Below are 57,671 nucleotides of genomic sequence, written 5' to 3'. Positions count from 1 at the left end.
GTATCAACATTGACACGGTCAAGACCAGCTACTTTTCCTGTATGAAGTACAATTGCTTCCATTTCTAAAATCCTCCTTTCGCCTCTACTTCACTGTTTCTTTCAAAAAGGTACGTACATCAACAAAATGTCCGGCAATCGCTGCAGCAGCAGCCATTTCTGGGCTGACAAGATGTGTTCTTGCCCCTTTTCCTTGACGTCCTTCAAAATTGCGGTTAGATGTTGAAGCACAACGCTCCTTCTCAGGTACTGTATCAGGATTCATACCTAGACACATACTGCAGCCTGCTTCACGCCATTCAAAACCAGCATCAAGGAAAATTTTATCTAACCCTTCTGCTTCTGCTTGGATTTTTACCTTTTGTGAGCCTGGAACAACTAGTGCACGTACACCTGGAGCAACTTTGCGACCTTTAACGATATTGGCAGCAGCCTGTAGATCGCTTAAACGAGAGTTTGTACAAGAACCAATAAAGGCGTGCTGAATAGCCACTTCCGTCATTGGCACTCCTGGCTCAAGTCCCATATACTCTAAAGCTTGGCGAACAGCTTTTTGGTCAGATTCGTTTTCGAAATCTTCTGGTGATGGAACAGTCGCATTTACGGAAATACCCATGGACGGGTTTGTACCCCATGTTACTTGCGGTGCAATTTCCTCACCGATCATTGTCACAGATTGGTCGTATGTTGCACCCTCATCTGTTGCAAGTGCCAACCATTTTTCCGCTGCTTTTTCAAACTCCTCGCCTTGTGGTGCATATTTTCTGCCTCGCAAGTAATTAATGGTCGTTTCATCTGGGCTGATTAAACCCGCCTTAGCACCCGCTTCAATTGACATATTACAAATCGTCATTCTTTCTTCCATTGTCATGCTACGAATTGCTTCGCCAGTATATTCGATAATTTGGCCTGTCCCAAAATTAACACCATACTTAGCAATAAACGCTAAGATAACATCCTTTGCGGTTACACCTCGTTGTAATTTGCCGGTAATTTCTACCTTTAATGTTTTTGGTTTTACTTGCCATAGTGTTTGCGTTGCCATAACATGCTCGACTTCACTAGTACCGATACCGAACGCTAGCGCACCAAATGCACCATGTGTCGCTGTATGACTATCCCCACATACGATTGTTTTGCCGGGCTGTGTTAAACCAAGCTCAGGACCGATGACATGGACAATCCCTTGGTCTGGACTATTTAAATCTGCAATTTCTACACCAAATGCTTTACAGTTTTCACTTAAAGTATCAATTTGCTTTTTGGCAATTTCGTCTTTAATCGTAAACTTGTCATCTGTTGGTACATTATGATCCATCGTTGCAAATGTTAAATCTGGTCGTCTTAGTTTGCGGTTTTTTAGGCGAAGGCCTTCAAATGCTTGTGGTGATGTTACTTCATGAACTAGGTGCAAATCGATATATAATAATGAGGGCTTTCCTTGTTCAGATACGACCTCATGTGCTTCCCAAACCTTCTCAATGATCGTTTTTGGCGTCCCCATACTTCTCCTCCTCTTTAAAAATAGATGTCAGCCGTTAAGCTTGGGCTGACATCGGTTTTGCTTTGCAAATTTCACTTATTTCATTAATTACCTGTTCAACCATTTCAGTAGTTGATAAAATTCGCGTATTTTCTTCTGAAATATCTGCTGTTCTGTAGCCTTTTTCTAATACTTGGTTAACAGCTTGTTCAATTGCATTGCCTTCATCAATCATGTTAAAAGAATATTTCAACATCATCGCTGCTGATAAAATCGTTGCTAATGGATTTGCTTTATTTTGGCCAGCAATGTCTGGAGCTGATCCATGAGCAGGCTCATAAAGGCCAGGACCATCAGCTGAAAGGCTTGCAGAAGAAAGCATTCCAAGTGATCCAGTTAACATCGATGCTTCATCACTTAAAATATCTCCAAACATATTCTCAGTGACCATAACGTCAAACTGTCTCGGATTTCTAATTAACTGCATAGCAGCGTTATCAACAAGCATATGCTCTAATTCAACTTCTGGATAGTCTTTCGCTACTTCATTAGCAATTTCCCGCCACACTCGGCTAGACTCTAGTACATTTGCTTTGTCAACAGATAATACTTTTTTACCGCGAATCATCGCAAGTTCAAAAGCTTTCCTAATAATTCTTTCAATTTCATCATTTGTATAAGAAAGTGTGTCAACAACTACCTTTTGACCATTTTCTTCTCTTCGCTCGCGTGGTGTACCGAAATAAATACCACCCGTTAATTCCCTTACAATCATTAAATCAACGCCATCGATAACTTCTTTCTTTAATGTCGATGCATCTGCAAGACTTTGGAATGCTTGAACAGGACGTAAATTAGCAAAAAGGCCTAGCTCTTTACGGATTGCTAAAAGTCCTGCTTCTGGGCGCATTGCCGGTGGATTTTGATCCCATTTCGGCCCGCCTACAGCTCCAAGAAGGATAGCGTCACTGTTTTTACAAAGGTCAATTGTTGCTGTTGGAAGCGGCGTACCGTCAACATCAATCGCTTCGCCGCCAATGCGACCATATTCAAAAGTAAATTGATGATTAAACTGTCCAGCAACAACTTCTAATACTTTAATAGCCCCTGCTACGATTTCTTTTCCAATTCCATCTCCAGGTAATACTGCAATCTTCATTTCCAAAGCTTCTCCTCCTTTCAGAGTTATTTCACAACATTTTGCATTTCTTCACGATATTGCTGTTGCAATAAAATTCGGTTAACAGCATTAATATAAGCCTTTGCTGAAGCTTCTAACACGTCTTGGGCTGTACCTCTACCACTTGATGTCATATCTTGGAAGTTGATTTTTACAAATACTTCAGCTAATGCATCTCTTCCGCCAGTATTTGCTTGAATTCGGTAGTCTTCAAGACGTACTGTTGAACCGATAATTCTTTCTAGTGTATTATAAATGGCTTCCACACTACCAGATCCAGTACACGCCTCATGGACTTCCACACCGTCTGGTGTAGTCATTGATATTGTTGCTGTTGTTACTTGATGTGTTACATATTGAACTTGAAGTGATTTTAACTCATAGAACTTAACAGCACTTCCAAGTTTTTCTTCAAACATTAATGATAGTAAATCATCATCGGTAATTTCTTTCTTTTTATCTGCTAGCTCTTTAAAAGCAACGAATAAATTATTAACCTCTTCTGTTGATAAATTATAACCTAGTTCCTCCATACGGTTACGGAAGGCATGTCGGCCTGAATGCTTGCCAAGCACCATATCATTGGAAGCAACACCAACGAGTTCAGGAGAGATAATTTCATACGTTGTCTTTTCTTTTAAGACACCATCTTGGTGGATGCCAGATTCATGGGCAAAAGCATTTTTTCCAACAACCGCTTTATTAGGAGGTACAATTACACCTGTAAGCTTGCTTACTAGCGTACTAGTCTTCTTAATTTGTTGTAGGTTCAAGCCAGTTTTTGCTTGATAAAAATCATTGCGGATATGAAGGGCAACACCGATTTCTTCTAGGGAAGCATTCCCTGCTCTTTCGCCTATCCCATTGATTGTACATTCAACTTGACCAGCACCATGCTCAACTGCTGATAATGAATTGGCTACCGCCATCCCTAAATCATCATGACAATGAGTTGAAAGAATCGCTTTCCCAATATTCGGAACATTCTCTTTTAAATAAGTGAAGATTTGTCCATATTCCTTCGGTGTTGTATAGCCAACTGTATCAGGAATATTAATAACTGTTGCCCCAGCATCAATGACTGCGCTAATCACTTGTGCCATGAATGGCAGTTCACTACGAGTTGCATCCTCACACGAGAATTGAATAATCGGAAATTTTTGAGCTGCATATTTAACTGATGCAACAGCTGTTTCAAGAACTTGTTCTGGTGTCATTTTCAACTTATATTGCATATGAATAGGTGATGTTGCTAGAAATAGGTGGAGTCTTGGTTCTGCGCCCCCTTTTAGGGCATCCCATGAAATATCAATATCTTTCACATTAGAACGAGAAAGTCCAGTTACTGAACAATTTCGAATTGTATTAGCAATTTCCTGAACTGCCTGGAAATCACCTTTTGAAGAAGCCGGAAACCCGGCTTCTATAATATCTACACCTAAGCGTTCAAGCTGACGTGCTACTTCCATCTTTTCAGAATGGTTTAAGTTAATTCCTGCTGACTGCTCACCATCACGAAGAGTTGTATCAAAGATATTAATTTTTCGCACTAGCGACCACTTCCTTTGGTTTTCTTGGTTTTACGAACGGCATCATTTCGCGAAGTTCTGCACCAACTTTTTCAATTAAATGCTCATTTTCAGCTCTCTTAATTGCATTATACTCTGGACGACCTAATTGGTTTTCTAAAATCCAGCCTTTTGCAAATCTACCTTTTTGAATATCTGTTAAAACATCCTTCATACGAGCTTTAACGCCTGCATCAACTACGCGTGGACCTGATACGAAGTCACCCCATTCTGCTGTATCAGAGATTGAGTAACGCATGTTAGCAAGACCACCTTCATACATTAAGTCAACGATTAATTTTAATTCATGTAAGCACTCAAAGTACGCAACTTCTGGTTGGTAGCCAGCTTCAACTAATGTTTCAAAACCAGCCTTTACTAATGCTGTAGTACCACCACAAAGAACGGCTTGCTCACCGAATAGGTCCGTTTCAGTTTCTTCTTTAAATGTTGTTTCAAGAACACCTGCACGAGCAGAACCTATTTGTTTTGCATATGCTAAAGCAAGCTCTCTTGCATTACCAGTTGCATCTTGATAAATTGCGAATAATGCTGGTACACCTGCTCCTTCAGTGTAAGTACGACGTACTAAGTGTCCTGGTCCTTTTGGTGCTACTAAGAATACGTTCACGTCTTGTGGTGGTGTAATTTGACCGAAATGAACGTTAAAACCATGGGCAAATACTAATGATTTACCAGCTGTTAAGCCAGGCTTAATTTCTTCGTTATAAACTTTTGGTTGATGCTCATCTGGTAATAGAATCATGATAAGGTCAGCCACTTCAGCTGCTTCTTTTACTGTTAATACTGTATGACCATCAGCTTTCGCTTGATCTGCAGATTTACCAGGGCGAATACCAACTACTACATCAACGCCGCTTTCTTTTAAGTTAAGAGCATGGGCATGACCTTGAGAGCCATAACCAATAATTGCAACCTTTTTTCCATTTAATACTGCTTCATTTGCATCTCCGTTATAATATACCTTTGCCATTTTTTAAATCTCTCCTTAATTTTTCGTTGAATTTTTTTAGTTTATTGAATTAATGAAATAATTCTTAATTTGATATTGCGCTTTGTTTATTTTCTTGGCCATTGCTCTTTATTAAACCACGAGCAAAAGCGGTTGTACCAGTTCTTGCAATTTCTTTAATGCCATATGGGCGAATAAGCTCAATTAATGCTTCAATTTTTTGGCTGTCCCCTGTAACTTGGACAACCAATGTATCTCGACTAACATCAACAATGCTTGCTCTAAAAGGATTAATGATACCCATTAACTCATTTCGTGTTTGCGGATTGCTGATAACTTTGATTAAAGCCAGCTCTCTTTCGATTCGTGGTTGATCTGTAATGTCTTGCACTTTAATGACGTCAATTTGCTTATTAAGCTGTTTTGTCAGCTGTTCAGCTCTTGCTTCATCTTCTACATGCACAATAAATGTCATTCTTGAAATTGACGGATTTTCAGTTACTCCAACAGTAATGCTTTCAATATTGTAGTCTCTTCTTGTAAATAAGCCTGTAATGCGGTTTAAAACGCCTGGATGGTTATTTACTGTTGCTGTTACTATTCTCTTCATTGTTTCACCCCTACCATTTCATGAATTCCTTTTCCAGGTGCAACCATAGGATATACTTTTTCCATTGGTGCTACACGGAAATCTAAAAGAACTGGGCCATTATGTTCAAAAGCTTCTTTTAAAACAGCTTTTGCCTCCGCTTCATTTGTTGCTCTTAATCCTTTTATCCCATATGCATCCGCTAATTTTACAAAATCAGGCTGTTCAGGGATTAACGAGTGGGAATAACGCTCTTCATAGAACAGCTCTTGCCATTGGCGTACCATGCCCAATGCTTTATTATTTACAATCACAATTTTTACAGGGAGATTTTTTTCCTGTAAAACCGATATTTCTTGGAATGTCATTTGGAAACCAGCATCGCCGACGATGCTAACAACCGTATCATTTGGACTCGCAAATTGGGCGCCAAGCGCTGCTGGTAAGCCAAATCCCATTGTTCCTAGACCACCAGAAGTAACCCATTTGTTCGGCTTTTCAAAAGAATAGTATTGCGCTGCCCACATTTGATGCTGTCCAACATCTGTCGTAACGATTGCATTTCCATTTGTCATTTCATGGATTAATTCAATTAAGCGCTGCGGCTTCAATACATTTATTTCTGTACGATAAGCGAGCGGGTATTCTTCCTTCCAATTTCTTAGCTTTTTAAGCCAAATTGAGAAATCACCTTTTGCTCCATCTTCGCCAATCAATGCTTTTAACGCTTCTTTCGCATCAGCAACAACAGGGATTTGTGTTGGTACATTTTTCCCAATTTCAGCAGGATCAATGTCAATATGAACAACTTTGGCATTTGGTGCAAAATGCGCCAAATTCCCTGTGATTCGGTCATCAAAACGAGAGCCAATATTAATGAGTAAATCAGATTCGTACAATGCCATATTAGCTGTGTAAGTTCCGTGCATACCGCCCATACCTAAAAATAGTTCATGACGGCCTGGGAACGATCCTAGTCCTAGCAACGTATTAACTACCGGTAAGCTTTGTTGTTCTGCATATGCTCTTAGTTCCTCATGGGCATTAGCATGAATAACGCCTGCGCCAGCTAAAATCACTGGTTTTTTCGCTGAACTTACCGCTTCCACAACTTTTCTAATTTGGAAATGGTTTGGAGTGTAGTTTGGTTGATAGCTTGGAATATTTACTTCAATCTCATCGTAGTTAAAGATTCCAGTTGCTACAGCTACATCTTTCGGAATGTCAATTAATACAGGTCCTTTACGGCCAGAATTCGCGATATGGAACGCTTCTTTGATTACTTTCGGCAATTCGTCTGTCGAACGAACTTGATAGCTATATTTTGTAATTGGCATCGTAATACCGATAATATCTGCTTCTTGGAATGCATCTGAGCCAATCACACCCGTTCCAACTTGACCGGTAAACACAACTAAAGGTAATGAATCCATCATCGCATCAGCTAAGCCTGTGATAATATTCGTTGCTCCTGGGCCTGATGTTGCAATACAAACCCCCGGTTTCCCAGAAATACGAGCATATCCTTCAGCAGCATGGATTGCACCTTGTTCATGTCTTGTTAAGACGTGGTTGATCCCTGAATCATATATTTCATCATAAATTGGTAATACGGCACCTCCCGGATAACCAAAAACGACTTCAACACCCTCAGCTTTTAAAGCCTTCACTAACATTCTTCCGCCATTCATAGTTTGAGGAATTGTTTTTTGCTCCTGTGCTTTTACATTGGTACTCATATAAAAGCCTCCTTCTTCTTGTAAAAATTTCTTTGGATCTTTATAATACTCTAACTTGTTCCTAACCCCTAAAAACAAAAAACCTTCTCACCCCATAATAGCCCGAAAGCAAAGGGGTGAAAAGGTTTAACTTTCCACGATACCACCCTAAATTGCAATACTCCTTTCAGAGCATTACCTCATGAGCGACAATGAACAACAAAATACAACATTGCTCCGCTCTTTTTTTGTAACGAGTGATTTAAAACACTCGACCAATCCTACTAGCATGAAATCGTTCAGATTGATACTCAGAGGCGAGTTCACCATCAGGGGTATCACCGGTTTCCAGCACCACCGGCTCTCTGTAGATACCGTTCTTGAGATTACTTTTCCTCGTCAACGTTTTTCATATTTGAGCATTATCTTACTCTGTATTTTCATTACAGTCAACCCTCTTTTTTATAATAATTAGATAATTTCGATAAAGAGAGTGGGCTGAATGCGTTTCCAATCCTTATTTATCAATGATTATGGAAAATAAAAAAATTTAATATTTTTATGACAACTAAATTCTATATGGAAATAATTTAGAAAATAGCTAATTACATGGACAATATGCTTTTAAATTCGTGAAAAATAATAATCAAATAATGTTTATGCCATGCCGGGCGTACATAAGCAAAAAACTGTAGAAGATTACCCTTCTACAGTTTTTCCGAGCGTCCCAGGAGAGATTCGAACTCCCGACCGTACGCTTAGAAGGCGTATGCTCTATCCGGCTGAGCTACTGGGACATAGTATGAAATTCATTTGGAGCGGGTGATGGGAATCGAACCCACGACATCAGCTTGGAAGGCTGAAGTTTTACCATTAAACTACACCCGCATTTAGTTGAAATTAAGCATTTCAATCAGCGACAAATATTAATATATACTATCCAAATTACCGTGTCAACATTTTTTATGAATAGGTTAGAGACTTTTTCCCTAACCTATTTTACATTTTACCATTAATGCTGGTATTTCCATACCATCAATACTAAAAAATCTTACAACACAATTTTTATAATCGTCAACTTCTAATATAGCATATGTTTTTTCTTTTCTAGCTCTTGGTAGATAAATGCTCCCTGGATTAATAAAGAGAATATCATCAATCAATTCTGCACCAGCAATGTGAGAATGACCAAAGCACACAATCTTTGCGCCGACTTCTTCAGCACGATAGCGTAAGTTTAGCAATGACATTTTTACATTATACAAATGTCCATGGGTAATGTAAAACGGTACTTCATTAATTGAAACTAGCTGGTCATTTAGAAAATTACGGTCATAATCACAATTCCCCTTTACAGCTATGTAATCAGCAATTTCATTCGAGGCGAACGATAATTCTGAATCCCCGCAATGAATCATCGCATCAACTTCAGAACTGTATTTATTTTTCAAAGCGACAAGTTCTTTTTCTAATCCATGGCTATCGCTTACGATAAGAACCTTCATGCTTTTCTCCCATCTAATCTAATTAAAAAATTGTATCCCAGCTTTCACGAAGCTGTTTCATCGCATTGGCACGGTGACTAATTTTATTCTTCTCATCATTCGATAGCTGCGCCATCGTTTGCCTTCTATCGGGAACGTAAAAAATCGGATCATAGCCAAAGCCATTTTCTCCAAGCGGTTCTTCTGTAATATAGCCTTCACAAGCTCCTTCGAATATTTTAGTTTTCTCATTCGGAATCGCTACCGCTAAAATACAGTGAAATCTTGCTGTTCTTTTTTCAGAAGGAACACCATGTAATTCACGTAGAACCTTTTCTAAATTGGCTTGATCGTCCGTTGGCTCTCCGGCATACCTTGCGGAAAAAACACCCGGACGGCCATCTAGCGCATCGACAGAAAGGCCAGAATCATCAGCAATTACAATTTTATTAAACTGTTTTGCAATTGTTTCTGCTTTCAATTTCGCATTTTCAATAAATGTATCCCCAGTTTCTTCAACATCAAGCGAGTCTGGAAAATCTAAAAGTGAATGTACAACGATGTCTTTTTCTGCAAATAAGGCGGCAAATTCTTTAACTTTGCCTTTGTTTTTAGTGGCGATTAAAATATCTTTCAAATCACTTCGCTCCTATTCTATTCGCTAATTCACCCAGTGCTACCTTTTGGAGTGCAATTATTTCATTGACTCCCTTTTCCCCAAGGTTCAGTAATTGCTGTAGCTGTTTTTTTGAAAAAGTAGCTTCCTCTCCTGTTCCTTGAAGCTCAACAAATTCACCAGCTCCTGTCATGACAATATTCATATCAACACTCGCTTTTGAATCTTCGATATAGTTTAAGTCTAATATTTCCCCAAATTCCGGGTCAATTCCAACCGAAGTTGCAGCGAGAAAGGCTTTGATCGGAAATTCCTTACTCTCCTTTCTCTCTACCATTTTCCCAAGAGCAAGCGTCATCGCCACAAAAGAACCTGAGATGGAAGCTGTTCTCGTTCCCCCATCAGCCTGAATGACATCACAGTCAATCCAAATTGTCCGCTCCCCGACAAGGTCAAGATTTACAACAGAGCGAAGGGCGCGGCCAATTAGACGCTGAATTTCCATCGTTCTACCTGAAACCTTGCCTTTCGTTGATTCACGCATCGTTCTTTGGTCTGTTGCTCTTGGCAGCATTGAATATTCAGCAGTAATCCACCCTTTTCCTTGCCCGCGTAAAAATGGCGGAACACGGTCCTCAATGCTGGCTGTACAAATTACTTTTGTATCCCCGACTGTTATTAAGACAGATCCTTCAGGATGCTTCAAATAACCTGTGTCAATATGTATTGGTCTTAATTCATCTTTCTTTCTCCCATCAACTCTCAACTAAACCCCTCCTGAAATTATGTCTTCATTTACTTTGTTCATTATTTCCATGATTTAAACTGGAGTAGAAACAAAAAAGGCGGCAAATGTTAGCCAGCCCTCACCGTTAGTATATTTAATTATAGCAAATTTCCTCCGCTAAAAACTACCTGTATTCACAGATTTTGGTCTCAAAACAGGTGCCGCAATTTCTGCTCCTTGTTCATTCAATACTTTTTCCATACCATTTACCTTTATCGCTACACCATCAACACCAGCATGCTCGGTTAGCGATAAGACAAGCTCATTTAAAATATTTTTTGAAAGTGCCGTACCCTGTAAGCTACTAAGAATTCCTTCGTTAAAATTTAATGTGAGTACACCACCTTTGTAAGAAGGCTTCTCTAACAGCGCGATATCTTTATGAAGTTCCGTGTACAAACCGGATACAACATTTGGTCCTTTAATTAATTCTTTTACGGTCGCTTCATAAGCATCATCATTTTTCCCAATTCGTCTTGTAACAGGAACAAAGTATGTGTTGTCCCCATTTTGCCCAAGAAAGTAAAGCGTAACAGCTTTACTATTCACAACATCGACGACTTCCCCGTTATCAAAATTAATTCCATTTGCCCGGCTTGTGCCTTCGTTAATTGGTGTTCCGTTTACAGGCATGTTCGTTTGGTCATAGCCATTAATTTGAATTTTCACTTTATTCACTGTATCAAATTGCGTTAAAGTATAAGTAAGGGCTTGTAATATTTTCAGTTCATCTTCTGCATTATAATTTGAGAACTCTTTTGAAAAATCGACGACAAGCGTACCGTCTTTTTGTAAATTTACGCCATTTACCATTGTTCCAGCTGGTAAAATAGCCCGGAAGCCGTTAGGTAGTAATTCACTAATCGGACCACCCTCAACAAGATATTCCAATGCTTGTTTTGCTACTTCGTTCGTTTTTGGCAAGGGAAGCGTCTGTGGCACTACAAAGCCGTTCTTGTCTAACAAATACAGTTCCCTTGATACCGTCTGCTCTGCTTCATTTTCTTCCTGATTTTCAACTTGTTCAGCTGACGAATTTTTTTGATCTAATGCATCCTCTTCAACATATGTAACTTCTTGTGGTTTTTGAGTGTCCATTTGGCGAATTGCTTGTTCACCACCGATTGCACAGCCTGCTAAAACTGTAGATAAGGCCATAATCGATGCTAGTAAACCGCTCTTTTTTATTTTAAACATAATTCTCCCTCCAATAGCAGTTTGTACTACATATATACGAGCATTGCCAAGTTTTAGACCGAATTTTTTTTACAAATAAGAAAAACCTTCCGAAAAGGAAGGTCATTTATGATAATGTAATCGATTGGACATTTTCAATCGGGTGTTCAAATACCCTTGAAGCAATATGTTGAAAAATTTCCTTAGGCCCTGTTGTTAAAAATAAATGATTTGGTATTCTATCCTCAGTAACCAACATACTAGCATGATGTAAAAGAGTACTAACTTCCCTAGCAGTTTCGTCCCCAGAACTAATCAGTTTCACTTTTTCACCCATAACTTGTTGAATCACAGGTCGAAGGATTGGATAATGGGTACACCCCAATATAAGTGTATCAATATCATGGACTTTTAATGGCGCTAATGATTCCTTGACAATATTTCTAGCATCTTCATCTTCATAATTGCCACTTTCAACAATCGGCACAAATGATGGACAGGCAAGACTTTCTACTTCCACATGATGATTTATACTTTTCAAGGCTTGTTCATAAGAGCCGCTTCTAATCGTGCCGACGGTTCCGATGACACCGATATGATTATTTTTCGTTACCTTTAGAGCTGTTCTTGCCCCTGGATAGATAACACCTACGACAGGTATAGTAATGGTAGCTCTTATATCGTCTAACACAAGTGCTGTCGCTGTATTACATGCAATAACTAACATTTTAATGTTATAGTTTAATAAATGATTAGTTAATTCCCACGTAAATTTCTTGACTTCTTCCACAGGCCTTGAACCGTAAGGACAACGTGCTGTATCTCCTAAATAAATAATTTCTTCTTTTGGCAGCTGTCTCATAATCTCTTTCGCAACTGTTAATCCACCAACACCTGAATCAATTACACCAATTGGTCTATTCAAAGCTTAATCGCCCCATTTTGTAATAAAAATTATAATCAATTTTATATTAAATATTATTTCCCAATGAAGTATTATACCACAATGAACCCAATTATCCCATGTCAAAGTAAAGCCGACTTTTATAATATGGTTTGAAAAACAGACATATCACCTATAAAATCTTTAAAATCTCATCTAAAACATCGGGATTATTATAGATGACAATTTGCAGCTTTTTTTTCGTACGACTAATGTTTTGATATAACATTCGCGTCGGCTGATAGTACATTTGTTTCCCTAAATCTTTTGTGGACAGCTTGTGATTTGGTTTGTAATAAAAAGATTCATCAATGACAGCCACAACACAATCAAGTTCTTGACCGATTCCATCATGGGAATTTACCCCTGTTGTAATGATATGATCATTATCGGGGTGTTCAATATACCTTGTTTCGGTGTAATCAATGACTTTCCAGCCCTCTTTTTGTAATGATTGTAAGTAGCTTGTTGTCGCACCCTTCAAGGAAAAATACTGAATACTGATGTCTGAATAATTCTCGATTTTGGCGTGCTTTGATAAATCAAATAACTTATTAATAAACGCATGAATTTCTTTGTTATGTCTAATGATTGTTGTTAATTCATATTGATAAGGATTTAAAGTTTCCTCAATTAATTTAGGGATATTATTTTCAATTTCTAACGCAGTAAGGCATTGGTTAGGATCATAAGAAAAAATGCATTTGATTTTGAGTTGTTGAAGCAAATTTGTTAATTTTAAAAATTTATTTTTATATATTCTTTGAGCTTCATCGAATATGATTAATTCATATTGCTCAATATCCATTTCTGAATGATCGTCGTATTCGCTAAAGTTACTAATCGCCTCAATTGACCAATGATAGTGAGTTTTCAATGTAACATGTCCATTATTTAATTTTCCACAATTAAAAATGAGCACCTTTTTCGACTGTCTCATATATTCTTTTGCGATATCGTAAGTTAACAGTGTTTTTCCGGATCCAGATCCACCTTTAATCGCAATAAAAATTGACTGTTCCATCGGTGTTAATTGGATAATTTCCCTTTTAAATGTACTCTGCTGCGCACTTAGAAAATACTTATCTTCAATGAAGGCATCAGTTGAGTTGAATGGCGAAACTATATAATTGGTTGGATCAAATAAATTATCAAGATCATCAATTTCTTTTATTATTTGTTCTTTTAATTTTTCAATTAAAACCTCAAATTCCACTTCTTTGATTTCTTGCGGACCGACAAGTGCATAGAGTTTCTTTGTTGCGGAAATGTAGGTGAAACTGTAAACATCAACATCAAGAAATTTTAAATAATGTTGATTTTGCACAAGCTGCTTTATGATTTTCTCTTCCGTACTTATTAGCTTTAACTCAATATTAATGATACTATTCTCACCGATTCTTAGTAGGTCAAATTCTTTCCCAATTTGTTTAATCGTAAATCCAACATAATAATGGTTGAGAATATCGAATTGATTTCCTCTTTTCATAAATTCATCAACCAGCGCTTCAATATCTTCAATTTCGCCTGCTCTGATTTTAGGATTAATGCCAAATTGTTCGATGTATTTTGCAAAATTCATTGCATTCAGATCATCTTTTGCACTTAATAAAGATAGTAGATTAATAGTTTTCAAAATCGCTGCCCCTTTTTTCCTAATCGTGTTACTATTCATTATATTAAAAGGATAGTTATAATTAAATCGGAAAAACTGAAAGAAACGATGCCGGCTCCCAATTATGAAAGCCGGCACGTACTATAGTTCTAGTTCCCCCATTCTAAGGAGTTCCACGACTGCTTGGGAGCGCCCCTTAACTCCAAGCTTTTGCATGGCATTCGAAATATGGTTACGAACTGTTTTTTCACTTATAAAAAGCTCCTCTGCAATTTCTTTCGTTGTTTTGTCCTGTACTAAAAGCTCAAATACCTCTTTTTCTCTCTTTGTAAGTAGCGGCTTCGGTTGGTAGTTATTTTCCTTCAATCAATTTTTCCCTCCTTACCAGGGCATGAGTTGTGTTTGAAGGGAATATATTTAGTCTTGATATCATATGTAAAATGGAGTGAGTCTGTGACTTAGAGGTACAAATAACGTAAAAATTGCTAATAAAATTCCAATTCATTACTGCAAAATTTGTGAACAATTTTGCAACTTATGTAGTAGATTGTCACATACCGTTCAAAAATTTAGTATAATAATCTTGGTAAAAAATTATAATTAATATTTAATATTATGGAACTGGTGTAAATTAGGGGAGGACAATTAACATGTATAGCATGTACAACGTTAAAGTTGTGGGCATGGACCATAACTCGCGTGAAAAGTTCGAAAACTGGATTAATGAAGCCTTAAGTGGTCACTACAAATTATTGCCTGAGGACGATCAAAGTAATACGATGATTGATATTATTGTTGCTCAAATTAATGCATCTTTCGACTGGATTAAAATTAATCACCTTAGGAAAAGATATTTACAAAGTAAACTGATTATTATCATGAATGAGAAAAATTTAAACACAGCACCTGTTGCCGTTAACTTACATGCCCACTCATTATTGTTAAACCCTGTAAGAAAAAAAGCATTTATTAACGCTATAAAAACTTCGGTTGAAGGATTAGGAGATTTACCGATTGTAAGGGAGATGTTTTTGAGACGACTACTATTTGGCGAAGTAAAAACAGAGGAAGAACTGGAAAAATACCAAACATTTTCCAAAATGGAAAGTATTCCAAATATTGTTTGTCTTGTACAAGGGGCAAATGCTGCACAAGAATTTATTGAGAATGAATCTGGTAGACGTGTAATACGTACACATCTTCGCTCAGATATAAAAAACCATCTATCACATTGGGTAAAGGACGTATATTTTGTCTCTTTTCCTCGTTATTTAGCAGTGCTTTTTCACATCCCTTATGTTTATAAGTCAATTCGTGAATGGGATCAAATTCGTTATTATCTCTTGAAGCTAATCGAAGAAATTCAAAAGGAATACAGCATCACTTTACACGCCGGTGTAGGCTCTGTTTATAATGACCCATTAAATTTAAATCAACCATATAGGGAAGCAAGGAAGGCTTTAGGACAAGCCATTAGTGATGGCAGTTTACTTTGTTTTTATGAAGAATTAACAAAAGACACAAATTTACAAAAATGTATCGAATATATTTCTAACTATTTTCACGAGGACTTGTCCATTAAAAAGGTGGCAAATAAGGTCCATCTAAGCCACACGTATTTTAGCCGCTTATTCAAAAAAGAACTTGGCGTTTCTTTCGTTGAGTATGTTACAAATATTCGAGTGAAACGAGCAAAGTATTTGCTTGCCAATACAAACGACACAATCGAGTCAATTGCGGCACAAGTAGGTTTTAATACACCAAATTATTTTAGTTCAATCTTTAAAAAACAAACCGGAATGTCCCCAAGTGAATACAGAGAAGAGCATATTATAACTGTAAATGAATAACTTGAAGCACGTATCAAACGGTTGGATTTTTCCAACCTTTTTTTATTTTTCTATATATTTATAGTTTACGTTATTATAACTATATTGAAATATTTTGCTCTTGCATTTGTAATAATTTTATAACTATATTGAAATATTTTGTTATATTATAAAATTTATACTTTACTTACAAAAAAAGTACCTATTTTTGGACAATTAGACATTTTTTTGATATACAAAGACAATATTTTGTAAGGCTTTGCATAAATTTGTTATATATAATGAAAACGAATTATATATTGAAATTATATTAGAAAAGGGAAGGAGTGTTAGAGTGGCGAGCGTTGAAACAGTAGTATCAGAAGGAAGGGTAAAAATGGCTGATCCAACAGCATTTGGTGTTTTCGGATTAGCAATAGTAACATTTGTAGCGTCCTCACAAAAAATGGGGTGGACAACAGGGGTAGAATTTGCAATACCATGGGCAATTTTTCTCGGAGCTATTGCACAACTTTGGGCTTCATTAATTGATTTTAGAAATAATAATACTTTTGGTGCAATGGCTTTAGGTGTTTATGGTTTATTTTGGATGGGTGTTGCAACTCACTGGGCAATTAGCTTAGGATGGTTTGGGGAATTAACTGTAAATGCCGATCCAAGACAATTGGGATTTGCATTTTTTGGTTACTTTTTCATTTCTTTATTTATAATGGTAGCTGCATTTGAAGTTCATTTAATTATGACGATACTATTAGTTCTTATTAATGTATTATTCCTTTCACTAGGCTTTTCAGCTCTTGGAATTAACCATGATTTATTTGCTACTATTGCCGCGTATGCAGAGTTCGCTATTTCTTTATTTGGATTTTATTTAGCAGGTGCAACATTTCTAAATAATTTCTTTGGCCGAACCGTACTGTCAGTCGGAAAACCTTTAGGACTAATTGCTAAAGGACCTATTGAAGTTAATAGTAAGAAGGTTATTAAAACCGCTGAAAATATGTAACAGGTTTTAGCAAATAAAAATAAAATCCTCTAGCCTTTTGGCTAGAGGATTTTATTTTATATATGTTTATAAATCTATTATTTGTCGCTTCCGAAGAAGTTTCTAAACATTTGGACAGTTGTGTCACGGTTTAATGCTGCAATAGAAGTTGTAATTGGAATTCCTTTTGGACAAGACTGCACACAGTTCTGAGAGTTACCGCAGTTAGCAAGTCCGCCATCGCCCATTAGTGCTTCTAAACGCTCTGGTGCATTCATTGCACCTGTTGGATGGGCATTGAATAGACGAACTTGACCAAGAGGCTGTGGTCCAATAAAGTTAGCCTTGTCACTAACGTTTGGACATGCTTCCATACAAACACCACATGTCATACATTTCGCTAATTCATAAGCCCATTGGCGCTTTCTTTCCGGCATTCTTGGTCCAGGTCCGAGGTCATATGTTCCATCAATCGGAATCCATGCTTTTACTTTCTTTAATGAATCGAACATACGGCTACGGTCAACCTGTAAGTCACGATTAATCGGGAATGTACGCATTGGTTCTAAACGGATTGGTTGTTCAAGCTGGTCAACCAGTGCAGAACATGATTGACGTGGCTTGCCATTAATAATCATTGAACATGCACCACAAACTTCCTCTAAACAGTTCATATCCCATGTTGGTGGTGCTACATTCTCCCCTTTAGAAGTAACAGGATTACGTTGGATTTCCATTAAACAACCAATAACGTTCATGTTTGGTCGATATGGAATTTCAAATTCTTGTTGGTAAGGGGCAGAATCTGGTGAATCTTGACGTGATATAATTAAGCGAATTGTTTTTTCACTCATGATTATTTTGCCTCCTCTTTCTTTTCTTCAACTTCGTGCTTCGAAGAATAGTCGCGCTTACGTGGTTTAATAAGCGAGATGTCAACTTCTTCATAGAAAAACTCAGGTGCATTTGTTTCTGGATTGAATTTCGCCATTGTTGTCTTTAAGAAGTCCTCATCGTTACGATCAGGGAATTCTGGTTTATAGTGCGCTCCACGGCTTTCGTTACGGTTATATGCACCGATTGTGATTACACGTGCAAGATGAAGCATATTCTTTAATTGACGTGTAAACATTAAACCTTGGTTGCTCCATTTAGCTGTATCGTTAATATTAATCTGTTCCCAACGTTCTTGTAACTCTTGAAGTTTTTCATCTGTTTTAAGAAGTTTATCATTATAACGAACAACTGTTACATTATCAGTCATCCATTCGCCTAGTTCTTTTGCAATTACATACGCATTTTCTGAACCAGTCGTCATTGATGTTAATTTATTAAACTTGTCCTCTTCAATACGGACTTGTTTCTCAAATACTGATTCCGGAAGAGAATCTGTAGCTTTCGCACGGTTATTCATATATTCAACCGCATTAGGTCCTGCAACCATACCACCAAAAATAGCTGATAGTAATGAGTTAGCTCCTAGACGGTTACCACCGTGTTGTGAATAATCACACTCACCAGCTGCAAATAAGCCTGGAATATTCGTCATTTGGTTATAGTCTACCCACATTCCACCCATTGAATAGTGGACAGCAGGGAAGATTTGCATTGGAACTTTACGTGGATTATCACCAGTAAACTTCTCATAAATTTCAATAATACCACCAAGCTTAATATCAAGCTCTTTTGGATCTTTATGTGAAAGGTCAAGATAAACTCTGTTTTCACCATTGATTCCAAGCTTTTGATTTACACACACGTCAAAAATTTCACGTGTTGCAATATCACGTGGTACTAGGTTTCCGTATGCAGGGTATTTTTCTTCTAGGAAATACCATGGTTTACCATCTTTATAAGTCCAAACACGCCCACCTTCACCACGAGCTGATTCACTCATGAGGCGGTTTTTATCATCACCAGGAATCGCTGTTGGGTGAATTTGGATGAACTCACCATTCGCATAGTAAACACCTTGCTGATATGCAGCAGATGCTGCTGTAGCTGTATTGATAACTGAGTTTGTTGTTTTACCAAAGATAATACCAGGGCCGCCAGTAGCCAAAATAACGGCATCTGCTTTGAATGCTTTAATTTCATGAGAGCGTTGATCTTGCGCAACAACGCCACGGCACTCCTCGTTATCATCAAGGATTAATGAGAGCATGTCCCATCCTTCATACTTCGTAACAAGTCCTGCCACTTCATGACGACGAACTTGCTCATCTAAAGCATATAGTAACTGCTGACCAGTAGTAGCACCAGCAAACGCTGTACGATGATGCTGTGTCCCACCGAAACGGCGGAAATCAAGTAATCCTTCAGGAGTGCGGTTAAACATAACTCCCATACGGTCAAATAAATGAATAATACCAGGTGCTGCATCACACATCGCTTTAACAGGTGGCTGGTTAGCTAAAAAGTCACCACCATAAATTGTATCATCAAAATGGATCCAAGGTGAATCACCTTCACCTTTTGTATTAACAGCACCGTTAATACCACCCTGTGCACATACAGAGTGAGAGCGCTTAACAGGTACTAGTGATAATAAATCAACACGAACCCCTGCCTCAGCAGCTTTAACAGTAGCCATTAAACCAGCTAAGCCGCCACCGACAATCACAAGATTTCCATTACTCAAAATAACTCACTCCCCGATTTGGTTTGATCTGAAACTTTAATGAACGAACTAAAATTACAGATTAGCTAATTGTGGATCTAAAAATGCAAAGATAGCTCTTAGTGACACAATTGCTAATAAAACAAAAACAACCATACACACATACGTAGATACTTGTTGAGAACGAGGAGTAATTGTAAGTCCCCAGCTTACCATAAATGACCATAATCCGTTTGCAAAATGGAATACAGCTGAAAGTACACCAACAATATAGAAAATAAGCATAACTGGGCTACTTAAAATATTTGCCATCATGTCAAAGTTTACTTCTGCGCCAAATGCTGCTGCAAGTCGAGTTTGCCATACATGCCATACTACAAAAATTAGCGTAATAACACCTGTTACACGTTGTAGCAGGAACATCCAGTTTCTAAAATAACCGTACTTGCTGACATTGTTTTTTGCAGAATAGGCAACATAAAGCCCATAAACTGCATGGTATAGTAATGGTAAGAAAATTAAAAATACCTCTAATAAATGGACAAATGGTAATGTTCCCATAAATCCTGCTGCTTTGTTAAAAGCAGATGCTCCGTCAGTTGCAAAATGATTCACAACTAAATGCTCAACCACAAATAGACCGACCGGAATAATCCCCAATAATGAATGGAGTCTACGGTTTAAAAATTCACGATCTTTTGCCATTTTTGCCCCCCCTTTAATACTTTTACATAGTTTTGAAATAAAATTGTACCGAACAGATTGATAGTTTCCTACCTCCCCGCATGCAAAAAACTACAAAGAATGATTCTATTTTGCGAACCTTCTTTGAATAATCTGTGACATGTTCATTTTACTCTCATCTACAAAACACGTCAAGAACACCTACGAAATAAAGATTCAAAAAATTCATTTTCTTGTATTTTTTTTCATAATAACTCCGTTTTCGACTTATTCCATATTTCTAACATACATTATTATGCGCTTTTTTATGCATTCTTTTAAAAAATTGTTTTGTTGCAGACTTCAATAAAAAGTATAAAATATGTTTAGAAAGGGTGGTTTCGATTGTTCAATAAAAAACAGAAAGAAAAAATAAATGATACATTAGCGCAAATGACAATACCTGCTTTTGGCTATGAATTAATTCGCGAAACCTTTTTAAAGGATCTTCTTGGAAAGGATTATCATTCGATATTGTACTGGGGTGGAAAAAATCTTGCTAGAAAATTCCCTTTGGAAACTTTGGAGGACATCACTCACTTTTTTGAAATGTCTGGGCTTGGAATATTATCGGTCGCTAAAGAAAATAAAGATGAAATCATCTTTGAACTTACTAGTGAATTAATTGCCAATCGCTTTGAGAGAAATGTTGATTATTCTTATCAGCTTGAGGCTGGTTTTTTAGCTGAGCAGGTCCAAAACTTGATAGGCAAAGAATCGGAAGCAATGGAGCAGCAAAAAAAGCGGGATAATACCGTAATCATTACCGTGCAATGGGAATAATAAAAATAGGTGTCCGAAGAGCATTATTCTTCCGACACCTTTTCCTGTAAATAACGATAAATATTTTCTGCAACATTTTTGGGGATATTTATGGACAGCAGTTCTTCAATTGGTGCTTCTTTTAATTTTTTCACAGAGCCAAAATGATGTAAAATTTTCTTTTTTCTTTGCTCACCAACACCTGGGATATCGTCTAAAATTGATTTAAATGCTGTTTTTCCGCGAAGCTGGCGATGGAATGTTATCGCAAAGCGATGCACTTCATCTTGTATTCTTTGCAGTAAATAGAACTCCTGACTATTCCTCTCAAGACGAATCACTTCTGGTGGGTCACCATAGAGCAATTCCGATGTCCGATGTTTTTCATCCTTGGCAAGTCCGCAAATTGGCAAATCCAAACCTAGCTCATTTTCGAGAACATCCTTTACAGCATGAATATGCCCTTTACCTCCATCAACGATAATTAAATCAGGGAGCGGTAAACTTTCCCTTAACAATCTTGAATACCTTCTCCGCGTTACCTCCCGCATCGAAGCGTAATCATCTGGACCTTCTACACCTTTAATTTTATATTTTCTGTATTCCTTTTTTTCCGGCTTGCCATCAATAAACATAATCATTGCCGAAACAGGATCTGTTCCATGAATGTTTGAATTGTCAAACGCCTCAATTCGATACGGGGGTGAAATGCCCATTTTCCGACCGAGATTTTCCACAGCTTTAATCGTTCTTTCCTCGTCTTTTTCGATAAGGGAAAATTTCTCCTTTAAAGCAATTTTCGCATTTTTTATCGCTAAATCTACTAAATCTTTCTTCTTACCTCTTTTCGGTTGAACGACTTTTACTTCTACTAGTTTTTCAGCGTATTCACCATTAATTTCTTCCGATACAAAAATTTCTTTCGGTTTAAGATGATTGCTTTTTAAATAAAATTGCCCTAAAAAAGTTAAAAAATCTTCTTCTGGCTCATTATAAAATGGAAAAAAAGAAACATCACGTTCAATGAGCTTGCCCTGTCGTACAAAGAATACTTGAACACACATCCAGCCTTTATCATACGTATAACCAAAGACGTCGCGGTCAATGAGCTCATTCAAGTTCATCTTTTGTTTTTCCATGACCGCTTCAATATGGGCAATTTGGTCGCGGTATTCTTTTGCTCGCTCAAAATCAAGTTCATCTGACGCTTTATACATTTTTTCTACTAAACTTTTTTTAATATCTTGAAAGCCGCCATTTAGAAATTTGACTATTTCATCGACGAGCTGTTTATTTTCTGCATCCGATACATCCTTTACGCATGGAGCAAGGCATTGATTCATATGATAATATAAGCAGACGCGGTCAGGAATGGTTGAACATTTTCTTAAAGGGTAAAGGCGATCTAATAATTTTTTCGTTTCATTAGCGGCCCCAACATTGGCATAAGGACCGAAGTACTTGCCTTTATCTTTTTTTACATTCCGCGTTGTGAGTAACCTTGGATGTTTTTCAGCCGTTATTTTCAAATATGGATAGCTTTTATCATCCTTAAGCATGATGTTATATTTCGGATCATACTGTTTGATTAAATTCATTTCTAAAATCAACGCTTCTAAATCTGAAGATGTGACAATATATTCAAAATCCTCGATTTCATTCACTAATCGCAATGTCTTCCCATCATGTGAGCCAGTAAAATAAGAGCGGACACGATTTTTTAATATTTTTGCTTTTCCAACATATATAATCGTCCCTTGGCGATCTTTCATCAAGTAACAGCCCGGCTGAGCTGGTAACAGACTTAGCTTTTCTTTCAGATGATTTGTCATCACCATCACCCCCATCCCATTCAAATTATACTTTAATAACGGGATAAAAAAAATAAGCCAAAATTTCCTGGCTTATTTTTTCTATTTTCATTAAATATGGTTAGCTAGTCTTGCTAAAAGTGCATCTTTAGGTTGGAAACCAACAAATTGGTCTATTTTGTTTCCATCTTTAAAAACTAAAAGGGTTGGAATGCTCATGACACCAAACTGAGCAGCGGTATCTGGATTTTCATCAACATCTACTTTAACAATCTTTAATTTTTCACCTAATTCAGAATCGACTTCCTCTAACACAGGAGCAATCATTTTACAAGGACCACACCAAGGAGCCCAAAAGTCCACAAGTACTACACCTTCACTTGTTTCAGTTGCAAAATTTTGATCTGTAGCGTTTACTATTGCCATTTTTTATCCTCCTTTTTAGAAGCTTTATTTATTTTATTAAGAGTATATCATTTTAAGTTATTTGACGCGAATCATTTGCACTTAAATTAATATTTCCTATTTAAAAGTATATTACACCTTGAAACACCGGTATTTAACTTTATGAAATAAAAGAACATGTAGTGTTTTCCACCACACGTCTTTTGCCTTTCGGAAATTCTAATTTAGGCGTTCACTTTTATTTTTTTAAATTCTTCTACTAGTAATGGAACAACTTCGAATAAATCACCGACAATACCATAATCAGCAACATTAAAAATATTGGCTTCAGGGTCTTTGTTAATCGCCACAATCACTTTTGAGTTTGACATTCCAGCTAGATGCTGTATAGCACCAGAGATGCCGCAGGCGATATACAAATCAGGGGTAACGACTTTCCCTGTCTGTCCAATTTGCAGCGAATAGTCACAATAATCAGCATCACAAGCACCACGTGATGCCCCTACTGCTCCGCCTAGTAAATTGGCTAATTCCTTCAGAAGCTCGAAGCCTTCTGCACTTTTTACACCGCGGCCACCAGCGACAACTACTTTTGCCTCGGAAAGATCGACGCCTTCTGATGCTTTACGGACTACTTCTTTAATGACAGAGCGTAAGTCTTTAACATCAACGTTTAGAGAAGTGATTTCACCTGTACGTATTTCGTCCTTTTCTAATGGTGCAATATTGTTAGGGCGGATTGTTGCAAAAATGATGCCATCTGTGACGATTTTCTTTTCAAAAGCCTTCCCAGAATAAATTGGACGTGTAAAGATAACATTGTCACCTGTAACTTCAATATTTACGCAATCTGAAACTAGGCCTGAGTTAAGCTTGGCTGCCATTTTCGGCGATAAATCTTTGCCAAGGGCTGTATGGCCAAGGATAATGCCACCTGGATTTTCTTCATTTACAACAGCAAGGAGTGCTTGGGCATAGCCGTCAGCTGTGTAATTTTTTAGTTGGGCATTTTCTACTGTGATAACACGGTCTGCTCCGTATTGAATCATCGCCTCCCCTAAACTTTGAACGGCTTCACCTATTAAAACAGCAACAACTTCCCCGCCCTCAGCAATTAGTTTTCCCGCTGCCACTGCTTCATATGAAACGTTTCGTAAATTGCCATCACGAACTTCCCCTACTACTAGTACTTTTCTAGTCATTTTTTCTCCCCCCAATTAAATTACTTTTGCTTCTGTTTGCAATAATTTCACCAATTCTATTACTTGCTCACTTGTCTCACCTGCAAGAATTTTGCCGCCTTCTTTTTTAGGTGGTAAATATATTTCAAGTGTTTTCGTTTTTGCTTCCACATCATCTTCGTCAATGTCTAAATCATCAAGTTCAAGCTCTTCTAAAGGCTTTTTCTTCGCTTTCATTATTCCAGGCAATGATGGATAGCGCGGTTCATTTAAACCTTGCTGTGCTGTTACAAGGATTGGTAATGTTGTTTCAATTGTTTCGCTATCGCCTTCGACATCGCGCACAATCGTCGCTTTTGTACCGTCAACATCAATTTTCGTAATCGTTGTTACGTAATTAATATTTAGGGTTTCTGCTAATCGCGGGCCTACTTGTCCAGAACCGCCATCAATCGCGACATTGCCGCCAAGGATGATATCAAACTCCTTGTCCTTGAAATATTCAGCAAGAACTGCTGTGGTTGTATATTGATCACCATTTTCGATATCATCTTCAATATTGATTAAAACCGCTTTGTCTGCACCCATTGCTAAGGCTGTTCGCAGCTCTTTTTCTGAATCCTCAGTGCCAACAGTCACGACTGTTACTTCACCGCCATGCTTCTCCTTTAATTGAATTGCCTCTTCCAGCGCATATTCGTCGTAGGGGTTGATAATAAACTCTGCCCCATCCTCGCTAATCTTGCCATTAGCAATCACAATTTTTTCTTCTGTGTCAAATGTTCTTTTCATGATTACATAAATATTCATTACAATTCCCTCCTTATATTGTTATTATTTGTAGGATTTTATCATTTTTTGTTGAGCGAGCGCTCAGTTCTAGAGCGCAAAAACGTTGCTCTTATTTTCCTTTAAATTGTGGAAAGCGTTTTTCAAGGAATGCGCTAACCCCTTCTTTTGCGTCTTCCGACATGAAAATCTCTCCAAATAGCTTTGCTTCTTGTTCAGACCCTTGTCCAAATGAAGAAACTTTTGCAAATTGTAACAGTTCAATAACCGCTTTTAATGAATTTGGACTCTTCGCCGCTATTTTTTGCGCTAGCTTATTTGCTTCATCAAATAAGCTTTCCTCCGGATATGCATGATTCACTAACCCTAAGACCGCCGCTTCTGTCCCGGAAATCGGCTCGCTCGTAAACATCATTTCGGCTGCTTTTGGTATTCCTACTAAACGCGGTAAGCGCTGCGTTCCTGCAAATCCTGGAACAACTCCTAATGTAAGCTCTGGTAAACCCAGTTTTGCATTTTCACTTGCCAACCTAATATGGCAGGACATCGCAAGTTCTAATCCACCGCCTAGCGCTGCACCATGAATGACGGCAATAACGGGCTTTGAAAAGTTTTCAATCCGGCTAAAAACATCTTGTCCTCTTTTTGATATTTCTGTGAAGCCTTCTTCTGATTCAACCTCGGTAAATTCTTTTATATCTGCACCAGCCGAGAAAAATCTGCCTTCACCTTTTAGTAAAAGAACCCGTACATCATCATTCCTTTCAACTTCATCTAAAACAAGTGAAAGTTCTTGCAAAACCTCAGATGCTAAAGCATTTGCAGGCGGTCGATTCAAAGTAATTAAAGCAATGTACTCATTCGTTTCCACAGTAAAAAAATCCATCTACTTTCTTTCCCCCCTGTCCATTTCTTACAAACAATTTGTCCACCACTAATTCCTATGCAATGATTCTGTAAATTAGAAGTTGATTATTCTATAGCTAATAATTTCTCTATTAATTTTAATTCTCCTGCACATTTAGTTTGATTTTTCGAAAATTTCTTACATCCGTAATGTATTAGATTCAGTCAGCCGATTATTACTCCTTTGGCCAATAATCGGCTGACTGAACTATTATTTAGTTTTTTTATTTTCCTCCTCTTGTAATTTACGCTTTATTATTTTTCCAACCACTGTTTTCGGCAGTTCTTTACGGAATTCAAATAGATGTGGGACTTTATAAGCTGCTAAATATTGGCGGCAATGTTTTTCTAACTGTTCGGCTGTAGTGGACTCATCATCTTTTAAAACGACATATGCTTTCACCGTTTCACCCCGATATTCATCGGAAATCCCTATAACAACAGCTTCTATAACAGCTTCATGTTCATACAATACTTCTTCAATTTCACGGGGATAAATATTAAACCCACCAGCAATAATTAGATCCTTTTTGCGGTCAACGATATAAAAATAGCCGTATTCGTCCATATAGCCAAGGTCACCTGTTAACAGCCATTCATTTTTATAAAAACTTGCGGCTGTTTCGTTAGTACGCTGCCAATATCCTTTCATTACTTGCGGACCCTTAATGGCGATTTCACCAATTTCATATGGATTAGCAGGACCATTTTTTTCTGAAGAAAATATAAATGCATCCGTATCTGGCCAAGGAACGCCAATGCTTCCTTTGACTCTAGGAATATCCCATAAAAAGTTGGCATGTGTTACTGGTGAAGCTTCTGTAAGACCATAGCCTTCAACGAGCTTTCCACCTGTTATTTCCTCAAATTTCTCTTGAACTTCAATTGGTAATGGAGCAGCACCGCTTATACAAGAATCAAGCGATGAAAGATCATAATCAGCAATATGGGGGTGATTTAATAAGGCAATGAAGATTGTTGGTGCACCCGGAAAGATTGTTGGCTTTTGTTTTTCAATCACTTTTAATGTTTCCACGGTATCAAATTTAGGGAGCAGGATCATTTTTGAGGCAAACATGATGGCTAAGTTCATCACTACAGTCATGCCAAACACATGAAAGAAAGGAAGGATGCCCAAAATTCGTTCTTCTCCTTTTTTCATTTTATACATCCAATGAATGCACATTGTTGTATTGGCAACAAGATTATAATGGGTAAGCATAACACCTTTGGCTTGGCCTGTAGTGCCACCTGTGTATTGGATGAGGGCAATGTCTTCTTTTGGGTTTATTATGAGGGGTATTTTTTCAGCTTTGCTACTTTTTAACGCTTTTTTAAATTGATGCGTTGTTTCGCCATTGTCAGCGATTTGCACCTTTATTCCATGCTGCTTTTTTTGAATAAAGGGATAGATGATGTTTTTGGGGAATGGTAAATAGTCGCCTATGCTAGTCACAATAATCTGTTCAATTTTAGTAGATGATTTCACTTTTACAACTTTCGGATATAAGAGGTCTAAACAAACAATCCATTTTGCTCCAGCATCTTCCAGTTGAAATTGCAGTTCCCGTTCGGTGTAGAGCGGATTCGTTTGCACAACAATTCCACCAGCAAAAAGAATCGCGTAATAACTGATTACAGCTTGAGGGCAATTGGGCAGCATGATGGCAACACGCTCACCTTTTTCTACTCCTAAACTTCGGAGATAATTGGCTACTTTTAATGACGCATCGTAGAGCTCTTTGTACGTAAGCTCTTTACCTAAAAAGTGGATGGCGTTTTTTTCAGGTGAGACGTAAGCAGCTTCCTCTAAAAAGGCAAACAGCGGTTTTTCTTCATAATTTAGATGGTGTGGAATTTCTTTAGGGTATAGGCAAAGCCATTGTCTTTCAAGAATGATGTCCATCTTCATACCCCCTTGAACGCTTTTGTAAAATATATTCTATTTATTATGGTAGTATGTAAAAACCACGGCTTTTACCGTGGTTTTTACGCATAAAGTATCCAGTAGATGACCCCAATAAGAAGAAAAAGGCCACATACAACCATTAAAATTTTAGCTAACCTCTCCATATCCATTCCCTTCATCCCCTCTTTCTTCAAGCAACAATACTAGCGCCGATTACATAAGATAATCCAACCGAAATCACCATTGCTAGAAAACCAACCGCTATGTTTCCTTTTTCAATTTCTTTGTCAATATTAAAGGTCGGGGTAAGAAATTCAAAAATAAAATAACCTGTTAAAAGTAAAATAAATCCATATAAGCCCCATAGTAACATCATAACTAATGAATCATTATGCTGAATCGAAAATCGGAATATGTTAGCTATTCCAAATATTTTCCCCCCCGTTGCCATTGCAACAGCAAGATTCCCCGCTTTGATTTGTTCCATATTTCGGTACTTTGTAACGAGTTCAAAAATGGAAAGAAAAACCACGATTGATAACACAACAACACTATAATGGGCAGCGGTATAAACAAATTTGTTTTCCCAAAAATGATTCATGAATGACCTCTCCCTGTATTTTTTGGATCACTATTTTAACTCAACGAAAGTCGCGCCACTTCCACCTTCAGCGATGCCACCGAGACGGTATGCTTTCACATGGCGATGATTTTTCAAAAAGTCGTGCACCCCTTTACGGAGTGCGCCTGTTCCTTTGCCGTGGATGATGGAGACGCTTGGATAACCTGCTAAAAGCGCATCATCGATATATTTTTCAACTATAAGGATTGCATCTTCAAAACGTTCGCCACGAAGATCGAGCTCTGGTTTTACATGATGGTCTGACCCTCTAATCGTCGCTAATGGTTTTGACGCAACTGGTGTTGGTCGGCTACTATATTCAAGGTCCTTTTCTTTCACTTTCATTTTAAGGATGCCAATTTGCACTTGATATTCATCGTCGCTAATCTTTTCAACTATATGTCCCTTTTGGTCAAGGCTAACGACTTTTACTTCATCCCCTGGAAGAAGCTTTTGCTTTGTCACTTGTTTTTGGATGCCTTTTTTATTTTTTTGCAGCGTTGGTGCGGCTTCTTCAAGCTTTTTGCGCGCCTCAATTAATTCATGCTCTTTTACGGCAACAGCTGCATCATATTTCATTTTTCTTAAATCTCTAATGATCGCTTCCGCTTCACCTTTTGCTTTATCGATGGCTTCTTTTGCTGTTTCTTCGGCTTTTTCTAAAATTTTATCGCGTTCTTCATAAAAGGCGATAATTTGTTTTTGTAGCTCTTTATGAAGCTGTTCAGCATCCTTGCGTGTCGCTTCGGCTTCATTCCAGTCTTCTTCTGCTTTTTTCCTAGATTCCTCTAATGATGCAATCATATTTTCAACTTTGTTTGTTTCTTGGCTAACGAACCCTTTAGCATGATTGATAATATGCTTGGAAAGGCCTAAGCGACTTGAAATTTCAAAGGCATTACTTCTGCCGGGAACCCCTAAGAGCAATCGATAAGTTGGACTTAGCGTTTCAACATCAAATTCCACGCTGGCATTGATGACACCGGAACGGTTATAGCCATATGCTTTTAATTCCGGATAGTGAGTAGTAGCGACTACTTTGGCACCACGGTTATAGACATCATCTAGAATTGCAATCGCGAGTGCGGCCCCTTCCTGCGGGTCAGTTCCCGCCCCTAATTCGTCAAATAGAACGAGGCTACTAGCATCGACTCGTTTTAATATTTCAACAATATTAATCATATGGGATGAGAAAGTACTTAGGCTTTGCTCAATTGATTGCTCATCACCAATATCGGCAAATACATTAGTAAACACTGTCATCTCAGACCCATCAAGAGCTGGGATTTGCAGGCCAGCCTGCGCCATTAATGTTAATAAGCCGATTGTTTTTAATGTAACAGTTTTACCTCCAGTATTTGGACCGGTAATGACAATAGCGGAATACTCTTCGCCAAGTATAATATCGTTTGGAACAACCTGTTTTATATCTATAAGTGGATGGCGAGCTTTCCATAATCTTATTTTACCTTCATTATTCATCTTTGGCTTTGATGCTTTTATTTGCTGTCCATATAATGCTTTAGCAAACATGAAATCTATTTCCGCTAAAATTTTCACATTATGAAGCATCTGCTCTGCCTCTTCAGCAACAAATTGGGTCAGTTCATGTAAAATTCTTTCTACTTCTTGTTTTTCTTTTGCCCTCGCTTCTTGAAGCTGATTGTTAAGTTCAACAACGGCCTGCGGCTCAATAAAAAGCGTTGCCCCTGAAGCTGACTGATCGTGAACGATTCCGCCATATGCACTACGGTACTCTTGTTTTACCGGAATGACAAAGCGGTCATTGCGAATCGTAATAATCGCATCTGACAGCATTTTTTGCGCGGACGAAGAACGTGTCATATTTTCTAATTTTTCACGTATTCTTGATTCTGCTGACCTGAGTGTATGGCGGATGCTGCGCAATTTATCACTAGCACCGTCCATCACATAACCATGGTCATCAATACAACTTTTTATTTGTCGTTCAAGATCTGTTAATGGGATAATTTCTTCAATGTAGCTCGTTAAAATTGGTAGTTCGACTCCATCTTCGACCATGGCTTCAATGAAATTTTTTATTTGCCGTCCACCATAAATAGTACTTGCAATATCTAATAATTCACTGGCACTTAAACCCCCACCAATTTGCGCTCTTTTTAAACTGGGACGAACATCAAAAATGCCGCCAAGAGGAGCTTGTCCTTTTAGCCTTACTACTTTTGCTGCTTCATCAGTTTCTTCCTGCCATTTTACAACTTCATCAAAATCAAAGGATGGCATTAAACTCTCAGCCTTTTCTTTTCCTAAAGATGAGGCAGCATGTTTCGTTAAAGCTTTCCTAATTTTTTCAAACTCTAATATGCGAAGAACTCGTTTGTTCACAATTTACCTCCATTTGCGGGGTCAGACCCCCTTTAAAAATTTCATTAGTTCATCTATCGGCCAAGTATTAATAACATTCTCTTTTTTTATCCAGCCTCTTCTAGCTGTTGCTACCCCTATTTCCATATGTTCTAGCATCTCAAGTTGATGGGCATCTGTATTAATAACTAGCTTCACACCCGATTCTTGCGCTTTTTTCAACCACTCTGCTGATAAATCTAAGCGGTGTGGGTTAGCGTTGCATTCTAGCGCTGTATTCGTCTTTTTTGCCAGCTCAATTAACATCTCTAAATCAACATCATAGCCTTGCCGTTTCCCAATTAGTCGCCCAGTTGGGTGGGCAATTATGTTGACATGATTGTTTTCTAACGCAGTGATTAGGCGCTTCATTATTTTATCACGGTCTTGTGAAAAGCTTGAATGAATCGCACCAATTACAAGATCCATTTCTTTTAAAACTTCGTCGTCAAAATCAAGCGTCGCGTCTGGAAGAATGTCCATTTCCACTCCAGCAAGAATGGTAATATCATCATCTAATTCATTCAACCTGTCAATTTCCTTTCGTTGCTCGCGCAGACGCTCAGCGGTTAAACCATTAGCAACCTTTAAGTATTGGGAATGATCTGTTATCGCAATATAAGCGTATCCCTTTCTTCTAGCTGCTTCAACCATTTCTTGAATGGAGTAGGCTCCATCGCTCCATGTTGTATGCATATGAAGGTCACCTTTAATATCCGTAACTAAGATTGCTGTCATTTCCCCGTTACTAGCAGCTTCAACCTCACCTTCATCTTCCCTCATTTCCGGGGGAATAAATTGCATGCCAAAATGCTCAAAAAATTCTTCCTCCGTCGTAAATGTCAACAATTCCCCTGTTTCAAGCACTTCAACACCATATTCACTGATTTTCTCGCCACGCTCTTTTGCGAGTTGACGCATTTTTACATTATGCTCTTTAGACCCTGTAAAATGATGTAATGTTGTAGCATAGCTTTTCGGCTCTACTAAACGAAAATCAACCGAAACATCATAGTCATAATGCAAGACTACAGATACTTTTGTGTCCCCGCTTGCGATTACATCGGAGATATTTTCGAGCTGCAAAAGCTGTTCTCGAACTGATGTTGGATGTAGCGTTGCGATAATAAAATCCAAATCTTTGATTGTTTCTTTCATTCTCCGCAGACTGCCTGCCCGTGAAAACTGAATGATGTCGCCCATTTTAGCGAGCTGCACCTCAATTGCCTTAAGAACCTCTAGCATATACCATATCGGTAAACGCTCAGGGCGATTTCCAATATCCTCAATCGCAGCTAAAATTTTTTCCTCTGTCTTTTTACCAAAGCCCGCTAACTTTTGAACTTTATTTTCTAAACAGCATTGTTTTAATGATGCAACATCAATCACATTCAATTCCTGATATAGCTTTGCAATCTTTTTACCACCTAAGCCAGGCAAGTTTAATAATGACAATAATCCATTTGGTACTTGTTCCTTTAGTTCTTCTAAAACCGTCGATTTACCTGTTTCTAATAATTCCTGAATGACAGCAGCTGTGCCTTTGCCAATCCCATTTATTTTTGAAAAATCATTACTATCGCTTAAACTGCGATTATCCGCTTCTAAAGCAGCCGCCGCTTTGCGATAGGCAGATATTTTAAAAGGATTTTCCGCTTTTATCTCCAAATAAATCGCAATTTTTTCTAACGTTTTGATAATATCTTTTTTATTTATTTCCAAAATAAGCACCTACTTTTCAACCTTAAAATACAAACCCCCATGCCTGTAACATGGAGGATTATTAAAAATATGTTGTTTCAGCGTTAAACCAAAGTTCCTTAATCTTTCCAGATACAATCGGCGTGTGCTCAATGATCCCTTTTGCCAATAAAGAATCATTCATCATCGTCTGTACGGAATCAATTGGTGTTAAAGCACCTACATAAAGAACGATGAAGATGATTAAATACACCTCAACAAATCCTAAAGCCCCACCTAGCCAGCCATTAATTGTACGCAAGAATGGTAAATCAACTAAAAAATTTAACATTGAGCCAGCGAAATGCATTACAATTTTTGTACCGAAAAAAAGGACAGCAAAAGCGACTGCCCGAAAGTAAACAGCTTCCAAATCAAAGGTATCAAATAATAATGAAACCGCGCTATCTTTAGATGGTGCTGGAAACGGCACCCAAAGCTTTAAATAAGGAGCTAAGTCATCGGAATATAGATAAGCAACGACAAATGAAGCAATAAAGCCAGCGAAGTAAACGACTTGCATTACGAAGCCACGTCTAAAGCCAATGAAAAAGCCGATTACAAGGACAAAAAGTAAAATGAAATCAACCATTTTTTAATTTTTCCTCTTTCTGTTCAAGTTTTATTAGTAAGCTTTCATAATCTCTTTTTAATGTATCGTGTTCTGCTTTTAGTTTTAGATAATCATTGACAATATTTACAGCCGTCAAGATTGCCAGTTTATTTGTATCCAAACAGGGATTACATTGGCTAATTTCCTTCATTTTACTATCAACCATACTGGCAACTAAACGAATATCGCTTGAGTTTTCATCCCCTATTATTGTATATTGGTGACCATATATATCGACTGAAATTCTTTTTCTATTTTGTTCAGACACCAAGCAAAGGCCCCCTATAAAATACTAAAATTTTGAAAAATTACCACGAATAATTTTATTTAATGATACCATGAATGTATAAGCCTTTTCAAAATTATTAATCGAAAAAAGGAGATTTAGCGATGTCAAATACGGTTTTAACCGTTTCTAAAGAATTGATCGGTGAAATGGAATTTTATTATAAATCGGCAATTGTCAGTCAAAACCCGCCAGGCAGTATATTTGTTGCCAAATCAGGTGGTTGTACAATTACTGCATACAAATCTGGAAAAGTGTTATTCCAAGGAAAAGGGGCTAGTGTAGAAGCAAGTAAATGGGGGCAGCATGAACATAGTTCTAGTTTGTCTAAACCAACTGAAAGCGGAATACAAAAAAAGGGGAGGACAAATTCTGGACGACAAACAGGAATATATTTACCGCCAGCAAACATTAGTCAGCTGTCGATTATTGGTTCAGATGAAGTTGGTACTGGTGATTACTTCGGACCAATCACAGTTGTCGCCGCTTTTGTGTCAAGTGAGCAAATTGAGCTTTTAAAAGAATTAGGAGTAAAAGATTCGAAAGATTTAAATGATAGCGCAATCGCAAGGATTGCCGAAAAGATTATCCCGATCATACCGCATAGCTTACTTATATTAAGAAATGAAAAGTACAACGAACTAGAACAGAGTGGAATGAATCAAGGCAAACTCAAAGCTTTATTACATAACCAAGCCATCAGCAAAGTGCTTGGGAGATTAAATTCAGAAAATCATTTGGACGGGATTTTAATTGATCAGTTTTGTGAGCCAAACATTTTCTTCCGCTATTTAAATAGCAAAGACATTCCTTGGAAATCGGAAAATGTGTATTTCAGCACAAAAGCTGAAGGTATTCACATTGCTGTAGCAGCAGCTTCGATAATTGCACGATATGCATTTGTCAAAGAGTTTGAAAAGCTAAGTGATTATGCTGGGTTTGAGCTGCCAAAAGGAGCTGGGCCAAAAGTAGACAAGATAGCCGCTGAATTCATTAAAAAACATGGGGAAGCAGCGTTATTAAAAGTTGCTAAGCTTCATTTCGCCAATACTGAGAAAGCAAAACGTTTTATCTAGATTGTTCTCTGCCCCTAAAAGAATGATTTGTTCGTTATTCGGGGAAACTACCCTATAAATTCCTTTCGATAGTATCTTTTTATAAAGGGGATAACTTGATGACTGAAAAAACTTATACGGTAACTAGTGAAACTGGTATTCATGCACGACCAGCTACACTACTTGTTCAAGCTGCAAGTAAATTTGCATGCGATGTGATGTTGGAGTATGAGGATAAAAAAGTGAATTTGAAGTCAATCATGGGCATAATGTCACTTGGAATTCCAAAGGGTACAAAAATTAAAATTATCTGTGATGGTGTTGATGAAGAACAAGCAAATACTGAAATTGAAGAAACATTAAAAGCAGAAGGATTAGGAGAATAATGATACTCCATCCGATAATTATGAAAGAATATATTTACAAAAAAAGAGCTAAAGGATGCAGTATGCAAACTTAGCTCTTTTTATTGGAAAGTAAAGTGTACTTAGCCTCTTAAGGCTGCACCTACTTTTTCTTCAACAGCCTCTAACACTTGTTCATGTGCTTTAGCAACTTCTTCATCTGTTAATGTTTTTTCTGGATCAAAATAACGCAATGAGAAAGCAAGTGATTTTTTGCCTTTTTCCAAATGCTCACCTTGGTATAAATCAAAAATTGATACTTCTTTAAGAAGCTTGCCGCCAGCTTCTTTTATAGCAGCTTGAATATTTCCTGCAACAACATTGTCGTCGACTACTAAAGCAATATCACGTGTAATCGATGGGAAGCGTGGTATTGCTTCATATTTAATTTCCGGAGCATCTGCACGCAATAGTTTATCTAAGTTAATTTCGTATACATATGTTGGGGCAAGGTCAAGCGCCTTTTGCTCTTCAGGATGTACTTGACCGACAAAACCAAGATATTCATCGTCCAACTTTATGATTGCTGTCCGTCCAGGATGAAGGCCTTCTTTCTTGCCTTGTTCAAAGGTTATACGGCCATCCAAACGAAGCAAGGCAAATAAGCCTTCAAGAATTCCTTTGGCTACAAAGAAATCAACAGCTTTCTTTTCCCCTTGCCAAGAATGGGTGTGCCATAATCCAGTTATCGCACCTGCCAAATTCTCTCTTTCATTTGGCTGTTCTGCTTCAATTTTCTCAGGGATTAAATATACTTTTCCAATTTCATAAAGTGCTACATCAGCGATTTGACGTGCATTGTTATGAGCAACTGCCTCAAGTAAGTGCGGCACTAAACTCAAGCGTAACGTACTGCGCTCTTCACTCATTGGCATTGATAGGCGGATTGGTGTTGCTTTTGTAGTATCATCTTTATACCATTCCACTTTATCGGAGCTTGTTAGTGAATACGTAACAGCCTCAGTCAATCCTGCTCCTTCTAAAAATCGGCGGACCTTACGGCGCTTAGCTTGATAAGTAGATAATTTTCCAGGTGTTGCATCACCGATTGGCAATGTCGTTGGAATATAATCATAGCCGTAAAGGCGGGCCACTTCCTCAATTAAATCTTCAGGAATCGCAATATCACGTCTTCTTGACGGTGCTGTTACTGTAAATTCACCATTATTTTCTGTGTAGGCAAATTGCAAACGTGCAAATATTTGCCCTACTTCCTCCGTTGTGATGCTAGTTCCCAAAACTTGGTTAATGCGCTCCGTTGATACAGTCACTTTTATAGATGTAGTATCTAAATAATCGACGTCAACAACGCCTTCGAGAATTTCCCCACCAGCAAGTTCAGCCATTAATGCTGCGGCACGATCACCTGCTTCTTTTGTACGAAGTGGGTCTATACCTTTTTCAAAACGAGTGCTTGCTTCACTGCGAAGAGCATGATATTTTGATGCCCGGCGAACTGTTTGACCATTAAAAACGGCCGCTTCGATTAAAACATTAACGGTACCATCATGTACTTCAGAATCAGCACCGCCCATTACACCTGCCAAAGCAACAGGCTCTGTACCATTTGTAATCAGAAGCTGGTCATCTTTTAATGCTCGTTCTTGGTCGTCAAGCGTTACAAATTTTTCTTCCTGTTTTGCCCGTCTTACTAAAATTTCTTTTGATCCTAAACGGTCATAGTCAAAGGCGTGTAACGGTTGGCCATATTCAATTAAAATATAGTTTGTAATATCAACTACATTATTAATTGGGCGGATGCCAGCAGCCATTAAGCGAGTTTGCATCCATAGCGGTGATGGAGCAATTTTGACGCCTTTTACGACACGAGCAGCATAATACGGACAATCTTCCTTTGCATCAATCGTAATTTTAATATAATCTGAAGCTTTTTCTTTCGTTTCAGTAATGACTAGTTTTGGCAGCTTTACTTCACGTCCTAAAATGGCAGCAACTTCATAGGCAACACCTAGCATGCTTAAGGCGTCAGAACGATTCGGTGTTAAGCTAAGCTCTAGCACTTTATCGTTTAAATTTAAGTATTCAAGTGCGTCTGTACCAACCTCTACATCAAATGGAAAAACAAAAATTCCTGTTGCATATTCTTTTGGTACAAATTTCGTTTCAATACCAAGCTCTTGTAAAGAGCAAATCATCCCATTGGAAACCTCACCACGGAGCTTTGCTTTTTTAATTTTAAAATTTCCTGGAAGAACAGCACCGATTTTCGCAACAATGACCTTTTGTCCTGCTGCCACATTCGGTGCCCCGCAAATAATTTGCTTTGGCTCCTCTTCGCCAAGGTCAACTTGACAAATATTAAGCTTATCAGCCTCAGGGTGTTTGACACATTCTAAGACATGACCAACAACAATACCTTCAATCCCTTTATTCAAAACCTCAACTTGTTCAACTTCAATCCCGGCTTTCGTAATCTTTTCTGCCAAGTCTTCAGCTGAAATATCATTTATATCAACATAGTCTTTTAGCCAATTATAAGATACTAACACGTTGTAACCCCCTTAATTATGCGCGTTTAAATTGTTTTAAAAAGCGGATATCATTCGTATAGAAATGACGGATATCATCAATGCCGTATTTCAACATCGCGATTCGCTCAGGCCCCATTCCGAACGCAAAGCCTGTGTATTTTTTCGAATCAAAGCCAGCCATTTCAAGAACATTCGGATGCACCATACCTGCACCTAGAATTTCAATCCAGCCTGTTTGCTTACAGATGGAACAGCCATGCCCGCCGCACATACAGGAAACATCTATTTCAACGGATGGCTCTGTAAAAGGGAAAAAGCTTGGGCGAAGGCGAATTTTGCGGTCTTCGCCAAACATCTTTTTCGCAAAAACTTCAAGTGTTCCTTTCAGGTCGCTCATTCGAATATTTTCATCAACAACTAAGCCTTCAATTTGCATGAACTGATGGGAATGGGTGGCATCATCATTATCACGACGATACACTTTTCCTGGACAAATGATTTTTACAGGTCCACGGCCTTCATGTTTATGCATAGTTCTCGGCTGAACTGTAGATGTTTGGGTACGCAGTAAAATTTCTTCTGTTATGTAGAAGGAATCTTGCATATCCCGTGCTGGATGTCCTTTTGGCAGATTCAACGCTTCAAAATTGTAATAATCCGTTTCCACCTCAGGGCCTTCGGCAATTTGGTAGCCCATACCGATAAATAAATCCTCAATTTCTTCAATGACAGCAGTTAATGGATGATGGTTGCCAGCGCGCACTGGGCGTCCTGGAAGCGTTACATCAACGGTTTCCATTGCCAGCTTTTTCTCAACTTCCTGTTTTTCAAATCTTTCCTGCTTTTCTTCCAATTTTTCTTGAATTGCGGCGCGAACATCGTTAGCTAGCTGCCCAATAATCGGCCTTTCCTCTTCCGATAATTTTCCCATGCCACGTAATACTTCTGTAATCGGACCTTTTTTTCCTAAATAAGCAACACGGATGTCATTTAATGCTTTTAAATCCTCGGCCTGCTCCACTTTTAGAAGAGCTTCTTTTTGCAGTTCTTTTAATCGTGCTTCCATTGTGATTTTGATCCTCCTTAAATTTTTAGAAAATAAAAAAAGCCTTCAATCCCAATAAAGGGACGAAAGCTTATCATTCGCGGTACCACCCTAATTAACAGCACATATTACGTACTGTTCACTTCATTCAAATAACGGTTTTCTAACCGGAATACCTTTACTTTTGGAATGACCAGTTTTCGTGATTCCGGTCAATCTTCAGGTCCAAGTATCAGCTCCAGAGTGAATTCGGCTACTTCAATCATAAAGATGCTTGCAGTCTACGGCATCTTCTCCCTACATGTTGAGAGGTAACGTACTATGTTCCTTCATAGCTTATGTCTATAAAATTTTCTTTACTATTATAGTATATGTTTAAGAAAGAGGCAAACGTTTCTGAAAATTACCCACGTAAATGGTACAAAAGAATCCCTGTTGCTATGGACACATTCAATGATTCAGCTTTGCCGTAAATCGGGATATAAAGATTCTCGTCCGTTTGCTTTAATAATGTAGGATCAACGCCCTTTCCTTCATTGCCAACAAGCAAGGCAAAATTCTTCTTTGGCTCAATTTCTTTATAATTGCGTGCACCTTCTAGTGCGGTGCCAAACACTGGTACACCAATAGCAGTTAGACGTTTGATCCATACATCTAAGCTTCCTTCCATAATCGGAATATGGAATAAAGAGCCTTGTGTCGCCCGAATGACCTTGCCATTATATAAATCTACACAGCCTTCCCCTAGAATAACAGCATCCATTCCAACCGCATCTGCTGTGCGAATCATTGTGCCAAGATTGCCTGGGTCTTGAACATTATCAACTAATAGAAGCTTAGCTGTGGCGATATTGATTGGTGTCGGGCCTTCTATTCCACATACAGCAGCAATCCCTTGCGGTGTTTCCGTATCAGAAATATGCTTCATAATATCTTCAGTCACTTCAAAAATATCAATATTCCCCACATCTAATAAGGAATATTCCGTACCCTCTCGCACAATCAATTCTTTAATAAAAGCCTTATATTTCAATGCCTCCTCGATTAAATGCATTCCTTCTATTAAAAACAAACCAGTTTTATTTCGTTCTTTTTTTGTTTGTAGCTTTTTCCACTGCTTCACACGTGGATTTTGTGTCGATTCAATTCGGCTAATCATCATATGCCACCTCATCATCTCATTTCACTATTCATTATAACTAGGAATTTTACATAATCCAATTAATTTTGTAGAAACTAGTAAATGAAACCTTATAGAAAAAACATTTTAATGAAAGGAGATGCCGATAAATGAATTTAAATCTTCGCCATGCAATTATTCAAAATGTTCACGATAACACAAAGGAACAGCTAGAGGATACCATTATCGATGCAATCCGTAGTCAAGAAGAAAAAATGCTGCCAGGGCTTGGTGTGCTTTTTGAAGTAATTTGGCAAAATGCCAATGAGGAAGAAAAAGAAGAAATGCTCAGCAACTTAAAAACCGGCTTGCAAAAGCAGTGAACAAAACAAAAACGGGGCGGTCTTTACGTTATAAAGATACCCCGTTTTTGTTCGCGTTTTTTAATCAAAAATGATTTCCTTTACCTTAGTTGCATCTAACTGTTTAATGACTTCCACGATTAGTTTTACGGCATTTTCATAATCATCACGGTGAAGCATCGCCGCATTTGAGTGGATGTAACGCGTTGCAATTGTAATCGCTAAAGCAGGCACACCATTTGCCGTTATATGAATCGAGCCTGCATCCGTTCCGCCGCCAGCCATAGAATCAAATTGATATGGAATGTTATGTTCCTCAGCAATGCTAACAACAAAGTCGCGCAATCCTTTATGGGAAACAATCGATGCATCATATAAAATAATTTGTGGCCCTGCTCCCATTTTACTAACAGCTTCTTTTTCAGTAACTCCAGGCGTATCCCCCGCAATGCCAACATCAACCGCAAAACCAATATCAGGTTTAATTTGCGCTGTTGCTGTTTTTGCACCTCTTAGCCCAACCTCTTCTTGCACGGTGCCAACACCGTAAACTATATTTGGATGTTCGACACCTTTTAAATTTTTTAAAACATCAATCGCAATCGCACAGCCAATGCGATTATCCCATGCTTTCGCAAGCAGCATTTTTTCGTTATTCATAACGGTAAATTCAAAATAAGGAACAATCGAATCACCAGGCAAAACACCCCATCCCATCGCTTCTTCCTTGCTTGTCGCGCCAATATCAATAAACATATCTTTAATATCAACAACCTTTTTACGAGCTTCAGGAGTCAAAATATGCGGCGGTTTTGAACCGATGATGCCAGTGATGTTTCCTTTTTTCGTCATCACCGTTACACGTTGAGCCAGCATCACTTGCGACCACCAGCCACCAACTGTTTGGAATCTTAGAAAACCTTTCTCAGTAATTTGCGTCACCATGAAACCAACTTCATCAAGATGTCCGGCAACCATGATTTTCGGACCATCTTCTTTGCCTATCTTTTTGGCAATTAAGCTACCTAGGTTATCACTAATCATTTCGTCAGCATATGGAGCTATATATTTTTTCATAACCTCCCGAGCTTCACGCTCGTCTCCAGGAATTCCTTTTGCATCCGTTAAATCCTTTAACATTGTCAACGTTTCATCCAATTGCTTTGTCATATGTATAAAAGACTCCCTTCCAATTTTTAAAATTTGGCGATTATCATTAATATCCCTGATCTTGGCGCTTATGATTCACTTCATTTTTCATTCTGTATGCTTTTTCAATATCATCTGCTGAAAATCCGAGCAGTTTACCTAATAATATGTATTCATTAAAAATTTTATGGTAGTTTTCTGAAGTTAATTGTCTGCGAAAATCGATGATAGTTGCATACACTTCTTGGAATTGTTCTACTAAGTCTCTGTATTCATCTACTAGGCTCAAGCTTACATCGGCTTCAATGCCTAGTTCAAGCCCTATTGACAAAATAAAGTGAATGCCATCGACGTACTCCTCTAAAATGACATCACGTTTGGCAGCTGCTTTTTTACTCCAAAATTTAAAGCAGCGGGTTTCATTGGCGAGTTCACCGAGCTCTACTAAAAGCGCCATAATTTTTTTATCCATTAAATCGGCTTGTTCAAGCCCGTGCTCTTTTTCAATCCGCTGATCTAATTCTCTTTGAAGACTGAATAATTTTGTTAACATCTTGAATCCTCCTACCTTGTGCATATTCTCCATTATAACAAACGCATTCATAGTTAAACTATAATGTTGCTGTGTAAATTTATCATTAATTGAAACCAACTATATCCCCGAACCGTATTGTATAATAATGATACTAGCAATTTACTAGGGGGTTTTGTTATGTTTACTGTCATCCTCTTTCGATTTCTAATTTTAGCATTAATTATTTTCCTTATTGTGAAAACTGTCAAATATATCTTAAATCCAAAACGTAAGCTTGAGCTGGCCCATGAGCAAAAACAATTTTATTTTTGGGACGACCGTGACAATGTTCGAAAAAACTTTTTAATTACGTATAAAGGGGTACTTTTCGAAGGGGAAAAATATTTGGGAACTACTGAAAATGCGTTCGATGTTGTCTCCATTTTTATTTGGGCAAAAGACACGAATAAATTGCAGGGGCTAGAACGTAAAGATTTCTTAAAAATAGAGGAAGCGGTCAAAAAAAATTATCCGAATGCAAGAATTGATTGGAAAAATCCAATTCGCAACTTTTTAAATCACGAGGAATAGAGCATACCCATAGCACAAAATATTTACTAAAATGACGAGTGGCATCCCAATGGTAAATGTTTTGTGCTTTGTTTTATGATGGTATGATTGCATCCCCAAGTATAATCCAATGCCGCCACCTAGGAGTCCGATTGTCCAAAATCTCATTTCCGGTATTCTCCACTGCGCCTTTTGTGAGCGCTTTTTATCGACCCCCATTAAAATAAACCCCGTAATATTGATGATGATGAAATATCCGATTAATATATATATATTCATAGTGTAGCTCCTCTCAATTACCGAAAAAGGCCATCCCTCTACAATAGTGGAATGACCTTTTTTACGATAGTTATTGTATGCTTGCTTTTGCTTTTGATGCTAATTCTGCGAATGCTTTTTCATCGCTTACAGCAAGTTCAGCTAACATTTTGCGGTTGATTTCGATACCAGCAACCTTTAAGCCGTGCATCATGCGGCTGTATGAAAGACCATTCAAACGTGCAGCTGCATTGATACGTGTAATCCAAAGCTTACGGAAGTCGCGCTTCTTTTGGCGACGGTCACGATAAGCATACATTAAAGATTTCATTACTTGTTGTTTCGCAACTTTAAATAATGTATGTTTTGAACCGAAATAACCTTTTGCTAATTTTAATACGCGTTTACGACGACGACGCGTTACTGTACCGCCTTTTACTCTTGGCATGTGATTCCCTCCTAAGATCTATGTCTGAAATAAGTCTGCTATTTTTCCCGAGTCTGCTAAAATGACTGTTCCACTTATAAATTATAAGTTGGAAATCATTTGCTTAATGCGCTTATAGTCACCAGCACTTACTAAAGCACCTTTGCGAAGCTTGCGTTTTACTTTTTGTTCTTTATTTGCAAATAAGTGGCTTGTATAAGCATGTGAACGCTTCACTTTGCCGCTTCCAGTTTTTTTGAAACGCTTTGCTGAAGCTCTATGAGTTTTCATTTTTGGCATTTGGTTTTCCTCCTCAAAATCATGGTTGTATAACTTTTACTTATTTTCAGTTTTAGGTGCTAATACGATAAACATACTGCGACCTTCCATTTTTGGCTTTTGTTCAACGATGCTAACTTCCGCACATTGCTCAGCTAGACGATCGAGAACTCTTTGACCGATTTCTTTATGTGTAATTGCACGACCTTTGAAACGAATACTAGCTTTTACTTTATCGCCTTTTTCTAGAAACTTGATTGCATTTCGAAGTTTCGTATTAAAATCATGTTCTTCAATAGTAGGGCTAAGACGTACTTCCTTAATACTGATAACCTTTTGATTTTTACGTGCTTCTTTATCTTTTTTCTGCTGCTCATAACGGAATTTACCATAATCCATGATACGGCAAACAGGTGGTTTTGCATTCGGAGCAACCATCACTAAATCTAAATTAGCGGTTTGCGCCATTTCTAAAGCTTCGTTTCTCGACTTTATACCGATTTGATCGCCATTAGCACCAACGAGTCGAACTTCACGTGCGCGAATTTCCTCGTTAATCAATAAGTCTTTACTAATAATTAGCCACCTCCAGGGTTTTTTCACTGAATTTTTCGTTTGGGCGACGTTTGATTACATAAAAAAACGTCGGCATACATACTACACCCACGTTTCACGATCTTCATTCATCCGAGACTGTGTAAACCCATCAACAACGTTTGCGTCAATTAGGTGAGAAGCGGGTGCCTCTACTTTTTCCACAAAGAAATATTCAATTTGACCTATTTATGGTAGCATAAGAAATTTTTAATGTCAACATACAAAAGACTAATTTATTAACAACGCTGTTAATAATAACTGATACAACCAAAAGTTGCAAGTATTTTATTGCAAAATAGGCTGCTCTATTACAGAATCAGCCTATTCACTACTATTTTCTACTATCTATGACCCTTTCGTGCAACTTCATCCTTTAGTGCTTCCATAAACTTTGCAAATGAAACTGTTTCAGATTTGTTTTCACCATATTTACGGACATTGACGCTTTCTTCTTTAATTTCATTATCGCCAACGACAAGCATGTAAGGAATCTTTTGCATTTGAGCTTCACGGATTTTATAGCCTATTTTTTCGTCACGCTCATCGATTTCAACACGGAAGCCTTCCAATTGTAGTTTTTCCTGAACTTGCTTCGCATAGTCAAGATGAACTTCGCTTGAAACCGGGATGACCTTTGCTTGAACAGGTGCTAACCATGTTGGGAAGGCACCTTTATATTCCTCAATTAAGAAAGCAACAAAGCGCTCCATTGTCGATACAACACCACGATGAATAACGACAGGACGGTGCTGCTTGCCATCTTCCCCAATATATGTTAAATCAAAGCGTTCCGGTAGCAAGAAGTCTAATTGTACGGTTGACAATGTTTCATCTTTTCCTAAAGCTGTTTTTACTTGAACATCAAGCTTCGGACCGTAGAAGGCTGCTTCCCCCTCTGCTTCATAATAATCAAGTCCAAGGTCATCCATGGCCTCTTTTAACATCGACTGAGCTTTTTCCCACATCGCATCATCATCAAAATATTTTTCCTTATCTAGAGGGTCACGATAGGACAAGCGGAATGCATAGTCATTAAAGTTGAAATCTTTATAAACCGCTAAAATTAAGTTAACTACACGCTTAAATTCATCTTTAATTTGGTCTGGACGTACAAAAATATGCGCGTCATTTAAAGTCATGCCGCGGACACGTTGTAACCCGGATAGTGCTCCCGACATTTCAAATCGATGCATTGTACCAAGCTCGGCAATACGAATAGGTAACTCACGGTAGCTATGCATGCTGTTTTTATAAACCATCATATGGTGCGGACAGTTCATTGGGCGAAGAACCAATGATTCATTACTATCCATTTCCATCGGTGGGTACATATCCTCTTGATAATGATCCCAGTGACCTGACGTCTTATAAAGTTCCACATTTGCAAGAACAGGTGTATAAACGTGGCTATACCCTAGTCTTTCCTCTAAATCAACGATATATCTTTCGATTTGGCGGCGGATTGTTGCACCTTTCGGTAGCCATAGTGGCAGACCTTGTCCAACCAATTGTGATACTGTAAATAAATTCAATTCTTTCCCAAGCTTACGATGATCACGTTCTTTTGCCTCCTCAAGCAAGCGCAAATGCTCGTCCAGTTGCGCTTTTTTAGGAAAAGCAGTTCCGTAAATACGCTGCAGCATTTTATTATTGCTGTCTCCGCGCCAATAAGCCCCTGCAATGTTCATAAGCTTAAATACTTTAAGTTTACCAGTTGATGGAACATGAACACCGCGGCAAAGATCAGAAAACTCACCTTGAGTATAAATTGTAATATTTTCGTCTTCCGGAATCGCACTAATTAACTCAACCTTTAATGGATCACCAATTTCTTCATACATTTTTAATGCATCATTTCGTGAAACGACTTGACGTTCAACAGGTAAATTCGCATCAATAATCCGCTGCATTTCTTTTTCAATCTTCGGAAGGTCTTCAGGTGTCAGCGCTTGTTCCATATCAATATCATAGTAAAAGCCGCCTTCGATGACAGGTCCCACTCCTAATTTTACATCGTCAAATAATCGCTTAATTGCTTGGGCCATTAAATGCGCTGTACTGTGGCGTAAAATTTCCAGGCCATCTTGTGTATCATATGTGATGATTTCAATTGCACCATCTTCAAGGATTGGGGTACGCAAATCGATTGGATTCCCGTTTAATTTGCCAGCTAAAGCATTTTTCTTTAGACCTGAACTAATTGATGCCGCAATTTCTTCTGTCGTTGTTCCTTTTGGAAACTCCTTTACTGCACCATCAGGAAATGACATCTTAACTAATTCTGACATTTTGTTGCACTCCTTTTTCAGTAAAAATAAAAAACACCCATCCCAAATAAGGGACGAGTGTTGGTCTCGTGGTTCCACCCTTCTTCCCATTCGGCAAAAAATAAGCTGCGTACTCGTTGTCAGCTTACTTTCCTGTCTATGGCTTGAAGTCGAATAACGGTTGTTGCCGTCAACGGTTATGTCCCGTTGAAGTTTAAAGGTGGTAGGCAATTTTTCGTGTATAGAAAGCTTGCAGCCGTGGCTTTCCTCTCTAAAATACCGTAAAAATAACCCATGTCCTCATCGTAACAGATTTGATATTTGATTTAACTATGTACGTATTATATCCACATCTAACAAATAAAATCAAGCGACAGTTTTACTTTTACATTGCTTACATATTAAACATCTGCCCCTTTAACTGTTGAAAAGCTTCCTGCGACCGCAATTCGGCCCGCTCTAAAAAAATGTTTTGAATTGTTTGAATTAGACCATGATCTAGCCTGTCAGTATATAAATAGACCGTTCTAGGAGCAATGGAGATGAGCGGAGCAATCACTAAAGAATCCGTATCAATATCCTCAATTTTGATTAATTGTTCATCAATTAAATAGGTGAGCTGCTCTCTGCCAATTTCATTTAAATTTCTGTCAAAAAAGCGAAAATCCTCCTCATAAACGAGATGAATAATTTCCATTAAAGAGTCCTTGTTATAGACATAGCTCCGTAAATTTTCAACGAAGTTTTGATACTCCTGCTCTAGTTTATATTCATCGATGGCAGCCTCAATATACTGAAGAAGACGAATCCGGTATTCTTTTAATCGAAATTGCAAAAACGCTTCAAATGAAAAGGAAACACTTGTTGTTAAAAAATCTCTTAAAGAATTTTCAATCATCTTTTCCCGAGGGAGATGGTCATTCAAATCGGTCACCACTGGCATCTCTGCTTTTTCACCGTCGATGATTGACCTTGCAATGGACATAATCTGCCTTTGCTCCTCCATATCTGTAAAATAAAACATATTACTAATCATTTCTTTCATCCAATTTACTTCAACGATTTTGATAATGTATTTCATGATGACTGGAATGATAACAGTCGAAATAATTGAATCAAACGATTTCTTAAAATTTATTTTCACAAGAACCTCTGGCTCATAAATAATGTTTACCTGAACATGCGCGGAGTTAGGATGATGATGTTCTTTTATTAATTGAAAAAGTAAAACTGCATCTTTTTTTTCACGAAATTGGATTGTTATCATTTATATATGGTCCCCCTTTTGCTGCTTTCGCAGCAAATACCTGTTACATGTATATGGGGACAAATTTAAAAAAATGAATAAAAAAAACGGAGGCCTCTTCCTCCGTTTATTGCCATTCTTCTAGATTCGCATCTTTTTTCCGATAGTCATTGCCATCTAGCTTCAAAATAAATGTATTTTTTAAAATTCTCGATGTATTTCTTTTTCCGAACATCTCAGAAAATTGTTCAAAATTAAGATTCGTAGTAAAGATGGTCGGCTTGCCAAGCCTGCTATCCAATAACTCAAAAACCTTTTGGATATCATGATTAGAACCTGCTTCAGCACCCATATCATCGATGACTAATAAATCGATTTCCTTCATTTTTTTCATAACATCAGCAGCAGTCAAGCCGCTATCATCGTATTTGGAATACGTATTTTTAATCAATGAAAGCAATAATGGCAAACTAATAAATAAGCCGCTATACTCCTTTTCGATGACGACTTTTAATATAGATACAGCCAAATGCGTTTTCCCAATACCTGTCTCGCCAAATAATAGTAGATTTTTAGGGGCTTGTCCACTTTTAAAACTAAAATTGCGAGCATAGGCCATACATAGCTTTTTAACATCATTTTGCAGCTTCGTGGTAGGCTGATAGTTTTCAAATGTAGCTGTTTTTATATCTTCGTTCATTAAGGAATTTTGATTAAAATAGCGGAAAAATCGTTCCTTTTTCAATGATTCAACATTTTTTTCAATCTCTTCAGCCAACGCCTTGTCAGGACATTTACACCCGATTTTAAATTTCTGTAGCTGTCCTTTATTCGGCCCGCCTAAAAGGGGGAGAAGCTGCTCCTTAACATGGCTATGGCAGCCGTCACAAACATATTCATTGATGATTGTTTTTGGCTGTTTAAAATCATTTTCGAAAAGGTCAACCAACACATCACCTACTTTCCTCAATGATTACTCCTCCTTTCCTTCAATTAGGTCGAACATCTTTTGCATCCGTTTCTGACGTTCTTCTTCCGTTCCATCTGTCGTTGTTTTTTGTGAATTATTTTCAGATTCATCAATCCCAAGCATTAACTGCCGCCTTTTCGCATCAGGGCTCCATTTATTTTTACTTTGATTTCCTAAAGCTTTTTGTTTTTCTTTTTGCTGACTTTTTTCTGCCCATTCTTGATATTTACGATGCTCTGCTTTTGCTAAATCCATTGCCTCTTTAGTTGTCTTCACTTTTTTCCGCACCCAATGCCCCGCAATTCTCTCAATATAATTTTTTGATAGCTTTAAATCGGTTCTAAGCATAGCATAATGGATTAACACATTCACTACACCCGGATTAAGCTTTTGATTCATCATCACATTTTCAATAATTTGTAAGTCGGCTGCCGTCGGTTCAACACCTTCAGAAATTTCAACTAATAATTGGTGCGGGGAGATTCTATCAAACTTCTTAATTAATTGTTCATCATCTTCATTGATTGAATCTTTGTCAAGCAGTGATAGATGCTGCAAACTTTGTGTTTTATAAACTAAATTTGGCAGCTCACCGCCATGATTAATTTGATAATAATCCCGCGCCGATTTTCGCAATAATTCGATATCAATTTTATCATTTTCATCCAATGCCCACATCACTACTTTTTTCATCTCAATCGGATCGATGGAATAGATGTAAGCAAGCTTGGCAATCATTTCTTTAACCTCTTCGTTGACAGCACTTTTTGGCATGAGAGCTTCCGAAATACCAGCAAAAAACAAATTAAAATCAAAAATATTTTCGGAGATGAAAATACCGGCAGAATACCCTTTTTCTATCATTTGTTCCTTGTCATTATTCGGAAAGACCGTTATCATTTCTTCATTTGATAACTTAAACTCTGATGTTGTTAATGATGAAAACACAGCATCAAATGACCGTGTCACATCTTTATAAATGGTTTCTTCCATTTTTTGATCTTTAAAGAAGCTGCTCACTTTTTTAAAGGTTGGTTTACCAAGACGATTATACAAAAATATATTTAAAACACCATCATTGAAATATTGTTCCGGAGATAACGGTGGTTGAAGTTCGTAAATAAATGTTCGGCCTTCCTCTGTTTCTTTTAAATACGTTTTAAGCAAGCCGATGCCTTCGAGCTTTTTCCGTTCCTCAAAGATTTCATTTAAATTTAACTGCATCATACTCATGAGATGATAATGTGTACTTTCTTTTCCCCATAAACGATTGATTTCCACTTCACTCCAAAGGGTCATATACAACGTATAGCTCGCTTGTCCTATTAATGGTTGATATAGTAACGTTAACACTTTGCGATCAAGATCCTGAAGAACGCCGTTTGTTCTAACAATATATTCGTCTCCCGGGAGCAATTCCGTCCAATGATAAGTCACTTACAATAACCCCCTATTAACTCATAGAAGTAGAAAAAGAGCTTTCTTATTGTAGAAGCCCTTTTTAATCTTTTTTTATTAATTCCTTCAATTCATCTATAAACACATTTATATCTTTAAATTGTCTGTAAACAGAAGCAAAACGTACGTAGGCAACTTCATCGACTTTTGCTAATTGATCCATAACCATTTCGCCAACAGCTTCACTTTTAATTTCTGAGATTCCTTGGTTTCGTAATTCTCTCTCAATTTCATTGACAATATCCTCAAGAGTTTGCAATGGAACCGGCCTTTTTTCGCATGCTTTAATAAGACCTCTTAACATCTTCTCACTACTAAATTCCTCTCTTATACCATCTTTTTTCACAACGATTAATGGCGTTTCCTCCACCTTCTCAAATGTTGTAAACCGATGTTGGCATTTCTCGCATTCTCTTCTTCTGCGAATAGAACGTGCATCATCCACAGGTCGTGAATCAAGAACCCTTGTCCCATTATATTGGCAATGCGGACACCTCATAAAATCAACTCCGTCAATTGGCGCATGACCGTTTCTTACTTATATCATATATAAAATCTGTTTAATTCACAAGTTCTTTTCGTTGGAAATGTATAAGAAAACAAAAAGCAGATAGCCATTTGACCATCTGCCTTTTTGAATTTATTATTACACTGTAACTTTCGCAGCATTTATGATGCCATTTGCTACTAATCTTGCTAAGTCGACAACGCGACTCGAATATCCCCATTCATTATCATACCAAACTAACACTTTTAATTTTCTGTTACCAATTACCATGGTTGAAAGTGCGTCTATAACACCTGAATGGTCGTCAGTAGTAAAGTCAATCGATACTAAAGGTTCATATGTGATTCCTAAAATGCCTTTCAAATGACCTTCTGCTGCTTTTTTCAATACTTCATTTACTTCTTCGGCTGTTACATCACGCTTTAAATCAACAACTAAATCGACTAAAGACACGTTAGGTGTCGGAACACGCAATGCTAAGCCATGTAATTTGCCAGCCATTTCAGGCATTACTGTTGCGATTGCTTTTGCAGCACCTGTTGTTGTAGGTATAATCGATTGTGCACAAGCACGAGCACGACGAAGGTCTTTCTTATGTGGGTTATCAACATTTTTTTGGTCATTTGTATAAGCATGAACTGTTGTCATTAATCCATTTTCTATTCCGAATTCATCATTGATTACTTTAACAACTGGCGCTAAACAATTTGTTGTACAAGATGCATTCGAAATAAGATGGTGGTTATTATGATTATATTGATCGTCATTAACCCCCATAACAATTGTAATATCTTCTCCTTTTGCTGGAGCAGTGATAATAACTTTCTTAGCACCTGCATCTAAATGAGCTTTCGCTTTTTCTTTCGTTACAAATTTCCCAGTTGCTTCAATAACAATATCTATATTTAAATCTTTCCAAGGGAGAAGATTAGGGTCCCGTTGATCTAATAGTTGAACACGTTTGCCATTTACAATCAGTGCATTTTCCTCTACTTCAATTGTTCCATGAAATTTACCATGGACGCTATCATATTTTAACATATGCGCTAAATTTTCAGCTGGGTAGCTTGCATTAATCGCTACAATTTCAAATGATTCATCGAAAATTGCACTCCTAAAAAACATTCTACCTATACGCCCAAAACTATTAATTGCTACTCTTGCCTTCACCTTATTGACTCCTTCCGGATTATGTTATACTTAATTAACCTTTCAGTACAAATAGTATAACATAAATAAAATAAAAATGGTTAGACTAACACATATTTTTTAAAAATAAAATAAAAAATAATATTCTTAGTTTTGAATAGTGTTATATCAACTGCCAATTTCTCAAAACCTCTTTTAATTGCTCAGATGTATCCACCATTGTTCCATTATTATTAATAACTGCATCGGCCATGGGAATTTTTTCTCTTAATGGCATTTGTGAATTAATTCTTGCATCAGCTTCATTGAATGATAAATGATTTCTTTCCATTAATCTTTTCATTTGCACTTCCGGGTCCACAAAAATCAGCATAATTTTATCAACAAGATGTGTCAATTTGCTTTCAAAAAGCAAAGGGATATCTAATACAATGATTTTTTCCCCTTTTTCAATATATTCATTTTTTAAACGATTCATTTTTTCGCGTACGGCTGGGTGGACAATACTATTTAATTTTTTTCTTTTTTCTTCATCATTAAATACTATTTCACCAAGTTTAGTACGGTTAATTGCTCCGTCTTCATGAAGGATGCCTTCGCCAAATGTAGCAACTATGTTTAAATAAGCTTCTTCCCCAACTTCAACAACTTCACGGGCAATCACGTCGGCATCAATTACGATAATGTCGAGATTTCTTAGCATATTGGCTACCGTACTTTTTCCACTTGCAATCCCACCAGTTAAACCGATAATAGTTGTCATACATTCACTTCCTCCCCTTAAGTGATTGGCATTTTGGGCAGAAGTGCGTTCCTCTGCCAGCAACTGTTATTTTTTCAATCGCTGTCCCGCATCTTTTACATGGTTCACCTTTTTTACTATAAACAAACAATTCAAGCTGAAACATGCCGATTTCGCCTTGACTATTGACATAGGAGCGAATTGTACTCCCACCTTTTTCCACCGCTTCTTTTAATGTATCGATTATTTCTTGATGTAGTCGTTTGATTTCCTTTGCTTTAAGTGATTTCGCAGGACGTTCAGGATGAATCCCCGCCCTAAATAACGTTTCATCAACATAAATATTGCCAAGCCCCACAACTATTTTTTGATCTAATAAAGCTACTTTAATTTTTCTATCGGTTTTCTTTAAGTGTTCACTTAAGTACTGAATTGTAAAATCGCCAAAAAATGGTTCTGCACCTAATTGCGATAAAGGCGGCTCTTTTTCTTCAGTGTCTTTCACAAATAAATGCATCGTTCCAAACTTCCTTACATCGCGATAGCGAAGTTCGGTACTATCTGTAAATGTGAAAAACACATGAGTATGTTTATCAAAAGGTTCCTCTTTCTTATACAAACCATAGCGGCCTTCCATGCGCAGATGGGAAACTAAAACATAATCATCAAGAATAAATTTCAAAAATTTCCCTCTTCTTTTGATATCAATAATCGTTTGACCTGTTAACAGCAATTGGAACTTTTTAATATCGTCAGGTGCTTTTATCAGCTTCGGCCATAGCACTTCAACATGGTCAATTGTTTTGCCTTTTACTAAATTTAGTAATGTTCTGCGGACTGTCTCGACTTCTGGTAGTTCAGGCACAACCCCACCTCCCTTTACGGGGTCTGACCCCTTTTTTTCCCTCTTTACTTCGCATCAAACCATGTTGCACCATAACAATAATCAACTTTTAATGGTACATTAAGCTTGACCGCATTTTCCATTACTTCAGGAACAATCTGTTTTAATGTTTCAATTTCGCTTTCTGGTGCCTCAAAAATTAATTCGTCATGCACCTGTAGCAAAAGCCTAGTTTGTAATTGTTCTTTTTTTAAGCGCTCCACCATATCAATCATCGCCTTTTTGATGATATCAGCTGCACTTCCCTGAATTGGTGTGTTCATTGCCGTCCGTTCGGCAAAGCTGCGAACATTGAAATTTCGGCTCGTAATATCCGGTAAATAGCGGCGACGATTCAGCAATGTTGTTACATAGCCATTCGCTCTTGCCGTGAGAATACTATCATCCATATATTTTTTCACACCTGGAAAGCTCTTTAAATATTGTTCTATAAACGTAGCCGCTTCTTTTCTCGTAATCCCGAGGTTTTGCGATAAACCAAAATCACTAATTCCGTAAATAATGCCAAAGTTGACTGCTTTTGCTTGGCGGCGCATATTGGCTGTAACTTCTTCCTCACCTACATGAAAAACATCCATCGCTGTTTTCGTATGGATATCCTTTCCTTGTCTAAAAGCTTCCATTAATTTTTCATCTTCTGCAATATGCGCTAGGACGCGTAGCTCAATTTGTGAATAATCAGCCGCAAAAATGACCCAGCCTTGTTCTGATGGAATAAAAGCTTGCCGTATTTTCCGACCTTCCTCCATGCGAATCGGAATATTTTGCAAATTCGGCTCAGTTGAACTCAATCGCCCTGTTTGCGTTAATGCTTGATTAAAACGAGTATGAATTTTACTCGTATCTTTATGAACAACTTTTAACAACCCTTCAATATACGTAGACTTTAATTTTCCAAGCTGGCGATAATGCAGCAACAATGGAATCATTTCATGCCGATCGGCAAGCTTTTCGAGAACATCAGCAGAAGTTGAATAACCTGTCTTCGTTTTTTTGATTGGCGGTAAATTTAGTTTCTCAAACAAAATAACCCCGAGCTGTTTCGGCGAATTAATATTAAACGACTCTCCAGCAAGCCCATGAATTTGTTCTTCCATTTGTTTTAATTGAATATCGAGGTCATGCCCCATTACTTCTAAGCGCTCAATGTCAACCATAACACCGGTCGATTCCATTTCACTTAAAATACATGATAACGGCAGTTCAAGCTCTTTAAATAAATCATATTGATTATTCTCTTTTAGCTGTTGAACCGCTTTTTCTTTTAGTTCAAAAATCGCATCGGCTTTTCGAACGAGGTGATCAGCTAACTCTTTCTCAAGAGGAACCTTTCGTTTCGCCCCCTTGCCGTAAACTGCTTCATCCGCATTAATATTCATGTAGCCATTCCGTTTAGCAACATCTGTAATTTCATGATTTGTTTCAGCCGGATTTAAAAGATAAGAAGCGATTAGTAAGTCAAATTCAATTCCTTTTAAAGAAATCCCTCTCCAGCGAAGGGAGACAATCGCTTGTTTGCCATCAAAAATATATTTTTTGGCAGACCCATCTTCGAGCCAATTTTTAAAAAGAGTAGATGCTAAAGCTATTTCTGTTGAAATAAAAAACCTTCCTTTTTCATTTGCTAATGAAAAACCAATAATATCTGCTTCATGATAATTTTCCTCAATCATTTCAACTACTATTGCTGATTCATTTGCCAAAATATCCACTGTAATTTCCGTAACAATTTCATAGGTGATTTCGGCCATTTCATTGTTCATTTCTAGTTCAGCACTGTCACCTAATCGCCCTAACAATGTATTAAAACCTAATTCTTTAAAAATTTTAATGACGTTTTCTTTATTCATTTCGTGGCGAGCAAGATCTTGAATCGAGATAGTAATCGGCGCCTCACAATGAATGGTCGCTAATCTTTTAGACATGAGTGCTTGCTCTTTATTTTCTGTTAATCGTTCCTGTAGTTTTTTTCCACTTATCTCATCAATTGATTCAAGCGTTTTTTCAAGTGTTCCAAATTGACTTAATAGCTTAATCGCTGTTTTCTCTCCCACTCCTGGAACACCAGGGATATTGTCAGAAGCATCGCCCATAAGCCCTTTCATATCAATAATTTGTTCAGGTGTTAAATTGTACTTCTCCTTTATTTGTTGTAAATCATATGTATCAACATCTGTTATGCCCTTTCTAGTATGTAAAACCGTAACATAATCAGAAACGAGCTGCAGCAAGTCTTTATCCCCAGAAATCACTTTCACTTCAATTTGTTCCTTCTCCGCTTGTTTCGCCAATGTTCCGATAATATCATCAGCCTCATATTGTTCAAGCTCATATCTAGGGATATTAAAAGCATCTAACACTTCTCGAATAAACGGAAATTGCTCTGAAAGCTCATGCGGTGTTTTTTCGCGCCCACCTTTATATTCGGCAAATGTTTCATGACGAAATGTCGTTTTCCCTGCATCAAATGCTACTAAAATATGGCTCGGATTTTCGTCCTCTAACACTTTCATGAGAATCATCGTGAAGCCGTACACGGCATTTGTATAAACGCCTTTATCATTATTTAAAAGCGGCAATGCAAAAAAGGCCCTGTAGGCAATACTATTTCCATCAATTAACACAATCTTTTGTTTGCTCATTAAAAAACCTCCCTATTGACTATATTTTACCATGATAATATAAAAAACAGAAAAGCAATCGGCATTACTCCGATTGCTTCAAGTAAGGTTACTGTGTATATCCCATTAACAGCTTCGCGTATGGTGAGTTGGCTGGAAGCATTATCACCGTTTCCCCATCTATAGTCCGCTTATAAGACTCCAATGTTCGATATAAATTATAAAAGCTTGGGTCTTGGCTAAATGATTGGTTATACGTTTGGGCCGCCGTTTGTTCTCCTTCGGCGCGAATTTTTTCCGCATCTGCCTGCGCTTTTGCTAATAATTCTTTCACTTCCCGATCCGTATTAGCAATGATTCTGTTTTTCTCCGCATCACCCATCGATAAATATTCCTGTGCTTTTGTTTCTCGTTCAGAAATCATTCGTTTATAAACAGACTCTTCATTTTCCGCTGGCAAATCAATTCGCTTCATGCGAATATCAGTTACAATAATTCCGTAATTATCCTGTTGCAACAATTGATTTACAGTGTTTGTTACGGTTTCATTAAAGCTACCACGGTTGGAGTTTTCTTCATCAATAATTTCATCATAATTTAATTGCCCTAGCTCCGTTCTTACAATTGAAAAAATAAATTCACTCATTTTTGCCTCAGCATTTTCAACAGTACGTAAATTGGCAATCATTTTTTTGGGGTCTTCAATTCTCCATACTGCATAATTATCAACTAACATTCGTTTCTTATCTTTCGTATTAATCTCTGCTTGTTGAACTTCATAAAATTTTTGATACTTTGGCAATGTTTGGACAGATTGAATGAATGGAATTTTAAAGTTTAAACCCGGCTCCTTAATAATTTTGACAACTTCACCGAATTGCCTAATCACCTTATATTCTCCTTGTTTTACAACAAAGACATTGCTTAGAATAAAACCGATAAGAACGAAAAATATGACTAAACTAATACCTATTCTTGTGATTTTTTGCCATTCTATATTTTTGTTTTTCAATTCATCTAAATTGATAATTTTTTTATCACTCATTGTTATCACTCTCCCCCCTTCTCACCTGTCTTCGTTGCTGGAGCGGGATTTTTGCCTTCAAGCGGTCGAATTGGAAGATACTTTAATGTGCTGCCATCATCATTCATAATATAAACTTCTGCATTAGGCAATACTTGATCCAATGTTTCAAGAACTAACCGTTTTCTCGTAATCTCAGGCTGCTTTTTGTATTCATTGTATAAAGCATTGAAGACGGCAACATCTCCCTTCGCTTTTTCAATCCGTGCAGCTTTATCACCCTCTGCTTGCGAAATAGTCGCATCCTTTTCCCCTTCAGCTTCTTGTTTCCGCTTATTTAAATATTTTTTTGCTTCATTTATTTTCGTATTCATTGTTTCTCTTGCATCGGTTACTTGAGTGAAGGCCTTACGAACATCTTCATTTGGTAGCTCTACATCTTGAAGTTTTACCGCAAGAATAGAAATACCAATATCGTAATCACTTACAAGCTTAGTCAACATCTCTCTTACATTCGCTTCAATTGCTGCTTTTCCTGATGTTAAGACATCATCAATTTTTGAACTTCCAATAACACCACGTAAAGAAGCTGATGTCGCGTTATAGAGAATGTTTCGTGGGTCCTCGGCATTATATAAAAACTTGCCTGGGTCGGTAATTTTCCATTGCACGACTAAATCAGCAAGAACAATATTTTCATCCCCGGTAATCATTTTTGTATCTTCTGGAAGCTCCTCAACAATCTCACCATTTTCTTCTCTGTAGCCAAATTGCAAACTGAAAGTTTCTTTAGAAAGCTTTTGCACATCTTGG

General features: G+C 37.7%; 55 protein-coding genes, 2 tRNA genes and 3 other annotated features (2 of these 60 running past the window's edge). Of the genes, 7 read left to right on the top strand and 50 right to left on the bottom strand.

Annotated elements, in window-relative coordinates; translation table 11 throughout:
* From leuD to GX497_06115, 16 genes are all read right to left on the bottom strand, one after another.
* On the bottom strand, positions 1–62 hold the beginning of the coding sequence (gene leuD / locus GX497_06190; GenBank protein HHY72803.1) for a 3-isopropylmalate dehydratase small subunit. Its footprint begins 514 nt before the window's first position; the window shows 62 of its 576 coding nt (coding positions 1–62); the start codon lies at positions 60–62; the stop codon falls past the left edge of the window.
* Between the two features lie 22 nt (positions 63–84).
* On the bottom strand, positions 85–1,503 hold the full coding sequence (gene leuC / locus GX497_06185; GenBank protein ID HHY72802.1) for a 3-isopropylmalate dehydratase large subunit: 1,419 nt from the start codon (positions 1,501–1,503) through the stop codon (positions 85–87).
* 34 nt (positions 1,504–1,537) lie between these two features.
* The gene (leuB, locus tag GX497_06180) at positions 1,538–2,647 is read right to left on the bottom strand and encodes a 3-isopropylmalate dehydrogenase (GenBank protein ID HHY72801.1); all 1,110 of its coding nucleotides are present in this window, start codon (positions 2,645–2,647) and stop codon (positions 1,538–1,540) included.
* Positions 2,648–2,667: 20 nt separating this feature from the next.
* Positions 2,668–4,212 carry a 2-isopropylmalate synthase gene (locus GX497_06175; protein ID HHY72800.1) on the bottom strand — a complete coding sequence of 515 codons (1,545 nt, stop codon included), beginning with the start codon at positions 4,210–4,212 and terminating at the stop codon, positions 2,668–2,670.
* Positions 4,199–5,224, bottom strand: a complete 1,026-nt coding sequence (gene ilvC / locus GX497_06170; protein HHY72799.1) for a ketol-acid reductoisomerase — start codon at positions 5,222–5,224, stop codon at positions 4,199–4,201. Before ilvC ends, GX497_06175 begins: the two co-directional genes overlap by 14 nt.
* A gap of 64 nt (positions 5,225–5,288) precedes the next feature.
* Positions 5,289–5,813 (bottom strand): acetolactate synthase small subunit, encoded by a 525-nt coding sequence (ilvN, locus tag GX497_06165; protein ID HHY72798.1) that lies wholly within the window; start codon positions 5,811–5,813, stop codon positions 5,289–5,291.
* Complete coding sequence (gene ilvB, locus GX497_06160) at positions 5,810–7,531, bottom strand: acetolactate synthase large subunit (GenBank protein ID HHY72797.1); 1,722 nt, start codon at positions 7,529–7,531, stop codon at positions 5,810–5,812. Before ilvB ends, ilvN begins: the two co-directional genes overlap by 4 nt.
* Positions 7,532–7,640: 109 nt before the next feature.
* Positions 7,641–7,922 (bottom strand) — a binding site (T-box leader).
* Positions 7,923–8,233: 311 nt separating this feature from the next.
* A tRNA-Arg gene (locus tag GX497_06155) sits at positions 8,234–8,307 on the bottom strand.
* A gap of 17 nt (positions 8,308–8,324) precedes the next feature.
* Positions 8,325–8,398: transfer RNA gene (locus GX497_06150), tRNA-Gly, on the bottom strand.
* A gap of 101 nt (positions 8,399–8,499) precedes the next feature.
* Positions 8,500–9,015, bottom strand: a complete 516-nt coding sequence (locus GX497_06145; GenBank protein ID HHY72796.1) for a metallophosphoesterase — start codon at positions 9,013–9,015, stop codon at positions 8,500–8,502.
* A 22-nt stretch (positions 9,016–9,037) separates the two neighbouring features.
* Positions 9,038–9,631 (bottom strand): XTP/dITP diphosphatase, encoded by a 594-nt coding sequence (locus GX497_06140; GenBank protein HHY72795.1) that lies wholly within the window; start codon positions 9,629–9,631, stop codon positions 9,038–9,040.
* A 1-nt stretch (position 9,632) separates the two neighbouring features.
* Positions 9,633–10,376 (bottom strand): ribonuclease PH, encoded by a 744-nt coding sequence (gene rph / locus GX497_06135; GenBank protein ID HHY72794.1) that lies wholly within the window; start codon positions 10,374–10,376, stop codon positions 9,633–9,635.
* Positions 10,377–10,514: 138 nt separating this feature from the next.
* On the bottom strand, positions 10,515–11,594 hold the full coding sequence (locus GX497_06130; GenBank protein ID HHY72793.1) for a sporulation protein: 1,080 nt from the start codon (positions 11,592–11,594) through the stop codon (positions 10,515–10,517).
* 106 nt (positions 11,595–11,700) lie between these two features.
* The gene (gene racE, locus GX497_06125; GenBank protein HHY72792.1) at positions 11,701–12,498 is read right to left on the bottom strand and encodes a glutamate racemase; all 798 of its coding nucleotides are present in this window, start codon (positions 12,496–12,498) and stop codon (positions 11,701–11,703) included.
* Between the two features lie 151 nt (positions 12,499–12,649).
* Complete coding sequence (locus tag GX497_06120) at positions 12,650–14,152, bottom strand: ATP-binding protein (protein ID HHY72791.1); 1,503 nt, start codon at positions 14,150–14,152, stop codon at positions 12,650–12,652.
* A gap of 120 nt (positions 14,153–14,272) precedes the next feature.
* On the bottom strand, positions 14,273–14,497 hold the full coding sequence (locus tag GX497_06115) for a response regulator transcription factor (protein HHY72790.1): 225 nt from the start codon (positions 14,495–14,497) through the stop codon (positions 14,273–14,275).
* A gap of 284 nt (positions 14,498–14,781) precedes the next feature.
* Between GX497_06115 and GX497_06110 the strand changes: the two genes are divergently transcribed.
* Entirely contained in the window at positions 14,782–15,981 is a 1,200-nt protein-coding gene (locus GX497_06110; protein HHY72789.1) for an AraC family transcriptional regulator, read from the top strand.
* Between the two features lie 355 nt (positions 15,982–16,336).
* Positions 16,337–16,966 carry an acetate uptake transporter gene (locus GX497_06105; protein HHY72788.1) on the top strand — a complete coding sequence of 210 codons (630 nt, stop codon included), beginning with the start codon at positions 16,337–16,339 and terminating at the stop codon, positions 16,964–16,966.
* Between the two features lie 77 nt (positions 16,967–17,043).
* Here GX497_06105 and sdhB read toward each other — a convergent pair whose 3' ends face one another.
* Genes sdhB through GX497_06090 form a run of 3 tightly spaced genes read right to left on the bottom strand, consistent with a single transcriptional unit; the run spans position 17,044 to position 20,270 of the window.
* Positions 17,044–17,799, bottom strand: a complete 756-nt coding sequence (sdhB, locus tag GX497_06100) for a succinate dehydrogenase iron-sulfur subunit (GenBank protein HHY72787.1) — start codon at positions 17,797–17,799, stop codon at positions 17,044–17,046.
* Positions 17,800–17,801: 2 nt separating this feature from the next.
* Positions 17,802–19,586, bottom strand: a complete 1,785-nt coding sequence (gene sdhA / locus GX497_06095) for a succinate dehydrogenase flavoprotein subunit (protein ID HHY72786.1) — start codon at positions 19,584–19,586, stop codon at positions 17,802–17,804.
* Positions 19,587–19,640: 54 nt separating this feature from the next.
* Positions 19,641–20,270, bottom strand: coding sequence for a succinate dehydrogenase (locus GX497_06090; protein HHY72785.1), 630 nt, complete (start codon positions 20,268–20,270; stop codon positions 19,641–19,643).
* Between the two features lie 411 nt (positions 20,271–20,681).
* Between GX497_06090 and GX497_06085 the strand changes: the two genes are divergently transcribed.
* The gene (locus tag GX497_06085; protein ID HHY72784.1) at positions 20,682–21,071 is read left to right on the top strand and encodes a YslB family protein; all 390 of its coding nucleotides are present in this window, start codon (positions 20,682–20,684) and stop codon (positions 21,069–21,071) included.
* A gap of 23 nt (positions 21,072–21,094) precedes the next feature.
* Here the strand turns inward: GX497_06085 and uvrC are convergent, their stop codons facing one another.
* The 11 genes from uvrC to zapA all read right to left on the bottom strand — a co-directional run bounded on the left by uvrC (position 21,095) and on the right by zapA (position 33,679).
* Positions 21,095–22,882: an excinuclease ABC subunit UvrC gene (gene uvrC, locus GX497_06080; protein ID HHY72783.1), complete on the bottom strand. Its 1,788-nt coding sequence runs from the start codon at positions 22,880–22,882 to the stop codon at positions 21,095–21,097.
* 90 nt (positions 22,883–22,972) lie between these two features.
* Entirely contained in the window at positions 22,973–23,287 is a 315-nt protein-coding gene (gene trxA / locus GX497_06075; protein ID HHY72782.1) for a thioredoxin, read from the bottom strand.
* Positions 23,288–23,490: 203 nt separating this feature from the next.
* The gene (locus GX497_06070) at positions 23,491–24,468 is read right to left on the bottom strand and encodes an electron transfer flavoprotein subunit alpha/FixB family protein (GenBank protein HHY72781.1); all 978 of its coding nucleotides are present in this window, start codon (positions 24,466–24,468) and stop codon (positions 23,491–23,493) included.
* A gap of 15 nt (positions 24,469–24,483) precedes the next feature.
* Complete coding sequence (locus GX497_06065) at positions 24,484–25,257, bottom strand: electron transfer flavoprotein subunit beta/FixA family protein (protein ID HHY72780.1); 774 nt, start codon at positions 25,255–25,257, stop codon at positions 24,484–24,486.
* 91 nt (positions 25,258–25,348) lie between these two features.
* Complete coding sequence (locus tag GX497_06060; protein ID HHY72779.1) at positions 25,349–26,122, bottom strand: enoyl-CoA hydratase; 774 nt, start codon at positions 26,120–26,122, stop codon at positions 25,349–25,351.
* Between the two features lie 231 nt (positions 26,123–26,353).
* Positions 26,354–28,048 carry an AMP-binding protein gene (locus GX497_06055; GenBank protein HHY72778.1) on the bottom strand — a complete coding sequence of 565 codons (1,695 nt, stop codon included), beginning with the start codon at positions 28,046–28,048 and terminating at the stop codon, positions 26,354–26,356.
* Positions 28,049–28,241: 193 nt separating this feature from the next.
* The gene (locus tag GX497_06050; protein ID HHY72777.1) at positions 28,242–28,652 is read right to left on the bottom strand and encodes a DUF350 domain-containing protein; all 411 of its coding nucleotides are present in this window, start codon (positions 28,650–28,652) and stop codon (positions 28,242–28,244) included.
* Positions 28,653–28,682: 30 nt separating this feature from the next.
* Positions 28,683–31,040: an endonuclease MutS2 gene (locus GX497_06045; GenBank protein HHY72776.1), complete on the bottom strand. Its 2,358-nt coding sequence runs from the start codon at positions 31,038–31,040 to the stop codon at positions 28,683–28,685.
* Positions 31,041–31,061: 21 nt separating this feature from the next.
* Positions 31,062–32,780 carry a DNA polymerase/3'-5' exonuclease PolX gene (gene polX / locus GX497_06040; GenBank protein ID HHY72775.1) on the bottom strand — a complete coding sequence of 573 codons (1,719 nt, stop codon included), beginning with the start codon at positions 32,778–32,780 and terminating at the stop codon, positions 31,062–31,064.
* Positions 32,781–32,841: 61 nt separating this feature from the next.
* Complete coding sequence (locus tag GX497_06035; protein ID HHY72774.1) at positions 32,842–33,390, bottom strand: CvpA family protein; 549 nt, start codon at positions 33,388–33,390, stop codon at positions 32,842–32,844.
* A complete protein-coding gene (gene zapA / locus GX497_06030) occupies positions 33,383–33,679 on the bottom strand; it encodes a cell division protein ZapA (protein ID HHY72773.1) in 297 nt (98 codons plus the stop codon). Before zapA ends, GX497_06035 begins: the two co-directional genes overlap by 8 nt.
* A gap of 122 nt (positions 33,680–33,801) precedes the next feature.
* Here zapA and GX497_06025 point away from each other — a divergent pair, with 122 nt between their 5' ends.
* Together GX497_06025 and GX497_06020 are read left to right on the top strand one after the other, a co-directional pair.
* On the top strand, positions 33,802–34,773 hold the full coding sequence (locus GX497_06025; protein HHY72772.1) for a ribonuclease HIII: 972 nt from the start codon (positions 33,802–33,804) through the stop codon (positions 34,771–34,773).
* Between the two features lie 98 nt (positions 34,774–34,871).
* Positions 34,872–35,138: a phosphocarrier protein HPr gene (locus tag GX497_06020; GenBank protein HHY72771.1), complete on the top strand. Its 267-nt coding sequence runs from the start codon at positions 34,872–34,874 to the stop codon at positions 35,136–35,138.
* A 101-nt stretch (positions 35,139–35,239) separates the two neighbouring features.
* Here GX497_06020 and GX497_06015 read toward each other — a convergent pair whose 3' ends face one another.
* The 3 genes from GX497_06015 to GX497_06005 form a co-directional block, all read right to left on the bottom strand.
* Positions 35,240–37,666, bottom strand: coding sequence for a phenylalanine--tRNA ligase subunit beta (locus GX497_06015; protein ID HHY72770.1), 2,427 nt, complete (start codon positions 37,664–37,666; stop codon positions 35,240–35,242).
* 16 nt (positions 37,667–37,682) lie between these two features.
* The gene (gene pheS / locus GX497_06010; GenBank protein ID HHY72769.1) at positions 37,683–38,714 is read right to left on the bottom strand and encodes a phenylalanine--tRNA ligase subunit alpha; all 1,032 of its coding nucleotides are present in this window, start codon (positions 38,712–38,714) and stop codon (positions 37,683–37,685) included.
* Between the two features lie 55 nt (positions 38,715–38,769).
* Positions 38,770–39,035: a binding site (T-box leader), on the bottom strand.
* A 61-nt stretch (positions 39,036–39,096) separates the two neighbouring features.
* Positions 39,097–39,849, bottom strand: coding sequence for an RNA methyltransferase (locus tag GX497_06005; GenBank protein ID HHY72768.1), 753 nt, complete (start codon positions 39,847–39,849; stop codon positions 39,097–39,099).
* Between the two features lie 134 nt (positions 39,850–39,983).
* On the opposite strand from GX497_06005, the gene sspI reads away from it, so the two are divergent.
* Positions 39,984–40,196: a small acid-soluble spore protein SspI gene (sspI, locus tag GX497_06000; GenBank protein HHY72767.1), complete on the top strand. Its 213-nt coding sequence runs from the start codon at positions 39,984–39,986 to the stop codon at positions 40,194–40,196.
* 60 nt (positions 40,197–40,256) lie between these two features.
* Here the strand turns inward: sspI and GX497_05995 are convergent, their stop codons facing one another.
* Both GX497_05995 and GX497_05990 read right to left on the bottom strand, forming a co-directional pair.
* Positions 40,257–41,345 carry a M42 family metallopeptidase gene (locus GX497_05995; protein ID HHY72766.1) on the bottom strand — a complete coding sequence of 363 codons (1,089 nt, stop codon included), beginning with the start codon at positions 41,343–41,345 and terminating at the stop codon, positions 40,257–40,259.
* A gap of 46 nt (positions 41,346–41,391) precedes the next feature.
* Complete coding sequence (locus tag GX497_05990; GenBank protein ID HHY72765.1) at positions 41,392–41,877, bottom strand: dUTPase; 486 nt, start codon at positions 41,875–41,877, stop codon at positions 41,392–41,394.
* 159 nt (positions 41,878–42,036) lie between these two features.
* Here GX497_05990 and GX497_05985 point away from each other — a divergent pair, with 159 nt between their 5' ends.
* On the top strand, positions 42,037–42,429 hold the full coding sequence (locus GX497_05985) for a sigma-w pathway protein ysdB (GenBank protein ID HHY72764.1): 393 nt from the start codon (positions 42,037–42,039) through the stop codon (positions 42,427–42,429).
* Here the strand turns inward: GX497_05985 and GX497_05980 are convergent.
* The 15 genes from GX497_05980 to hflK all read right to left on the bottom strand — a co-directional run.
* Complete coding sequence (locus GX497_05980; protein ID HHY72763.1) at positions 42,412–42,681, bottom strand: DUF1294 domain-containing protein; 270 nt, start codon at positions 42,679–42,681, stop codon at positions 42,412–42,414. The genes GX497_05985 and GX497_05980 overlap by 18 nt on opposite strands.
* Before the next feature lie 76 nt (positions 42,682–42,757).
* The gene (rplT, locus tag GX497_05975; GenBank protein ID HHY72762.1) at positions 42,758–43,114 is read right to left on the bottom strand and encodes a 50S ribosomal protein L20; all 357 of its coding nucleotides are present in this window, start codon (positions 43,112–43,114) and stop codon (positions 42,758–42,760) included.
* Positions 43,115–43,195: 81 nt separating this feature from the next.
* Complete coding sequence (rpmI, locus tag GX497_05970) at positions 43,196–43,393, bottom strand: 50S ribosomal protein L35 (GenBank protein ID HHY72761.1); 198 nt, start codon at positions 43,391–43,393, stop codon at positions 43,196–43,198.
* Positions 43,394–43,429: 36 nt separating this feature from the next.
* A complete protein-coding gene (infC, locus tag GX497_05965; protein HHY72760.1) occupies positions 43,430–43,951 on the bottom strand; it encodes a translation initiation factor IF-3 in 522 nt (173 codons plus the stop codon).
* Positions 43,952–44,002: 51 nt separating this feature from the next.
* Positions 44,003–44,130 (bottom strand) — a sequence feature (ribosomal protein L20 leader region).
* Between the two features lie 180 nt (positions 44,131–44,310).
* Positions 44,311–46,257, bottom strand: coding sequence for a threonine--tRNA ligase (gene thrS, locus GX497_05960; protein ID HHY72759.1), 1,947 nt, complete (start codon positions 46,255–46,257; stop codon positions 44,311–44,313).
* Positions 46,258–46,630: 373 nt separating this feature from the next.
* Positions 46,631–47,503 (bottom strand): putative sporulation protein YtxC, encoded by an 873-nt coding sequence (gene ytxC / locus GX497_05955; protein ID HHY72758.1) that lies wholly within the window; start codon positions 47,501–47,503, stop codon positions 46,631–46,633.
* 106 nt (positions 47,504–47,609) lie between these two features.
* Positions 47,610–48,452, bottom strand: a complete 843-nt coding sequence (locus tag GX497_05950; GenBank protein ID HHY72757.1) for an ATP-binding protein — start codon at positions 48,450–48,452, stop codon at positions 47,610–47,612.
* Between the two features lie 3 nt (positions 48,453–48,455).
* On the bottom strand, positions 48,456–49,889 hold the full coding sequence (locus GX497_05945; GenBank protein HHY72756.1) for a Replication initiation and membrane attachment protein: 1,434 nt from the start codon (positions 49,887–49,889) through the stop codon (positions 48,456–48,458).
* A 64-nt stretch (positions 49,890–49,953) separates the two neighbouring features.
* Complete coding sequence (gene nrdR, locus GX497_05940) at positions 49,954–50,409, bottom strand: transcriptional regulator NrdR (protein ID HHY72755.1); 456 nt, start codon at positions 50,407–50,409, stop codon at positions 49,954–49,956.
* Positions 50,410–50,556: 147 nt separating this feature from the next.
* The gene (locus tag GX497_05935) at positions 50,557–51,588 is read right to left on the bottom strand and encodes a glyceraldehyde-3-phosphate dehydrogenase (protein ID HHY72754.1); all 1,032 of its coding nucleotides are present in this window, start codon (positions 51,586–51,588) and stop codon (positions 50,557–50,559) included.
* A 142-nt stretch (positions 51,589–51,730) separates the two neighbouring features.
* Positions 51,731–52,330, bottom strand: coding sequence for a dephospho-CoA kinase (locus GX497_05930; protein ID HHY72753.1), 600 nt, complete (start codon positions 52,328–52,330; stop codon positions 51,731–51,733).
* Between the two features lie 4 nt (positions 52,331–52,334).
* A complete protein-coding gene (mutM, locus tag GX497_05925; protein HHY72752.1) occupies positions 52,335–53,174 on the bottom strand; it encodes a DNA-formamidopyrimidine glycosylase in 840 nt (279 codons plus the stop codon).
* 44 nt (positions 53,175–53,218) lie between these two features.
* Positions 53,219–55,855 carry a DNA polymerase I gene (polA, locus tag GX497_05920; protein HHY72751.1) on the bottom strand — a complete coding sequence of 879 codons (2,637 nt, stop codon included), beginning with the start codon at positions 55,853–55,855 and terminating at the stop codon, positions 53,219–53,221.
* 88 nt (positions 55,856–55,943) lie between these two features.
* Positions 55,944–56,879: a protease modulator HflC gene (locus GX497_05915; GenBank protein HHY72750.1), complete on the bottom strand. Its 936-nt coding sequence runs from the start codon at positions 56,877–56,879 to the stop codon at positions 55,944–55,946.
* 5 nt (positions 56,880–56,884) lie between these two features.
* On the bottom strand, positions 56,885–57,671 hold the 3' portion of the coding sequence (gene hflK, locus GX497_05910) for an FtsH protease activity modulator HflK (protein HHY72749.1). 185 nt of this gene lie beyond the right edge of the window; the window shows 787 of its 972 coding nt (coding positions 186–972); the start codon falls outside the window, past its right edge; it ends in the stop codon at positions 56,885–56,887.

The sequence above is a fragment of the Bacillus sp. (in: firmicutes) genome, from assembly GCA_012842745.1.
Taxonomy (GTDB): domain Bacteria; phylum Bacillota; class Bacilli; order Bacillales; family Bacillaceae_J; genus Schinkia.
The sequence above is the reverse complement of the archived record's forward strand: the minus strand, read 5'-3'. Positions and strand labels throughout refer to the sequence as shown.

Coding starts and splice junctions, on each gene's coding strand:
- polA (HHY72751.1), bottom strand. CDS start 55,855: ATGAGCAAACAAAAGATTGTGTTAATTGATGGAAATAGTATTGCCTAC.
- thrS (HHY72759.1), bottom strand. CDS start 46,257: ATGTCAGAATTAGTTAAGATGTCATTTCCTGATGGTGCAGTAAAGGAG.
- GX497_06050 (HHY72777.1), bottom strand. CDS start 28,652: ATGAATCATTTTTGGGAAAACAAATTTGTTTATACCGCTGCCCATTAT.
- GX497_05930 (HHY72753.1), bottom strand. CDS start 52,330: ATGACAACTATTATCGGTTTAACTGGTGGGATTGCAAGTGGAAAAAGT.
- GX497_06025 (HHY72772.1), top strand. CDS start 33,802: ATGTCAAATACGGTTTTAACCGTTTCTAAAGAATTGATCGGTGAAATG.
- rplT (HHY72762.1), bottom strand. CDS start 43,114: ATGCCAAGAGTAAAAGGCGGTACAGTAACGCGTCGTCGTCGTAAACGC.
- GX497_06070 (HHY72781.1), bottom strand. CDS start 24,468: ATGACTAGAAAAGTACTAGTAGTAGGGGAAGTTCGTGATGGCAATTTA.
- GX497_05985 (HHY72764.1), top strand. CDS start 42,037: ATGTTTACTGTCATCCTCTTTCGATTTCTAATTTTAGCATTAATTATT.
- rpmI (HHY72761.1), bottom strand. CDS start 43,393: ATGCCAAAAATGAAAACTCATAGAGCTTCAGCAAAGCGTTTCAAAAAA.
- ilvN (HHY72798.1), bottom strand. CDS start 5,813: ATGAAGAGAATAGTAACAGCAACAGTAAATAACCATCCAGGCGTTTTA.
- GX497_06035 (HHY72774.1), bottom strand. CDS start 33,390: ATGGTTGATTTCATTTTACTTTTTGTCCTTGTAATCGGCTTTTTCATT.
- trxA (HHY72782.1), bottom strand. CDS start 23,287: ATGGCAATAGTAAACGCTACAGATCAAAATTTTGCAACTGAAACAAGT.
- sspI (HHY72767.1), top strand. CDS start 39,984: ATGAATTTAAATCTTCGCCATGCAATTATTCAAAATGTTCACGATAAC.
- ilvC (HHY72799.1), bottom strand. CDS start 5,224: ATGGCAAAGGTATATTATAACGGAGATGCAAATGAAGCAGTATTAAAT.
- GX497_05990 (HHY72765.1), bottom strand. CDS start 41,877: ATGTTAACAAAATTATTCAGTCTTCAAAGAGAATTAGATCAGCGGATT.
- leuC (HHY72802.1), bottom strand. CDS start 1,503: ATGGGGACGCCAAAAACGATCATTGAGAAGGTTTGGGAAGCACATGAG.
- ilvB (HHY72797.1), bottom strand. CDS start 7,531: ATGAGTACCAATGTAAAAGCACAGGAGCAAAAAACAATTCCTCAAACT.
- GX497_06105 (HHY72788.1), top strand. CDS start 16,337: ATGGCTGATCCAACAGCATTTGGTGTTTTCGGATTAGCAATAGTAACA.
- sdhB (HHY72787.1), bottom strand. CDS start 17,799: ATGAGTGAAAAAACAATTCGCTTAATTATATCACGTCAAGATTCACCA.
- GX497_06110 (HHY72789.1), top strand. CDS start 14,782: ATGTATAGCATGTACAACGTTAAAGTTGTGGGCATGGACCATAACTCG.
- GX497_05915 (HHY72750.1), bottom strand. CDS start 56,879: ATGAGTGATAAAAAAATTATCAATTTAGATGAATTGAAAAACAAAAAT.
- GX497_06055 (HHY72778.1), bottom strand. CDS start 28,048: ATGGACATCATTCTTGAAAGACAATGGCTTTGCCTATACCCTAAAGAA.
- pheS (HHY72769.1), bottom strand. CDS start 38,714: ATGGAAGCACGATTAAAAGAACTGCAAAAAGAAGCTCTTCTAAAAGTG.
- uvrC (HHY72783.1), bottom strand. CDS start 22,882: ATGACAAATCATCTGAAAGAAAAGCTAAGTCTGTTACCAGCTCAGCCG.
- GX497_05995 (HHY72766.1), bottom strand. CDS start 41,345: ATGACAAAGCAATTGGATGAAACGTTGACAATGTTAAAGGATTTAACG.
- GX497_06060 (HHY72779.1), bottom strand. CDS start 26,122: ATGGATTTTTTTACTGTGGAAACGAATGAGTACATTGCTTTAATTACT.
- nrdR (HHY72755.1), bottom strand. CDS start 50,409: ATGAGGTGTCCGCATTGCCAATATAATGGGACAAGGGTTCTTGATTCA.
- GX497_06145 (HHY72796.1), bottom strand. CDS start 9,015: ATGAAGGTTCTTATCGTAAGCGATAGCCATGGATTAGAAAAAGAACTT.
- GX497_06130 (HHY72793.1), bottom strand. CDS start 11,594: ATGTTTAAAATAAAAAAGAGCGGTTTACTAGCATCGATTATGGCCTTA.
- GX497_06085 (HHY72784.1), top strand. CDS start 20,682: ATGACAATACCTGCTTTTGGCTATGAATTAATTCGCGAAACCTTTTTA.
- GX497_06065 (HHY72780.1), bottom strand. CDS start 25,257: ATGAATATTTATGTAATCATGAAAAGAACATTTGACACAGAAGAAAAA.
- ytxC (HHY72758.1), bottom strand. CDS start 47,503: ATGATAACAATCCAATTTCGTGAAAAAAAAGATGCAGTTTTACTTTTT.
- GX497_06020 (HHY72771.1), top strand. CDS start 34,872: ATGACTGAAAAAACTTATACGGTAACTAGTGAAACTGGTATTCATGCA.
- GX497_06090 (HHY72785.1), bottom strand. CDS start 20,270: ATGGCAAAAGATCGTGAATTTTTAAACCGTAGACTCCATTCATTATTG.